This is a genomic window from Szabonella alba, assembly GCF_016765775.1.
Classification (GTDB): Bacteria; Pseudomonadota; Alphaproteobacteria; order Rhodobacterales; family Rhodobacteraceae; genus Szabonella; species Szabonella alba.
In genome coordinates, this window is the sequence record NZ_JAESVN010000001.1 from 171,833 (window position 1) to 229,164 (window position 57,332).

Genomic DNA, 57,332 nt, shown 5'->3' on the forward strand with positions numbered 1-57,332 from the left:
CGAACGCATGCGGGCCGCGCAGAAGGCGACCGGCGAAAAAGACGCGATGCTGGTCGCTGAAGGAGAGCTTGCCCGCACGCCCATCGTGGCCGTGGCGCAGGATTTCAGCTTCATGGGCGGATCCATGGGCATGTATGTCGGTAATGCGATCCTTGCCGCCGCCGAACGCGCGGTGAAGATGAAGCGCCCGCTGGTGCTGTTTTCCGCCGCCGGGGGCGCGCGGATGCAGGAAGGCATCCTGAGCCTGATGCAGATGCCGCGCACTACGGTCGCGGTGCAGATGCTGCGCGAGGCGGGGCTGCCCTATATCGTTGTGCTGACCCATCCGACGACGGGTGGTGTCACGGCTTCCTATGCGATGCTGGGTGATGTGCATATCGCCGAACCCAATGCCCTGATCTGCTTTGCCGGGCCGCGCGTGATTGAACAGACGATCCGCGAGAAACTGCCCGAGGGGTTTCAGCGCGCGGAATATCTGCTGGATCATGGCATGCTGGACCGCGTGACCCATCGCCGCGACATGCGCGACGAACTGGCAACCGTGCTGCGGATGCTGATGAAACTGCCGCCTGCGGTGCGGGGCGATCTGCCGGCACCCGAGGCCGGTGCTGCCTCACCCGCCGATGCGGCGGCCAAGGACAGTGCGGCCGCAAAACCCGCCGAGACCAAACCGGCGGCGACGGCGAAGGGTGGCGATACCAAGCCCGCCGATGCAAAATCTGCCCCTGCCAAGGCGCCGGACGCCAAGGGCTCCGGAACGAAAGCAACCTGATCATGGCCGCAACCGGGGGGGGCGCTGCGGGGTCCGATCTGCTGTTGCAGCGGATGATGACGCTGCATCCCAAGATCATCGACCTGACACTGGACCGGGTGGACCGGCTGCTCGCAGCGCTTGACCATCCCGAACACCGCCTGCCGCCGGTGATCCATGTCGCGGGCACCAATGGCAAGGGGTCGACCCTTGCGATGATCCGGGCCGGGCTGGAAGGGGCGGGGCTGCGCGCGCATGTCTATACCTCGCCGCATCTGGCACGGTTTCATGAACGGATCCGTCTTGCCGGTGATCTGATCGCCGAGGATCATCTGACGGCGCTGCTGGATGAGGTGATCGCCGCCAATGGCCCGGCCTCGATTACCTTTTTCGAGGCGACGACCTGTGCGGCCTTTCTGGCCTTTTCCCGGGTTCCGGCGGATTACCTGCTGCTGGAGGTGGGTCTGGGCGGGCGGGTTGATGCGACCAATGTGATCGACCGTCCGGCGCTGACCGTCATCACGCCGGTCTCGATCGACCATCAGCAATATCTGGGGGAAACGCTGGCCGCGATTGCGGGCGAAAAGGCGGGGATCCTGAAACGCGGTGTGCCTTGCGTGGTCGGACCACAGGCGCCCGAGGCGCTGGAGGTGATCGAGGCGCGGGCGGCCCGACTGGGGGCGCCGCTGCTGGTTCATGGCCAGCACTGGCACTGTTTTGCCGAGGCCGGGCGCATGGTCTTTCAGGATGAGAACGGTCTGCTGGACCTGCCCTTGCCGAACCTGCCCGGGCCACATCAGATCGACAATGCCGGGGCGGCACTGGCGGCATTGCGTGCGCTGGACAGGGGCGTGGCCGAGGCTGCCGTCACCCGCGCCGAATGGCCCGCCCGGATGCAGCGCCTGCGCCATGGCCCGCTGGTCGAGGCCGCAGGGCCGGGGATCGAGCTTTGGCTGGATGGCGGCCACAACCCGGCGGGGGGGGGCGCGGTCGCCGCAACCCTGTCGGCAATGCCGCCGCGCGCGACGCATCTGATCTGCGGGATGCTGAACACCAAGGATGTGACGGGCTATATGCGCCCGCTTGCCCCGCATGTGGCCAGCCTGACGGCGGTGTCCATTCCCGGTGAGGCCGCGACCCTGCCCGCCGACGAGACCCGCGATGCGGCCCGCAGGGCAGGGATCGAGGCCGAAAGCGCCGAAACGGTGATCGGGGCGCTGACAGCGATCCGCACACGCGACCCTGCCGCCCGCGTGCTGATTTGCGGCTCGCTGTATCTTGCCGGGCAGGTGCTGCGGGAAAACGGCTGAAGGGGCGGGGATGGGCGATCCATCCGTTTGGCGCGACCTGCTGCAGGAGTTATGTAAGCAGGCTGCTGAAGCGGCACTGTCGACGCTTGGAGCTAGGGCAATCATTCTGCTTTGAATTGTAGATCTGGGTGATCCGGGCGGACGAGGAAAAGCATTGCTTTTCCCTGCCCGCAGAGCAACCTTTGTCCAAGGACCGCCAGCAAAGTGTGACACGCAAAGACAGCGCCTGCCCGGGGGCGGGCGGGCGGGCGCTGTCGGGCGGCCTTTGGGCCATCGGATGGCAAGCAGGAACCGCGCCGCACGGCCGGGGCGATGGCCCCGGCCCGAGAATAGCCCGGGAAATGTTCCCTGTTCTTCACCCCGCTAAAGATACCCCGCTGACCGGAAACTGAGTTCACGCTCCTTCCCGATAATCAGGTGATCGTGCAGCACCATCCCCAGCACCTCGGCGGCGGCGCGGATTTGCGCGGTCATGTCGATATCGGCGCCCGAGGGGGTGGGGTCGCCCGACGGGTGGTTATGCACAAGGATCAGCGCTGAGGCATTCAGTTCCAGCGCGCGCTTGACCACCTCACGCGGATAGACCGGCACATGATCAACGGTGCCGGTGGCCTGTTCCTCATCTGCGATCAGCACATTCTTGCGGTCCAGAAACAGGATGCGGAACTGCTCGGTCTCCCGATGGGCCATGGCGGTGTGGCAGTAATCCAGCAGCGCCGCCCATGAGGACAGGACCGGCCGGTGCATCACCCGCGCCCGCATCATGCGCTGCGCCGCTGCCTCGACGATCTTCAATTCCTGCACCACCGCATCGCCCACCCCCTGCACCGCCGTCAGCCTTGCGGGGGGCGCGGTCACGACCCTGTTGAAATCACCGAACGTGTCCAGCAGCAGCCGCGCCAGCGGTTTGACATCCTGCTGGGGAATGGCGCGGAACAGCACCAGTTCCAGCAATTCGTAATCGGGCATCGCCCCCGCCCCACCCTGCATAAAACGCGCGCGCAACCGCTTGCGGTGATCCTTGATATAGGAGGGCAGGCGCGCAGGCAGGGCCGCAACCGGCGCCTCATCGGCATCGCCGAAAAGCGGCAGGGCAGAATCGTGGAAGGCGGATCGCTGGGCCATGTCCGAAGCCTTGCCTTGCAAGATGAAGGAACCGTTAACGCCGCCCCGGCCGCAGCACGAAACCTGTCGATGGGCGGAGAAGGGGCCGGAAACTGCCCCAGCCGTCATCCCCCGCAGCGGATGGTTGACTTTTTCACGCGCTGCGCCACGCTGGGGCAGTGCAAGGAGGATCGACCATGACCCACGACCGGCACGATCTGACATCCGAAGGCGATGGCGCCGACTGGGATGCTGCGGAATGGGAACGTCCCGACTGGACACCGGACTGGTCGCAGCCTGACCGTGACGCGCAAATCACGGATGCCGCCCTGACGCAGGGGGAACTGTGGTTCCGTCTGGTCTTTCTGCTGTTCTGCCTTGGACTGCTGGCCTTCACGCTGTGGTATCGCGGCCTTCCGCGCGGTGTGGCGCAGCTTGAACTGATCGCCGTGGCGGGCCTGTTCTTTGGCGGGGCCGCCGGGGGGACGGCGCTGCGGCTGCTGCGGGGGCGCTGATGGGGGGCTGGCAATGGCTTTGGCTGGGGCTGCAATCGGTGGTCTTTGCCCTCTGGGCCTTCTGGATGTTCCGCTGCCTGTTCCGCCTGCGCGCCCGTGTCGTGGCGCAGACCGGATCGGCGTTGCCGGGGCCGGTCGCGTCCTTGCGCGGGTTCCGCGATTTCATGACCCTGCCGGAATTCACCCGTGACCGCCGGGTGCTGGGCCTGCTGACGCTTGTCATGTTTGCAACAATTGCGGGCTGGGCCGCTCTGGTCAGGGGCGGCGGTCCGGTCTAACAAAGGGCCATGCGGCAGACTGTTTCAGAGCTTTACGAGTCCCGAATCGCGGCCGGTGCGCTGCGCGCCGATCCCGCGCAGCAGGCGGTGCTGCCCCGGCTTGAGGCGCTGCGAACATGGGTGGAATCCCAGGGTGAGCGCAAGCGCGGTCTGCTGTCGGGGCTGTTCCGCAAGGAAGATCCGCCGCCCAGGGGGCTTTACCTTTGGGGCGGCGTCGGGCGCGGCAAGTCCATGGTGATGGATCTGTTCGTTGCCGCCACTGACAGCCCTGCCACGCGGCGCGTACATTTCCATGCCTTCATGCAGGAAATCCATCGCGCCATGCATGAGGCGCGCAAGACCGGGGTTGATGATGCGCTGGCCCCCGTGGCGGCGGCGATCATCCGCGACCTGCGGCTCTTGGCCTTTGATGAGATGCAGATCACCGATATCACCGATGCGATGATCGTGGGGCGGCTGTTCGAGAAACTGTTGGCAGGCGGGGTCGTGGTCGTTGCCACCTCGAACCGTGTGCCCGAGGATCTGTACAAGGACGGTCTGAACCGTAACCTCTTCCTGCCCTTCATAGCACTTTTGCGGGAGCGGATGAAGGTGGTGGAACTGCAAAGCCCGCATGACTACCGCCAGCACCGTCTGGCCGGGGCGCAGGTCTATTTCCATCCCGCATCGACAGCGCGGGACGAAATGGACGCGATCTGGCGCGATCTGTCGGGCGGGGGCGAGGCCGCGCCGCTGGTCCTGCCGGTCAATGGCCGCAAGGTGGAACTGCCCTGTTTTGCCAATGGTGTGGGGCGGGCCAGTTTCTGGGATCTTTGCGCCAAACCGCTGGGTCCCGCCGATTTTCTGGCCATCGCGGGCGCGGTGCGGGTGCTGATGCTTGAAGATATCCCGCAGCTTTCCTCAACGAATTACAACGAGGCCAAGCGTTTCGTGACCCTGATCGACGCGCTGTATGAGGCGCGGGTGCGCCTGATCGCCTCGGCGGCGGAAGCGCCGGAACGGCTGTATATCGAAGGGACGGGATCCTTTGAATTCGAACGCACGGCTTCACGCCTGCGCGAAATGCAGGCTGCGGACTGGGCCCGAAACGCTGCTGACGCGGGGTCTGCGGCCCGCTGATCCAGGGCGCGGAACCACGGGTTCCCTGCGCTGATGCAGAACTGCTGCGCGTCCCTGCCCATTTTCGCACCAAGCCCGATCCCCTATGTCCGGTGGCAGCAAAGGACAGGTGACACATGGGACTTCTGGTCGACGGCAAATGGCAGGACAAATGGTATGACACCAAGTCCAATGACGGAAGATTCGCGCGGGATGAGGCGAAGTTCCGCAATTGGGTGACGGCGGACGGCACGGCCGGTCCCTCGGGTGAGGGCGGTTTCAAGGCCGAAAGCGGGCGCTATCATCTTTACGTCTCATACGCCTGTCCCTGGGCGCATCGCGCGCTGATCTTCCGCGCGATCAAGGGGCTGGAGCCGCATATCGGCGTTTCGGTCGTGCATCCGGAAATGCTGTCGGATGGCTGGACTTTTGCATCCGATTACGAGGGCGCGACGGGGGACCGGCTGTTCGGTCTGCCCTTCCTGCGCGACCTTTACACCCGAGACCGGCCTGACATGACAGGCCGCGTGACCGTGCCGGTGCTGTGGGACAAGCAAAGCGGGCGGATCGTGTCGAACGAATCCTCGGAAATCATCCGCATGTTCAATTCGGCTTTTGACGGCATCACCGGCAATGCTGATGATTACTGGCCGCAGGATCTGCGCGCGGCGATCGAACCGGTGAATGACCGCATCTATGACACGGTGAATAACGGCGTCTACAAGGCGGGTTTCGCGACGACGCAGAAAGCCTATGACGCGGCGGTGCATCCGCTGTTCGACAGTCTGGACTGGCTGGAGGACCGGCTGTCCGCAAACCGCTATCTGATGGGCGACCGGCTGACCGAGGCGGATTGGCGGCTGTTCACCACGCTGATCCGGTTTGATCCGGTCTATCACCTGCATTTCAAGTGCAACCGGCGGCGGCTGGTCGATTATCCCGCCTTGTGGGCCTATACACGCGAGCTGTATCAATGGCCGGGGGTGCGCGAGACGGTGAATTTTGACCACATCGTGCGGCATTACCATTTCAGCCATGACATGATAAATCCCAACCGGATCATCCCGGTCAATCCGGTTCTGGATCATGACGAACCGCATGGGCGGGAGGCAGTGCAGAAGGCGGCCTGACCGCCCTGTGCCGCAAGGAAGGGCAAGGCAATGGTGTTGCAGGCAATACTGGTGGCGCATGGCGCGCCCGCCGATCCCGATCCGCAAGAGGCGGCGATGGCCGCGCTTGCGAACCGGGTGGCGGCATCTTTGCCCGGCTGGCAGATCCGGGGCGCCACGCTTGCGGCCCCCGACGCGCTGGAGGGGGCCGTTGCGGCGCTGCCCGATGCCCTGATCTATCCGTTCTTCATGGCTGAGGGCTGGTTCACGAAAACCAACCTGCCCAAGCGCCTGAACGCCTGCGGCGGTGGCGGCATGCGGCAGTTGCGGCCTTTCGGGGCCGATCCCGCCCTGCCGGATCTGATGATCACCGTGGCGGGCCGGGCAGCGCAGGAGGCCGGGATCGCCCCGGACCGGGCGGCGCTGCTGCTGGCGGCGCATGGATCACAGGTGTCGCGCAGTTCGGCCGAAATGACCGAAGCGCTGGCCGGTCTGATGCGCGAAAGGGCCGGATTCGCCCGGGTCGTCATGGGCTTTGTCGAAGAGGCACCTTTCCTGCAGGATGCGGCCCGGGGCCTTGGCCCTGCGATCTGCCTGCCGCTTTTCGCGCTTTCAGCGGGCCATGTGACCGGAGATGTGCCCGAGGCGCTGGCCGAGGCGGAGTTCGCGCCCGAGGGGGTTCTGTTGCCGCCCATCGGAGCCGCTGCGGGCGTGCCTGCGCTGATTGCGGCAGCGCTGGCGCGATCCGTCAGTTCCTGACACCCGGTCCCTGATCTTCAATCCTTGACGCTGGCGGTGACGTAATTCACCGACAGGTCGCGGTCGGACAGCGACCATGACCAACGGGCCGGGTTGAAGACCATGCCCTTGCGATCCACCGGGCGCAGTCCCGCCGCCGTGATCATCGCCGTCAGTTCATCCGGCGTGATGAACTTGCGCCAGTCATGCGTGCCTTTGGGCAGCCAGCGCATCACCCATTCCGCCCCGATGATGCCCATCATGAAGGATTTCGGATTGCGGTTCAGCGTCGAACAGATCATCAGCCCGCCGGGGTTCAGCAATTCTGCGCAGGCCTTCAGATAGGCCTGCGGATCGGGGACATGTTCGATCACTTCCATGTTCAGCACGATATCGAAACGCTCGCCGTCGCGGGCCAGATTCTCGGCGGCGGCATGGCGGTAGTCGATGGCAAGGCCCGATTGTTCGGCATGAAGCCGGGCCACCGGAATGTTGCGCGCCGCCGCATCGGCGCCCACCACATCGGCGCCAAGCCGCGCCATCGGTTCGGACAAAAGCCCGCCACCGCAGCCGATATCCAGCAGCCGCAACCCTTTGAAGGGCAAGGGCGCGGTCAGGTCGCGGTCGAATTCCAGCGCGATCTGTGTGGTGATGTAATCCAGCCTGCAGGGATTGAGCATGTGAAGCGGCTTGAACTTCCCCGCCGGATCCCACCATTCGGCGGCCATCGCCTCGAATTTCGCGACCTCGGCGGGGTCGATGGTGTTCAGGGACATTCTTCTCTCCTTGCGCTGATGCCCATGGAAGGGCAGGCTTGGGGCACTATATAGGGCGATCATGGACCAGAGATCAGGCCAAAAGCGCGCAGCCGAATATCTTTACCCGCCGATTGACCCGTTCGATCAGCGGGTTCTGGATGTGGGGCAGGGCCATCATATCTATGTCGAGCAATGCGGCAATCCGGCAGGGCTGCCGGTAATGGTCGTGCATGGCGGGCCGGGGGGCGGGTGCAGCCCTTCGATGCGGCGCTATTTCGATCCCGAACGCTATCGCATCATCCTGTTCGATCAGCGCGGCTGTGGCCGGTCCCGCCCGCATGCCAGTGTCGAGCACAACACCACATGGCATCTTGTCGCCGATATGGAATCGATCCGCGAGGCTTTGGGCATCGAAAAGATGCTCCTGTTCGGCGGAAGCTGGGGCGCCACGCTGGCGCTGATCCATGCGATCACCCATCCCGAACGGGTGGCGCATCTGGTGCTGCGCGGCGTCTTCACCATGACGCAATCCGAACTGGACTGGTTTTATGGCGGGGGGGCGGGGGCGTTTTTCCCCGATCTCTGGGCGCGGTTCGTGGCCCCCATCCCCGAGGGGGAACGCGATGACCTGATCGCGGCCTATCACCGGCGGCTCTTTTCAGGGAACATGGCCGAAGAAATGCGGCTGGCCCGGCTCTGGACCAATTGGGAGAACGCGCTGGCCACGATTCAATATGACGGGTTCGGCGGTGAAGGGCCTTCGGATTATGCCCGCGCCTTTGCCCGCCTGGAGAACCATTACTTCACCCATAAGGGCTTTCTGGACCACGATGGCTGGATCCTTGCGAATCGCCCCCGCATCGAGGGGATCGGCGCCGATATCGTGCAGGGCCGCTATGACATGGTCTGCCCGCCGCGTTCGGCCCATGCGCTGGCCGAGGGCTGGAAGGCGGCACGGCTGCATCTGGTGCCTATGGCGGGGCATGCGCTGTCCGAACCGGGGATCTCGGCCGAACTGGTGCGGGTGATGGACCGGCTGCGCCATCAGGGCGGGCTGACCTGATCGGGCACGCAGAGTGCTGACAGGCGGGGGCTGTCTGCCCCCCTCCCGGTCTGCTGAAAGGCGGGGGGCTGTCTGCCCCCGCACTCCCCCCGCCCGCACCCCCCGAAGGTATTTTCGTCAAGATGAAAGGGGCGCGCGTGGCGTCTTGCGCGGCGGCGCGATCCGGCCTATATGACGTTTAACAGCGGCTTCGGGGTCCACACCCGGAACCACCGAAGCTTGCGGCGGGCCTGTGGCCCGTTTTTTCGTTTTCAGGGGGCACTCCATGTCCGACCTTATTGCAAAGACCGCCATCGACCGTCGGCTTGCCGCCATCGTCACTCCCGCCATCGAGGGGCTGGGGTTCGAACTGGTGCGCCTGCGTCTGATGACCGGCCGGACCCCGACACTGCAGATCATGGCCGACCGGCCCGAAGGCGGCATCGTGGTCGAGGATTGTGCGAAGATCTCGACCGCCGTGTCGGCGGTTCTGGATGTCGAGGATCCGATCACCGAGAATTACACGCTGGAAGTCTCGTCACCAGGGATCGACCGGCCGCTGACGCGGCTGAAGGATTTCGGAATGTGGGAAGGTTATGAGGCGCGGATCGAGACCTCGGAACTGATCGACGGGCGGCGGCGCTTCAAGGGTATCCTTGCCGGAACCGAGGGCGATGAGGTGCTGATCGAGATCGAGGAGGGCGGGGAGACCGTCACGATCGGGCTGCAATTCGACTGGCTGTCGGATGCGAAACTGATCCTGACCGATGACCTGATCGCCGAGATGCTGCGCAGCCGGAAGGAATCGGGTGCCTTCAACGAGGCCGATTTCGACGAGATCGAGGAAACCGACGGGGAGGAGCCGGACGAAGACACCGGCGAAACCCCCGTGACCAGACACTGAAGAAGCCCGGGAGGCTGACATGGCGATTACTTCTGCGAACCAGCTTGAACTTCTGCAAACCGCCGAGGCGGTGGCGCGGGAAAAGATGATCGACCCAGATCTGGTCATTCAGGCGATGGAAGAAAGCCTCGCCCGCGCGGCCAAGTCGCGCTATGGCTCGGAACTGGATATCCGGGTTGCCATCGACCGGCGCACCGGGCGCGCCACCTTCTCACGCATCCGCACGGTCGTGACCGATGAGGAGATGGAGAATCACCACGCGCAGATGACGGTGAAACAGGCCAAGGCGCATCTGGCCGATCCGCAGATCGGTGACGAAATCATCGATGAGGTTCCGCCCGTCGATCTGGGCCGGATCGCGGCGCAAAGCGCCAAGCAGGTGATCCTGCAGAAGGTGCGCGAAGCCGAGCGTGACCGGCAATATGAAGAATTCAAGGACCGCAAGGGCACGATCATCAATGGTCAGGTCAAGCGCGAGGAATACGGCAATCTCATCGTCGATATCGGGCGCGGGGAGGCGATCCTGCGCCGCAATGAGAAGATTGGCCGCGAAAGCTATCGTCCGAATGACCGGATCCGCTGCTACATCAAGGATGTGCGGCGTGAGGTCCGGGGGCCGCAGGTCTTCCTGTCGCGCACCGATCCGCAGTTCATGGCCGAACTGTTCAAGATGGAAGTGCCGGAAATCTATGACGGCATCATCGAGATCAAGGCCGTTGCCCGCGATCCGGGCAGCCGCGCCAAGATCGCCGTGATTTCCTATGACAACTCGATCGACCCGGTGGGTGCCTGCGTCGGGATGCGCGGCAGCCGCGTGCAGGCCGTGGTGAACGAATTGCAGGGCGAGAAGATCGACATCATTCCGTGGAATCAGGATCAGGCGACCTTCCTTGTGAACGCGCTGCAGCCGGCCGAGGTGTCCAAGGTCGTGATCGACGAGGAAGCGGGCAAGATCGAGGTCGTCGTACCGGATGAACAACTGTCGCTGGCCATCGGCCGCCGGGGTCAGAATGTGCGTCTGGCCAGCCAGCTGACCGGGCTGGATATCGACATCATGACCGAGACCGACGAATCCGCGCGCCGTCAGGCCGAATTCGCCGAACGCACGGCTTTGTTCATGGAGGCCCTTGATATTGACGAGATGATGGCCCAACTCCTTGTCTCGGAAGGCTTCACCAATCTTGAGGAAGTCGCCTATGTCGAGGTGGACGAATTGCTGTCCATCGACGGTTTCGATGAAGGCACCGCCGCCGAGCTTCAGGCCCGTGCACGCGATCAGCTGGAAGCGGCCAATACCAAGGCGATGGAAAATGCCCGCGCCCTTGGTGTCGAGGACAGCCTTGTGAATTTCGAGGGGCTGACGCCGCAGATGCTGGAAGCGCTGGCCAATGACGGCATCAAGACGCTGGAGGATTTCGCGACCTGTGCCGACTGGGAACTGGCCGGCGGCTGGACCACCGAGAACGGGCAGCGAAAGAAGGATGAGGGCGTGCTGGAGAAATTTGACGTTTCTCTGGAAGAAGCGCAGCATATGGTCATGACCGCCCGTGTCCTTCTGGGCTGGGTGGATCCGACCGAGCTTGAGGCCGCGGAGGCCGAGGCCGAAGCGGATGACGCAGAGGAGGAGGCCTGAAAGGGCCTGAGCCGATGACGCGCGGAGGCCGGGACAAGAACCGGGATGAACCGGAGCGGCGCTGCATCGCGACCGGGGATGTGCAGCCCAAGGCGGGGCTGATCCGGTTCTGCCTTGGGCCCGACGGGCAGATCGTCCCCGATATTCTGGGGCGGCTGCCGGGGCGCGGCCTTTATGTCGCCGCAGATCGCGCGGCGCTTGAGAAGGCGGCGACAAAGGGATTGTTTTCCCGCGCGGCAAGGCAGCCGGTCACCGTGCCGGAGGGGCTTGCCGATCTGGTCGAGGGGCTGTTGACGCGGCGCGTCGTCGATCTGGTCAGTCTGGCCCGCAAGGCGGGCGCGGCAGTGACCGGATATGAGAAGGTAAAGGAATGGCTGGTCTCGGGCCGCGCGAAAGTGCTGCTGCAGGCCAGTGACGGATCGGAACGCGGCAAGGCCAAACTGCGCCCGCCGCCCGGAGATGAAGGGTTCATCGGCTGTCTGACCGCCCAGGAATTGGGTTTGTCCTTCGGTCGGGAACATGCAATACACGGCGCGCTTGCTGCTGGTGGACTCACGACACGTGTTGTAGAGGAAGCGGCGAGGCTTGCGGGGATCCGTGGGCAAGTCGGCGGTGCGACCGCCGGAAGGGAATGACGAGACGCATGAGCGATACAGACGGTAAGAAACCCCTCGGCCTTGGTGGCGGAGCCCGCGGCCCCGGTCAGGTGAAGCAAAGCTTCAGCCATGGCCGCACCAAAAGCGTGGCGGTCGAGGTCAAGCGCAAGCGCGTTGTCGTGCCGAAACCCGGCGCGGCCTCTTCGCCTGCCGGATCGGGGGGCTCATCGCCGCATCTGGGCGATCCTTCGAAACGCCCTGCCGGGATCAGTGATGCTGAAATGGAGCGCCGCCTGACCGCGCTGCGCGCCGCCAAGGCGCGTGAGGCCGATGATGCCGAGCGCCGCGCCGTGGATGAGCGCCAGCGTGAGGAAGAGCGCCAGCGCCGCCGCGACGAGATCGAGGCGAAAGAGCGCGAGGAGCGCGAACGCGAGGAAGCCCTGAAGGCGAAAGCCGAAGAAGAGGCGCGCCAGCGCCGCGAGGCCGAAGAGGCCAGCCGCCGCGCCGAAGCCGCCAAGAATGCGCCTGCCGCTGCTGCGGCCCCCGCCGCTGCGGTGGTCGAAGATCGCGGCCCGGCCTCGCTCAAGCCCGCATCGGGCCCGCGCAAGACCGACCGGGAACGCGACAACCGCGGCACGGATGACCGCGACAATCGCGGCAAGGCCAAGGGCGATGACAATCGCCGCACCGGCAAGCTGACGCTCAATGACGCGCTTTCGGGCGAAGGCGGACGTACACGCAGCCTTGCCGCCATGAAGCGCAAGCAGGAAAAGGCCCGTCAAAAGGCCATGGGCTTTGGTCAGAAGGCTGAAAAGCAGGTCCGCGACGTGCGCATTCCGGAAACCATCGTTGTAAGCGAACTGGCAAACCGCATGGCCGAACGCGCGGCGGATGTGGTCAAGGTGCTCATGAAAATGGACATGATGGTCACGATGAATCAGGCCATCGACGCCGATACCGCCGAACTGGTGATCGAGGAATTCGGTCACAAGGCGATCCGCGTGTCGGATGCCGATGTCGAACAGGTCATCGACACGGTCGGTGACAAGGCCGAGGATCTGATGAACCGCCCGCCGGTTGTCACGATCATGGGCCATGTCGATCACGGCAAGACCTCGCTTCTGGATGCGCTGCGCAAGGCCAATGTCGCCTCGGGTGAGGCGGGTGGGATCACCCAGCATATCGGCGCCTATCAGGTGACGACCGAAAGCGGGGCACAGATCACCTTCCTCGATACGCCCGGCCACGCGGCCTTTACCTCGATGCGCGCCCGGGGCGCGCAGGTGACCGATATCGTCGTGCTGGTGGTTGCAGCCGATGATGCGGTCATGCCGCAGACGATCGAGGCAATCAATCACGCCAAGGCTGCCGGTGTTCCGATGATCGTGGCGATCAACAAATGCGACAAGCCCGATGCGAACCCGACCAAGGTGCGCACGGATCTGCTGCAGCATGAGATCGTCGTCGAGAAGATGTCGGGCGAAGTGCAGGATGTCGAGGTTTCGGCCAAGACCGGCAAGGGGCTGGATGAGCTGCTTGAAGCGATCACGCTGCAGGCTGAGATCCTTGAACTGAAAGCCAACCCGAATCGCAGTGCTCAGGCGGCTGTGATCGAGGCAAAGCTGGATGTGGGTCGTGGCCCGGTGGCCACGGTTCTGGTGCAGAATGGCACGCTTCGGCGCGGCGATATCTTCGTCGTGGGCGAACAGTGGGGCAAGGTCCGCGCGCTGATCAACGATCAGGGCGAACGGGTCGAGGAGGCGCTGCCTTCGGTCCCGGTCGAGGTTCTGGGCCTGTCCGGTACGCCCGCTGCGGGCGATGTGCTGAACGTCGTTCCGACCGAGGCGCAGGCCCGCGAGATCGCCGATTACCGTGAAAAGGCAGCCCGCGACAAACGCGCCGCTGCCGGGGCGGCGACCACGCTGGAACAGATGATGGCCAAGGCCAAGGCCGACAAGGACGTGACCGAACTTCCGATCATCGTGAAGGCCGATGTGCAGGGCTCTGCCGAAGCCATCGTTCAGGCGATGGAGAAGATCGGCAATGACGAGGTCCGCGTCCGCGTGTTGCATTACGGCGTTGGCGCCATCACCGACAGCGATGTGGGTCTGGCCGAAGCCTCGGGCGTGCCGATCATCGGCTTCAACGTCCGGGCCAATGCCTCAGCGCGCAGCTCGGCCAATCAGAAGGGTGTGGAACTGCGCTATTACAGCGTGATCTACGATCTGGTCGACGATATCCGCGATGCGGCTTCGGGCCTTCTGAAGGCCGAAGTGCGTGAGCATTTCATCGGCTATGCGAAGATCCTCGAAGTGTTCCGCATCACCGGAGTCGGCAATATTGCGGGCTGTCTGGTCACCGAAGGGGTGGCCCGCCGCTCGGCCGGGGTGCGTCTGCTGCGCGACAATGTGGTGATCCACGAGGGCACGCTGAAGACCCTGAAGCGCTACAAGGACGAGGTGAAGGAAGTCATCTCGGGTCAGGAATGCGGTATGGCCTTCGAACGCTATGAAGATCTGCGTCCAAGCGACGTTATCGAGATTTTCGAGCGTGAGGAAGTCGAGCGCAGGCTGACCTGACCTGGGCGGCTGACTCCTTCCATGAAACGAATCGAAAAACGCCGGGCAATCGCCCGGCGTTTTTCGTTTGCGGTGCAGGAAAAGGTGCCGCGAAGGGCTGCGGCATGCCGGGGGCGCTTCGCGGGGCGTTTCGGGCTCGGGTTCGGGAAATTAGGGCAGCGCTCCGCCCAATGGGTCAACGCCACCAAAGCGAAAGCCCTCGGCGCGCAACCGATCAGCGCAGGGGTGAGCGGCCGGATGCGTGCAAGGGCATCGGGAACTGTGCCCTGCACGGCCCTCGCACGGCTCCCATTGACCTGCCTTTGCTGTCAGTTCCTGCGAACCGGCAGCACCGGATAGCCGACAAAATTCCGTTCATCCACGCGGACGATGATCTTGCCATCCGCAAGCTCACCCACCTGAATTCCCTGCACGGAAACACAACTTCCCACCGAAACTGTCCGAAGCATCTGCCAATCCCCCCAATCAGCGACAGCTTTCATGATAGCGGTGAATTGACCGCTGACCAGATACAATTTCAGGTATAGCGAAAAAATCTCCGACACGGGGCACGCGCATCGCGCAACCCGTCGCGCAGGGGCCGGATCAGGACCGGATCAGAGCCAGTCGCGCAGGATCGGGATCAGCGGCAGATCGGCAGGCGGCATCGGATAGTCGCGCAGTTTGTCAGCCCGCACCCATGCCAGGTTCTGCCCTTCACGCCCCTGCGGGATGCCTTGCCATTTGCGGCAGGCAAACAGCGGCATCAGCAGATGGAAATCAGGATAGCTGTGGCTGGCGAATGTCAGCGGCGCAAGGCAACTGGCCCATGTGTCGATGCCCAGTTCTTCCTGCAATTCGCGGATCAGGCAGGCCTCGGGCGTTTCACCCGGATCGACCTTGCCGCCGGGAAATTCCCACAGGCCCGCCAGCGACTTGCCCTCGGGCCGCTGTGCCAGAAGCACGCGCCCGTCAGGGTCGATCAGGGCAACGGCAGAGACAAGGATGATCTTCATCGGCGGGGTCCGGTCTGGTTTGAGGCGGGCACGATCTGGAGTGGGGGGAGGGCCGGCCCTTGCGGACCGGCCCTCCCCCCCGAGGATACTATCCGACAAGAAAAAGGGCGGAGGTCAGGAGCGGTAATCGGCGTTGATGTCGATATAGCGATGCGTCAGGTCGCAGGTCCAGACCGTGCGCGCCGCGCGGCCAAGGCCCAGATCGACCGAGATCACCAGTTCGGGCTGTTTCATATAGGCCGCGCCATCCTCTTCGCGGTATTTCGGATTGCGCCAACCCTTTTCCGCAACAAGGAAATCACCAAAGCGGATGGTCAGACGGTCACGATCCGCCTCGGCCCCCGATTTGCCGATGGCGGCCACGATACGACCCCAGTTTGGATCCTCACCCGCGATGGCGGTCTTGACCAGCGGCGAATTGGCAATCGCCATGGCGGCGCGCTGCGCATCCTGGCCGTTCTTCGCACCGGTCAGACGGATTTCGACGAATTTCGTCGCCCCCTCGCCATCGCGGATCACCTGATGGGCCAGATCCATCATGACCGCGCGGAGCCCCGCCTCGAAGGCCTTGGCCACCTTGCCCTTGGGGGCGGCGGCGGCGGACTGGCCGGTTGCGGCAAGGATCAGCGCATCCGAGGTCGAGGTGTCGCTGTCCACGGTGATCGAATTGAAGGTCTCATCAACATTGCGCGACAGCATCCGTTGCAGCATCGCAGGCGTGATCTTTGCATCGGTGAAGATATAGACCAGCATCGTGGCCATATCGGGCGCGATCATGCCCGACCCCTTGGCGATCCCGGCAATATGGATCGGTCCGCCTTCGCCCTCGATCACGGCGCTGGCGCCTTTGGGGAAAGTGTCGGTCGTCATCATTGCCTCGGCGGCCATCCCGATGGCGCCCTCGTCCAGTGCGGCGGCAAGGTCGGGCAGGGCGGCAAGGATCCGGTCATGCGGCAGCGGTTCCCCGATCACCCCGGTTGACGAAGAAAACACCCGGCCGGGCGCAAGCCCCAAGGCCTCGGCCACGCCCGCCGTGACGGCGGCAACGCTTTCCTCACCCAGGCGGCCGGTAAAGGCATTCGCATTGCCGGAATTCACGACAATGGCCGCGCCGCCGGTGACGTCCTGCTTTCCGGTCAGCTTGGCCTGACAATCCAGCACACAGGCCGCGCGGGTAGAGGATCGGGTAAAGACACCCGCCACAGAACTGCCGGGTGCCACATGGATCAGCATCACATCCTTGCGGTTCTTGTAGCGCACCCCGGCCTCAACCGCGGCGAATTCCACGCCCTTGATGACCGGCAGGGCGGGAAAACCACCCGCAGGCGCCAGAGGCGAGACGGGCTTGGCCTTTTTCGCCACGGCTGCGGTGACCGAGGCCGCGACCGATCCGGCCGCCCCCTGCACCGCTTCGGCCGCGCGGCTGGCGGCACCGGGAAGGCGGTCATCAAGCTGTGCGACGGTCTTGCGCAGCTTCTTCTTCAGCGTTTTCGCCTTGGTCTTCCAGTCGGTTTTTGCCATTCTCGCGCCCCTGTGGTGTCGGCCAGTGCCATGCAGGCCCCGGCCGTTTCAGCCTGTCACTGATCCAGAAGCCCGGTGTCACGCAGGATGGCCGGATCAAACTCATCGCCCGGCCGCGTGATCGTTGCCCCGGCGGTCAGATCGGCAATATGCGCCTCGACGGCGGACTGTTCAATCTCCGAGGCAAGCTCTTCGCGCACTTCGTCCAGCGTGGGGGCGGCGGCTTCGCGGGTTTCCTTCAACTCGATCAGATGCCAGCCGAACTGCGTCTGGACCGGGTCCGAAACGCTGCCCGCCTCCATCGCCATCACGGCCTCCTGGAAGGGGGCGACCATCATGCCCTCGCTGAACCAGCCAAGGCTGCCGCCATTGGCCGCCGCGCCGTCGGTCGAATGTTCCTTTGCCAGTTCGGCAAAATCGGCGCCGCCCTCGATCTGCGATTTCAGGTCGGTGGCCTCTTCTTCGGTCGCGACAAGGATATGGGCGGCATTGTATTCGGTGCGCGGCTCGGCATTGGCGAAACGCGCGTCATAGGCGGCCTGCAGGGCCTCTTCGCTGACCGCATCGCCGACCACCCCGGCCAGCGCCACGCCCGACATATAGCCGCGCCGGTCATTTTCCATCACCAGCCGGTCGCGCAGCGACAGCTCGCCCTCGACCGATTGTGCAAGCGCGGCCTGCTGCACCAGCTGATCCAGAATGCCGCGGAACAGAACCTCATCGGGCAACTGCTGATACTGGGCCGGCAGACTCTGGCCAAGGGCGATCATATTGCCCAGCGTGATATCGGTGCCATTCACGGTTGCCACGACCGCCGAGGCGCCGCCTTCGGGCACGGTGGGGGCCGGATCGGCCGCCAGGGCGGTTTCGGCGGGGGCTTCGGCTTGCGCTTCGGTTTGGGCACCGGTGGTTGCCTCGGGGGCGGTAGTGTCCTGCGCCATCACGGGCAGGGCGATGGCCATGCCACCGATGGCGGCGATCAGCGCCTGTCTTGCGGTTTTGTTCAACATCTTCTCAAACTCCTTCACAGGCCGCGTCCTTGCGCGACGTTGACTTGCCGGGCGCCGCCCCTTACATCGCGAAGGTCGCGCGATCCGGGTCTGGCATCCGCCTCGCCGCCCTTGATAGGCAAGGGCAGGGAGGCGGGCAAGGCCGGGGGTCGCACGATCATGTCAGGAAACCCTGGCATGGCGGGAATGCGCCACGGAGAAAACATGCTCGGTCTCGGAACGCTTACGCGGAAGGTCTTTGGCACGCCCAATGATCGCAAGGTGAAATCGACGCGGCCCATCGTCGCGAAGATCAACGCGCTGGAGGCGGAGTTCAGGGCGCTGACCGATCAGCAGATCAAGGACCGGACGCAGGCGCTGTCAGAACGCGCCCAGCTGGGCGAAAGCCTTGATGCGCTGCTGCCCGAGGCCTTTGCCAATTGCCGCGAGGCCGCGCGCCGGGCCCTTGGCCTGCGTGCCTTCGATGTGCAGCTGATGGGCGGGATCTTCCTGCATCAGGGCAATATCGCCGAGATGAAGACCGGTGAGGGCAAGACGCTTATGGCGACGCTCCCGGCCTATCTGAATGCGCTGGCGGGCAAGGGCGTGCATATCGTCACGGTCAACGACTATCTGGCCAAGCGCGATGCCGACTGGATGAGCAAGGTTTACGGCGCGCTGGGGCTGACCACCGGGGTTGTCTATCCCTATCAGCCCGATGATGAAAAGCGCGCGGCTTACCGGGCCGACATCACCTACGCGACGAATAACGAACTGGGCTTCGACTATCTGCGCGACAACATGAAATCCTCGAAAGAGGAAATGGCGCAGCGCGGTCATTTCTTTGCCATCGTGGATGAGGTGGACAGCATCCTGATCGACGAGGCGCGCACGCCCTTGATTATTTCCGGCCCCAGTGAGGACCGCAGCGATCTTTACACCGCCATCGACAAGCTGATCCCCGGGCTGACCGAGGAGCATTTCAAACTGGACGAAAAAACCCGCTCGGTCACCTATACCGATGAGGGCAACGAATTCATCGAGGGGCTGGTGATCGAGGCCGGGCTGCTGCCCGAGGGCCAGAACCTCTATGATCCGGAATCCACGACCGTCGTGCACCATGTCACGCAGGCCCTGCGGGCGCATAAGCTGTTCCACAAGGACCAGCACTATATCGTGCGCGATGGCGAGGTGATGCTGATCGACGAGTTCACAGGACGCATGATGCGCGGACGCCGCCTGTCGGACGGGCTGCATCAGGCCATCGAGGCGAAAGAGGGCGTTGCGATCCAGCCCGAGAACATGACGCTGGCCTCGGTCACCTTCCAGAACTATTTCCGGCTTTACGCGAAACTGGCGGGCATGACCGGCACCGCGTCAACCGAGGCCGATGAATTCCGTGAGATCTACGGGCTGGGCGTGGTTGAGGTGCCGACGAACAAGCCTGTCGCGCGGAAAGATGAACACGATCAGGTTTACCGCACGGCCCGCGAGAAATTCGAAGGCATCGTGCAATCCATCAAGGAGGCCCATGAAACCGGGCAACCGATGCTGGTCGGCACGACCTCGATCGAGAAATCCGAGTATCTGTCGGATCTGCTGAAACAGGCCGGTATCCCGCATAACGTGCTGAATGCGCGCCAGCATGAACAAGAGGCGCAGATCGTCGCCGATGCGGGCAAGTTCGGCGCGGTGACGATTGCGACCAACATGGCCGGACGCGGCACCGATATTCAGCTTGGCGGCAATGTCGAGATGAAGGTCCTTGAGGCGCTGGCCGTTGATCCCGAGGCCAATCCCGATGACCTGCGCGCCCGGATCGAGGCCGAACATGCCGAGGAAAAGGCAAAGGTCATCGCGGCGGGCGGCCTGTTCGTTCTGGCCACCGAACGCCATGAAAGCCGCCGCATCGACAATCAGTTGCGCGGCCGTTCGGGCCGTCAGGGCGATCCGGGGCGGTCTTCCTTTTTCCTGTCGCTGGAAGATGACCTGATGCGCATCTTCGGCTCGGAACGGCTGGATTCGGTCCTGTCGAAACTGGGCATGAAAGAAGGGGAGGCGATTGTTCACCCCTGGGTCAACAAGTCGCTGGAAAAGGCGCAGGCCAAGGTCGAAGGACGCAATTTCGACATTCGCAAGCAATTGCTGAAATTCGACGATGTCATGAACGACCAGCGCAAGGCGATCTTTGGCCAGCGTCTGGAAATCATGGAAAGCGAGGATCTGTCCGAGATCGTGCAGGACATGCGCCATCAGGTTGCCGAAGATCTGGTGGATCAGTACCTGCCGCCCAAGACCTATGCCGATCAATGGGATGGGGCCGGGCTGGCCGAGGCGCTGCGCGAAAGCCTTGCGCTTGATCTGCCGGTGGCGGAATGGGTGGATGAGGAAGGCGTCGATCAGGACGTGATCCGCGAACGCATCGAGGAAGCCTCGGACCGGCTGATGGCCGAGAAGCTTGCGGCGTTCGGCCCCGAGACCATGCGCAATATCGAAAAGCAGGTGCTGCTGCAGACCATCGACACGAAATGGCGCGAACATCTGCTGCGTCTTGAACATCTGCGCTCGGTCGTGGGCTTCCGCGGCTATGCGCAGCGCGATCCGCTGGCGGAATACAAGACCGAAGGCTTCCAGCTGTTCGAATCGATGCTGAACTCACTGCGTCAGGACGTGTCCAAGCGCCTGTCGCAGATCCGGCCGCTGTCGGAAGAGGAACAGCGCACGATGATGCAGCAATATCTGGACCAGCAACGCGCGCTGGCGGGTCAGGCCACGCCGGTGGCCGGGGATGCCCCGGTCGACGCGCCGAACCCCGAGGCCGTTGCGGGCTTTGACGAAAACGATCCCGCGACATGGGGCAATCCGGGGCGCAACGATCCCTGCCCCTGCGGATCGGGCCAGAAATTCAAGCATTGTCATGGTCGTCTGACCTGATCTGCCCGTATATGATTTGATCGCATCACGGCGCGCAGCGGATTTTTCCCAGCGCGCCGTCTTGCATTCGATGCCGCCGGGGCGGTGATCCCGGCCCTGTAATGGGGATTTCCATTACCGGCAAAGCGGTCGCAATCAGGCCGCAGCGACCCCGCCCCAAGTGCCGGCGCAGCGTCGCGCTGCTGCCGCATTTGCTGGAAACATTCCCAATTCCCGCCACGGAGCCGCCCGCTTTGCCCGATAGGCAAACCCGGAGATATGGGAATCCGGGAGTGCGGAATGAACAGGACGCGCAAACTTGCGATGGTGGTCGGCTCGGTGGCCGTCGCCATGGGGTTGGGACATGTGCTGCAAGGCGGCCTGCCGGGCAGTTCCGACAGTCGGGCCGATCTGGAAACGGTCCCCCGCGATATCCAGCCGCTGGCCGCAGGGCTGGGACAGGCCCCCGACACGGCCCTGCGTGCCCCTGCCGAGGCAGCTCCGCCCCTGACGCCCGAGGCGATGCAGCGCTCTGCGACCGACGCACCGGACCGGGCAGCGCCGGAAAGCCCCGTTGCTGCAGACCCCGTTGCTGCAGACCCCGTGGCGGCGGATGCCGTTGCGGAAGGAGCCACGACACAGGCCCCCGCAACGGAAACAACGATGATGGACCCATCCGCGACGGCATCAGAGCCATCCGAACCGGCCGAGGCCGATGCCCCCGGGCCTGAGGCTCCGCGTCCCGATGCGGCGCCGGTGGTGGTGACGGACGGCGCTGCCCCGGATGCCGCCCCCGCGCCCGAAACGCCGGTCGAAGCCGCACAGGCCGCCCTGTCGGGTGACAGCGTCAATTGCCCCACCGATCTGCAGCTTCTGCCTGACGAGGGCGCGACCCTGTTGCTGGACCTGCTGGCGCCCTGCCGCAGCGCCGAACGGGTCGTGATCCTGCATGGCGGGCTGGCCTTTACCGGCAAGACCTCGCTTTCCGGGGCGCTTTCGGTGACTTTCCCGGCGATGGAGCAAAGCGGCGCGGTCACACTGCGCTTTCCTGATGGCACCGAATTGCATGCCGCCGCCGATCTGCCCGATCTGCCGATCTATCAGCGCTTTGCCGTGCAATGGATGGCACAAGACAATTTCGGCATCCACGCCTTTGAAAACCGCACAGGAGAGGCCGCGCCGGTCTATGTTTCGGCCGCCGATCCGCAGCGCCGTCTTCCCGGCGTGCCGGGGCGCGGCGGGGTGCTGGCGCTGCTGGGCGATGATTCGGTCGATCTGCCGATGCTGGCCGAAGTCTACACATGGCCGACCGACCCGGCGGTAACGGTCGATCTGCAGATCGAGTCCGAGGTGACGGCGGCATCCTGCGGGCGCGAAGTGCTGGGGGAACTGCTGCTCAGTCAGGCGGGGACGGTCAAGGTGACCGATCTTTCCATGGCGATGCCCGATTGTGACGGGGTGGGCGACGTTCTGGTGTTGAACAATCCCGTTGCAGACATGAAACTTGCCCTTGTCGAATGAATGGCGTCGAATGAATGGCGTCGAATGAACGGCCTCCGGGGGATGGATGAGGGCTTTATTGCGGGGTGTCGCGCTTTGCGCGGCACTTTTGCCATGTCAGGCGGTCTTGGCGCAGGATATCACCCTGACCGCACGCAATGGCGGGCTGTCCCTGACCGGGCAGTTCCGGGGCTATGATGGCGCCTTCTACCGGATTGAAACCGAATTCGGCCCGCTGACCGTCGATGCCGAAGGGGTGATCTGCGACGGCCCCGCCTGCCCGGATCTGATCGCGCCCATGGCCGAGATCCGCATCGTCGGTGCGGCCGAGGCGGCTGCCGCGCTGCTGCCCGATCTTTTCGCCGGTTTTGCCGCAAGCCGCGGCCTGCGCCTGTCGGTTGCCACGCAAGGCGCGGAGTTCGCTGCCGAGATTCTGGATCCCGAGGGCGGGCAGGTGCTGGCCCGTATCGGTTTTTCCGCGTTGGACCGCGTGGCGGCGCAGGCGGCAGTAATGGCCCGGGCCGCCGATCTGGTGCTGGATTTCGGCGATATGCCGGGTCTGCGCGCACGCGCCTTGGCGCTTGAGGCGCTGGTGCCGCTGATTGCTGCAGAAAACCTGCTGCCGACGATCCGCAGCGCCGATCTGGCCGCAGCCCTGCAGGGGGAGATTCAGAACTGGCAGGCCCTTGGCGGGGCCGATATGCCGATTGTCGTGCATGGTCTGCACCCCGGTCACCCGCTGCAGGCCGCGATCGAGGCCCGTCTGGGCGGGCCGCTGGCGACGGGGCCGCGCCATGCCGATCTTGCCACGCTGGAACGCGCGGTGGCCCGCGACCCCTGGGCGCTGGCACTGACCGGGATCTCCGGCGCAACCCCGGCGGGGGGCGGCGCGGCGCGGCCCGCCGGGGCGGGGCCGGCGCGCAGCCCGGTCCTGACTGATGGTTGCGACTTCCCGCGCCCGGCAACCCCGCTTGCCGTCAAGGCCGAGGATTATCCGTTGACCGTGCCGCTGTTCCTTCTGTCTCCGCCGCGCCGTTTGCCACTGCTGACGCGGGAATTTCTGGAATATCTGGCGACGGACAGCGCGCAGCAGGTGGTGGCCGGGGCGGGTCTGGTCGACCGCAGGCCGGGCCGCGCGGCGCTGACCGAAGACGGCCAGCGGCTTCTGGGGGCGATCCGCAATGCCGGTCCGGAAGTGCCGCTGCAGGAACTGCAACGCCTTGCCGCCGCGATGACCGGGGGGGAACGCCTGTCGCTGACCTTCCGCTTTCAGGATGGATCGGCGGAACTTGACGCCCATTCGCGGCAGAATCTTGAGGATCTGGCGCGCTGGATCGGGGCGGGCGGTTTTGCCGGGGAACGGCTGACGCTTGCGGGTTTCACCGATGGTACCGGCGCGCATGAGGTCAATCTGGCCCTGTCGCGCAGCCGGGCCGATGCGGTGCGCGCCGCACTGCGCGCCATCGCCCCCGAACTGACTGATCCGCAGATCCCGGTCGTCGATGCCTTTGGCGAGGCCCTGCCCATGGCCTGTGACACGACGCCCGCCGGGCGGCAGGTCAACCGTCGGGTTGAGCTTTGGGCCCATCCCCTGCCACAGCAGACCGGGAACGAGAAGGCGGACGGTACCTCACCCTGATTGCGTTCCGTGCTATTCGCTGGCGCTTTCCGACGGGCCTGCCAGAGAATCATCCGGGGCGCGCGCGGGGGCGGCAATGGTCTGCCGTTCCGGCCCGGCACGCATCGCGGTCATGGACAGGCCCGGATTCCGGTTCTAGGCTCTGTCACAGATTGCGCAGGTTGCAGAAGGATCCCGCCATGCCGCTTCCCCTTGCGCCCATCGCGCTTTACGCGATCAAAGGCGGCGCGATTGCCGCAACGATCTGGGCCGCGCGGCGCGGCCTGCGCGCCATTGCCCATCCGGGCCGCACCGATCAGCGCGCCGAAGAGGCGCTGGACGGGCTGGACGACGGGCTTGCCCATCACCGCCCCCGCGACCGGGCCGAGGACGGCCAGCGCAATCTTGCAGGCCGCCTTCGCCGCACCCTTCGCTGGGGTCCTGAACCGGGGCAGGGGCTTGAGCTGGACGCGGCCTTTCTGGCACGGCTGCGTCTGCGCCGCATCTGAACCGCCGCCTTCTTTCGGTTCGCCGCCTTTCCGGGCAGGGCCGCAGACCCCATCCTTGCCGCGGCAGACCCCGTGGCCCGCTTTTCGGAATTTCCCTGCCATAAAGGACTGACCATGCGCCTCTACCATTCCGCCACTTCGCCCTATGTCCGCAAGATCGAGGTTCTGCTGGCCGAGGCCGGCAAGACCGACGCGGTCGAACGCATCGCCGCAGGCGGCACGCCGGTCGATCCGGGCACCCAGCCGCTGGCCCTTAACCCCTTGGGCAAGATCCCGGTTCTGGAACGCCCCGAGGGCGCCTCACTCTATGACAGCCGCGTCATCACCCGCTATCTGGACGATCATTTCAAGGCCGGGCTTTATCCGGCGGCCCCCCGGCTTTGGGATGTGCTGGCGCTGGAGGCAACGGCCGACGGCATTCTGGATGCGGCGATTCTGATGGTCTACGAATCCCGCGTGCGCCCCGAGGACAAGCGCTTCGATCCTTGGGTCGAGGGGCAATGGGCCAAGATCGACCGCGCGCTGGATGCGATTGAGGCCCGCTGGATGAGCCATCTGCACGGGTCGCTGGACATGGGCCAGATCGCTGTGGGCTGCGCGCTTGGCTATCTCGATTTTCGTCATGCCGCGCGCACCTGGCGTGAGGGCCGTCCGGCCCTTGCGGCCTGGGAACAGAAATTTGCGGCGCGTGACAGCATGGCCCGCAGCGCGCCCCCGGCCTGAGCGGCCCCAAGCGCCGCCTTTCAGGGCGCCCGCCCCGTCCCCCCCCCGCCCCGTCCTTGCAGGACAGGCCAGAGGCCCCGCCCCAGCCATGGCGCGGGGCCTTGTGCTGCGCCGGGGCCAAGGGGGCGATCCGGCGAATCGGGACATGCGCGCAACGATCTGCAAGAAAGCCGCAATCTGCGCGCCTTTGTCCGCTGGACGCCACGGCACAAGGCGGCTAAACACCCGTCCATAAGGCGGCAGTTTCCTGCGGCCTCGTCAGGTTTTGGGCCGCCATCGTGCGGTTTCGGAAGGGAGAAGACCAGTGTCCCACGCAGACGAACACGCAGGCACCCGGAGGGATTTCCTCTATTACGCAACCGGCGGCGCAGGTGTCGTCGCGGCCGGTGCGGCGGTCTGGCCGCTTGTCAACCAGATGAACCCCTCGGCGGATGTGCAGGCGCTGGCCTCGATCTTCGTCGATGTCAGCACGGTTGAACCGGGCACGCAGATGACGGTGAAATATCTGGGCAAGCCGGTTTTCATCCGCCGCCGCACGCAGGAAGAAATCGACGCAGGCCGCGCCGATGACGATGCCGCGAATATTCTGGACCCGATGTCGCAGAACCCGAATAAGCCCGGATCCAGCGCCGATGACGCCAACCGCACGCTGGACGAGGCGGGCGAATGGCTGGTCATGGTCGGCGTCTGCACCCATCTGGGCTGCGTTCCGATCGGCGACGGCGCCGGAGAATTCGGCGGCTGGTTCTGCCCCTGTCACGGGTCGCATTACGACACGGCAGGCCGCATCCGCAGAGGGCCCGCGCCAGAGAACCTCTGGATTCCGGTTGCGGAATTCGCTGATGAATCAACGATCAAGCTCGGGTAAGGACAAAACATGGCCGGTATTCCGCACGACCATTACGAACCCAAAACGGGCGCCGAGAAATGGCTCCACAAGCGCCTGCCGATTGTCGGGCTGCTTTATGACACCCTGATGATTCCCACGCCCAAGAACCTGAACTGGATGTGGATCTGGGGCATCGTGCTGACCTTCTGTCTGGCGATGCAGATCATCACCGGCATCGTGCTGGTGATGCATTACACGCCGCATGTCGACATGGCCTTCGCATCGGTCGAACATATCATGCGCAACGTGAATGGCGGCCATATGCTGCGCTACCTGCATCAGAACGGCGCTTCGCTGTTCTTCATTGCGGTCTATCTGCACATCTTCCGGGGTCTCTATTACGGCTCCTACAAGGCGCCGCGTGAGGTGACCTGGATCATCGGCATGATCATCTATCTTCTGATGATGGCGACGGCCTTCATGGGCTATGTGCTGCCCTGGGGTCAGATGTCGTTCTGGGGTGCCACGGTCATCACCGGCCTGTTCGGCGCGATCCCCGGCATCGGTCCGGTCATTCAGGAATGGCTGCTGGGCGGGCCTGCGGTGGACAATGCCACGCTGAACCGCTTCTTCAGCCTGCATTACCTGCTGCCCTTCGTGATTGCGGCGCTGGTCGCGGTGCATATCTGGGCCTTCCACCACACCGGCAACAACAACCCGACCGGGGTTGAGGTGCGCCGCACCTCGAAGGCCGAGTCGGAAAAGGACACGCTGCCCTTCTGGCCCTATTTCGTCATCAAGGACCTGTTCGCGCTGGCCGTGATCCTGCTGGTGTTCTTCGCCATCGTCGGCTTCATGCCGAACTATCTGGGCCACCCGGACAACTATATCGAGGCGAACGCGCTGGCGACGCCCGCGCATATCGTGCCGGAATGGTATTTCCTGCCGTTCTACGCGATCCTGCGCGCCTTCACCGCCGATGTCTGGGTGGTGCAGCTGGTGCAGTTCCTCAGCTTCGGGATCATCGACGCCAAGTTCTTCGGCGTGCTGGCGATGTTCGGTGCAATCGCGGTGATGGCGCTGGCGCCCTGGCTGGACACCTCGTCGGTGCGCTCGGGCCGGTATCGTCCGATGTTCAAATGGTGGTTCGCGCTGCTTTGCGTCGACTTCATGGTGCTGATGTGGGTCGGCGCGATGCCTGCCGAATCCCCCTATGACTGGATTTCGCTGATCGCTTCGGCCTATTGGTTCGCCTATTTCCTCGTGATCCTGCCGCTTCTGGGCGTGATCGAGAAACCGCTGCCGCAACCGGCAACGATCGAGGATGACTTCAAGGCGCATTACCCCGACACGAACCCGGCAGAGTGACAGAAAAGGACGAATGAGGATGTTTCGCAAAATTGCACTCAGCGCCATTTCTGCCCTCGCCCTGACGGGCGGGGCTGCGATGGCGGCCGGTCCTGCCGGTGAGATCACCGACAAGGCCTTCAGCTTCGAAGGGCCCTTCGGCAGCTTCGACCGCAACCAGCTTCAGCGCGGGTTGCAGGTCTATACCGAGGTCTGTTCGGCCTGCCACGGCCTCAGATATGTGCCGATCCGTACCCTGTCGGATCCGGGCGGGCCGGAAATTCCGGCCGATCAGGTCCGCGCCTATGCGGCGATGCTGAACCCGGTTATCGACGCGGAAACCGGTGAGGATCGCGACCGTCTTGCGACCGACCATTTCCCGGTGTCGGGCATGGCAACCGCCCCGGACCTGAGCCTGATGGCCAAGGCGCGCGCCGGGTTCCATGGACCCTACGGGCTGGGGATCAACCAGCTGTTCAAGGGGATCGGCGGGCCGGAATATATCTACTCGCTGCTGACCGGCTATACCGGTGAGGAGAAAGAAGAAGCAGGGTCCATCTTCTACGCGAACACCGCCTTCCCGGGCGGCTGGATCGCGATGGGCCCGCCGCTTTCCGATGGGCAGGTCACCTATGCCGATGGCACCGAAGCGACGGTCAGCCAGATGTCCGAGGATATGTCGGCCTTCCTGATGTGGACGGCGGAACCCAAGATGATGGCGCGCAAGCAGGTCGGCCTGACAGCGGTGATCTTTCTGGCGGTGTTTTCGGCCCTGCTCTATCTGACCAACAAGCGGATCTGGGCGCGTGCGAAAGGCTACAAGGTCGAGGCCTGATTGATCTGTGACTTTCTGAACCATGACAAAACCCCGCCCGTTTCACCGGGCGGGGTTTTTCAGTCTTCGGGCTCTGGCTCGGTCCAGATCAGGCGGTAGCGCTCCAGTTCTTCCGGCAGCAGGACATAGATCGCCTCGGGCGGGGTGGCGAGCGCATGGCGCATCACTGCCGGGTCAATGCCCAGGTCAAGGAAAAGCTCCATCACCCGGGCCTGACCGCGCTGGATATCCTCGGCAGCGATGAAGGCCGGCAGGATGGTGCTGGCTCCGAAATAGTGCTGATGCAGGCCGACCTGCGCCTCGGGGTCGACGCTGCGGTTCACCCCGCCCGCAAGGATATAAGGGCAGGCCGAAAGGCAGATATCCCCCGCTTCCATCACACTGTCCAGATCCGCCTCACGGATCTGTCGTGCGATGCTCAGCGCCTCTTCCACAGCACCCCCGGGGGAATTGAGCCTGACCGTCGCAAGCCCGCCTTCCGCCATCAGCCATTCCTCGAACCGCCGCGAATCGCCCTCGGCAATGCCACCGGTCAGCAGCAGCACATCGCCCTCACGCAGGAAGGTCAGGCGCTCGGGCATGTCGCCAGTGCTGCGGAAGGGGCGGTCGGGATTGCCCTCACGCGACGGCGCCAGCGGCATGTTGCCCGGACGGTAGCGCCGGGTCTGGTCGCCCGGGCGCACCGGCACGTCAAAGGCCGGTTCATTGGCAGGCGACAGCAGGCGGGGCAGGGTGGGCAGCAGATCACTGCCCGCCATCACCGTGGCCAGACCGATCTGCGCCAGCAGCAGACCCGCCAGCACGCCGCGCGTGGACAGGCTGCGCCTCATCGGCTGGCGGGGCCGTAAGCCGGGCCGATGGGCTTCACCTCGGCAAGGGAGGGGGGCTGCGGTACCCCTTCGGGCACGTCAGGGGCGGGTGGATCGGACGGGGCTGCTGCGGGCGGTTCCCGCTCCAGCGCGCCCTCGACCTCCCGCACGGCTTGCATTGCGGCGCGCAGTTCGGCCAGCGTCATCGTGTCCTCGATCCCGATGCGGGACTTGCCCGACCGGATCGCCGCCTGCGTGATCGCCATCATGAAGACCAGAACCGCCGGAAGCAGGTCGATGGCAATGGCCCCCGCCCAGCTTGGCACGAAGTTCGCGGCATAAAGGATCACGGCATCGGCCGTGGAAATCGGCGTATAGGTCGTGTCGGCGGGGGGCGTCATCGCCATCACCCCCTCGGCCGCCAGCCGCAATGTATCGGCCCGCTGGGCCAGCAGGCCAAGGACGGAGGTGATCGTGCTTTGCTGGTTGCCCCGCGCCTCACCGGTGCGGCCGTCCAGTTCGGGCAGGATGACCGATTCCGCCAGATCTTGCGCGGCGCGGGAAACAAGCGGCGCCACCGACAACTGGCGCAACTGCGTGATGATGCCCGCCAGCCGCACCGCCTCCTCGGAAAAGGCCACGCTGCGCGTCTCGACCGGGCCGGGTTCGACGGTCAGGGTGCGCATCCGCGACAGGATCGAATTGCCCTCGGCAAAGGCCGCGTTGACCAGCGGCTGCTGCGTGGCAATCTGCGCCTCAAGGCCGGCCAGTTCATCCGATTTCTGGCGCAGGACGCGGAACACCGCCCCACGCCCGGCAAGGCCCGACAGATCACCGGTCGCCTCTTGCTCGCTCAGATCCTGAAAGCTTTGCCGCACCCGGGCGACATCCAGTTCCAGCCCCTGCGCGGAAACCGCGATTGTATGCGCGCGCTCCAGCGAGGTCTGATAATCCTGCACGGTACGCGCCAAATGCTGTTCCACCGCTGCGGTGCCCGCCAATGCCGCCGCGTTCAGCCAGCTGGACATCGCGATAATGGCCAGCGATCCAAGCGCCATCGACAAAAGCAGCCCGATCCGCGCACCCATCGTGCGCACGGCGGGCAGAAGCCGCATCATATAGGTCCAGAATACAAAGATCCCGACCGACACGGCGATGGAATAGGACAGGGCCGCAAAGAACGAAAGCGCCCCGGTCTGATCCAGCAGCGACGAGACCCCCAGATAGGTATAGATCCCCGAGGCCGTGGCCAGAACGCCAAGCGCGGGCCCGGTGATATTGTCCAGCCATGTGACATGGCCTTCCAGTTCCTTGGCATAGCGCAGCCCTTGCGTCTCTGCCGTGGTCAGCCGTTCGCTTGTGCGGTCCATCGTCCGTTCCGTCCCCGTTTCAGAACGCCCAGCTTGCGCAACCCGGCGCGCTTGGCAATGGTCTGGCGCGCTGCCTGTCCGGAATGTGACCGGCAGGGAGAGGGCGAATGCCCTTGCGGTTGTGACTATGGGCGCTATGGTTTGCCTTACCTCGGGGTGCCCGGCAGCGGGCTGAGATGCGGAGCGATCCGTGAACCCGTTGAACCTGAACCGGATCATACCGGCGGAGGGAAGGTGAATGGTTCGTGCCATCCCGACTCCGCCCGTCGCAGATGGAGAGATGACATGAAACATCCGTTCCTTGCGCTGGGTCTTGCGGCTGCTACCGCGATGGTGGCACCCGAAACCCGCGCCGATGACAAGCCCGTGCTGACTGTGCTGGCCTATGACAGCTTCACCTCGGAATGGGGGCCGGGACCGGCCATCGAGACCGCGTTCGAGGCGGTCTGCGGCTGCGATCTGCGCATCATCGGCGCAGGTGATGGTGCCGCATTGCTGGCCCGTGTGCAGCTTGAAGGCCCGCGGTCCGAGGCCTCGGTCGTGCTGGGGCTGGATACCAACCTGACGGCGGCGGCGGCACAAAGCGGGCTGTTCGCGCCGCATGGCATCACGGATCTGCCGCATGATCTGCCGGTGGAGTTCGACGACCCGCTGTTCCGGCCCTTTGACTGGGGCTGGTTCGCCTTTGTCCATGACCGCAACCGCCTGCCCGAGGCACCGGGAAGTTTCGAGGAACTGGCCGCCTCGGATCTGAAAGTGGTTATTCAGGACCCGCGATCCTCGACCCCCGGGCTGGGATTGCTGATGTGGGTCAAGGCCGCTTACGGCGACCGCGCACCCGAAATCTGGCAGGCGCTGGCCGACAATATCCTGTCTGTGACGCCGGGCTGGTCGGAAAGCTATGCGATGTTCCTTGAGGGGGAGGCGGATATGGTTCTGTCCTACACCACCTCGCCAGCCTATCACCTGATTGCGGAAGGCGATGACAGCAAATCCGCCGCTGCCTTTGCCGAAGGGCATTACCTTCAGATCGAACTGGCGGGCAAGCTGGCCGCAGCGCCCGAGCCGGAACTGGCCGACCGCTTCCTGCGCTTCATGGCCAGCGATGAGTTCCAGAAGATCCTGCCGACGACCAACTGGATGTATCCCGCCCATATGCCGGATGAGGGGCTGCCCGACGGGTTTGACTGGATGATTCGCCCCGAGACCTCGCTGCTGCTGCCCGCCGATGACGCGGCGGCGCTGCGGGCGGATGCGCTGGCCGAATGGCAGGCCGCGCTGTCACGCTGATCGCGGCGGCGCTGGCGGCGGCAATCCTGCTGCTGCTGGCGGCCCCGCTGCTTGCCCTGGGCCTGCGGCTCGGGGCGTTCTCGCTTGGCCCGGCTGATCTGGCCGCGATCCGCTTTACCGTCACGCAGGCGGCGCTGTCGGCGCTGGTTTCGGTGCTGCTGGCGGTGCCGGTGGCCCGCGCGCTGGCGCGGCGGCGGTTCCGGGGGCGTGAGACGCTGGTGACATTGCTGGGCGCACCCTTTCTGCTGCCCACGATCGTGGCGGTTCTGGGCCTGATCGCGGTCTTTGGCCGGGCGGGCTGGTTCAGCCAGATCCTTGCGCTGGCGGGCCTGCCGCCCGTGCCGCTTTACGGGCTGCAAGGGGTTGTTCTGGCGCATGTGTTCTTCAACCTGCCGCTGGCGGTGCGGCTGCTGCTGCAGGGCTGGCAGGCGATCCCGGCGGAACGGTTCCGCCTTGCTGCATCCTTGGGGTTCGGCGCGCGCGATCTGTTCCGCCATATCGAATGGCCGATGTTGCGCGCGGTGCTGCCGGGGGCGGCGCTGGTGATTTTCACCATCTGCCTGTCCAGTTTCGCGGTGGCGCTGACGATGGGGGGCGGGCCTTCGGCCACGACGGTTGAGCTGGCGATCTATCAGGCGCTGCGGTTTGAGTTTGACCTGCCCGCCGCCGCGCGGCTGGCGCTGGTGCAGTTCCTGCTTTGCGCGGCGGCCTTTGCCCTTGCAGGCCGGATTGCGCGGCCCGAAGGTTTCGGCGCCGGTCTGGGCCGGACCGGGGCGCCGCCTGCGCCCGGCGGGATTGTCCGTGTGCTGGACGCGGTCGTGATCCTGCTGGCGGCGGGATTTCTGCTTTTGCCGCTGGCGGCGGTGCTGCTGCGGGGCCTGCCGGGGCTGGCCAGCCTGCCGCCACAGGTCTGGCAGGCGGCGCTGCGATCCATCGTGGTCGCGCTGTGCAGCACCGCACTGACCATGGCTGTCGCGCTGCCACTCGCGCTGGCTGCCGCGCGACCGGGCCGGGTCTGGCCCGGGCTGGCCGCCACGCTGCCGCTCGCCTCCTCCTCACTGGTGCTGGGGACGGGGCTGTTCCTGATCGCGCTGCCGCTGGTCCGGCCCGCCGATCTGGCGCTGCCGGTGACGATGCTGGTCAATGCACTGCTGGCGTTGCCTTTCGCCTTTCGCATCCTTGCCGCCGATGCAAGGCGGCTGGACGAGGATCACGCCCGCCTTGCGCGGTCGCTGGACATGCCGGGGCTGGCGCGGCTGCGCTATCTGATCCTGCCGCGTCTGGCCCGTCCTGCGGGCTTTGCCGCCGGGATTGCCGCCGCCTTTTCGATGGGGGATCTGGGCGTTATCGCCCTGTTCGCGACAGAACGGGAACTGACGCTGCCCCTGATGGTTCAGCAGTTGATGGGGTCTTTCCGCACGCAGACGGCGGCCTCGGCGGCGTTGTTGCTGGTGGTGCTCAGCTTCGGGCTGTTCTGGATCTTTGACAGATGGGGGCGGCACCATGCTGCGGCTTGAAGGGCTGGACCTGCGGCAGGGCACCTTCGGGCTGCGCGCGGAATGGGATCTGCAGGCGGGCGCGCGACTGGCGGTGATCGGTCCTTCGGGCGGGGGGAAATCGACGCTGCTGTCGGCACTGGCGGGGTTTCTGGCCCCTGAAGCGGGCCGCATTCTGTGGCACGGGCAGGACATCACCGCGTTGGCGCCGGGCAAGCGGCCGGTGACGATGCTGTTTCAGGATCAGAACCTGTTTCCGCATCTGACCATCGCACAGAATGTCGGGCTGGGCCTCAACCCGTCGCTGCGTCTGACCGCCGCCGATCACGCGCGGACCGAGGGCGCGCTGGAACGGACCGGCCTTGCCGGACTGGGCGGGCGGCGCCCCGCACAGCTTTCGGGCGGGCAGCAGGGCCGCGCGGCGCTGGCAAGGGCGATCCTGCGCGACCGGCCCTTGCTGCTGCTGGATGAACCTTTCGCCGCCCTTGGCCCGGCGCTGAAATCCGAGATGCTGACCCTGCTGGAGGAGATCACCGTCAGGGCGGGCACCACCGTGTTGATGGTGACCCATGACCCAAGGGATGCGCGCCGTTTCGCCCCGCTGACCAGTCTTGTCGCTGACGGGTTGGCGCATCCGCCACAGCCGACGGCCACCCTGCTGGACGATCCCCGGCCCGCGCTGGCCGCCTATCTGGGCAAGGGCTGAACGCGACCTTCCCCGGCTCTTAGGCGATCCGCGCCACCGCCTGCCAGCATGCGGGGGCGTGCAGCGACAGGTCCTTGCCCCGCCGGTCCCGGCCCCGCCCGGTCACTCCGGACCGATCCCTGCGGCGCAGATTCGCCGGAAAGCGGATGTTCCGGACCGCCTGATCTTGACCCGGACAGGGTGGCGCATGATGTTGAAGGGAACAGTTGTCGAACAAAAGGCCCGTCCCATGCCCCGCTCCGCCTGTGTTCCCGTCTCTTCCGCTGCGCCCTTGCTGGCGCCCTTTCTGGCTTTGGCTCTTATCGGCCTCCCGGCGACCGCGCGCGCCGATCTGACCGCCGATCAGGTCTGGCAGAACTGGCAGGATCTGGCTGCGGTCTCGGGTCAGACGCTTCGACCCGGTCAGACCAGCCGCGAAGGCGGGGATCTGATCCTGTCCGATGTGGCCATCTCTGTGATCAGTCCCGAGGCCAGCGCCTCGGGCGTGATCCCCCGGATCGAGATGCGCGAGACCGGGAATGGCAGCGTGACCGTCACCCTGTCGGACCGCTACGCGATGCAGCTTGACCTGACACCCGAGGCGGGCAAGCGCGTGTCCACAACGCTGGAGATCGACCAGACCGGCGCCACACTGATCGCAAGCGGGGAGCCGGCGGAAATTTCGTATGAATTCCTTGCCGACGATCTGGAAATTGCCGGGCGGGATCTGGTGATCGACGGTGAGCCGAACCCGACAGAATGGACCATGGTCCTTGCGGGGTTCCGTCAGGGGTATGATGTGACACCCGGCGATCCGATGAAGGTTGCCTCAAGCTCGGCCACGCAGAGCATGGAACTGTCGGTCCGATCGCCCGAAATTCCCGGCGAGGGCGGACCCTATGCGCTCGATCTGCATCTGGACGGTCTTGATGGCACGGCGAATGCGACCCTGCCGGTGCTGCCCGATCCACAAAATGCGACGCCAGGTGCCTTCACGGCGGCGGGTGGCGCGGTGTCCTTTGAAATGACCCATCAGGGGGCAAGCCTTGTCATGGGCGGGACCGACCGTGACGGGCAAAGATCCGAATACAGGGTTGAAACCGATTCTGGCCATATCCGCAACGCGCTGGATGCCCGCCGCATGACCTATGATCTGGGGATCGGGCAAAGCACGATCCGCATGGACGACGCCCGGTTTGCCGCTGTGGGCGGAGGGGAGCCGCTGCCCCCGATCACCCTGACGCTGGAGAATGCGGGGCTGCAATTCGACCTGCCCGCCGCCAGCACGGACAGCGCCGAGGATTTCGCCCTTGCCTTGCGGGTGGAGGGCCTTGCCCCCCCGGATGAGCTGTGGGCGATGGTCGATCCCGAAGAGACCCTGCCGCGCGACCCGGCGACAGTGGTGCTGGATTTGGGCGGACGGATGCGGACCCTTGCCGATCCGCTGGACCCGGAGGCCATGGCCGCAGTCGAAGGCCCGCCGGCGGAATTTGAACAACTGGATATCCGCGAATTGCGGCTGGGCCTTGCCGGGGCCGAACTGACCGCCAATGGCGGCATGACCTTTGACAACAGCCAGCCGCCGATGCTGGGCGGGCTGGCGCCCGTGCCGCAGGGCAACCTGTCGCTGTCGCTGACCGGGGCCACTGCCCTGATGGGCAAGCTGATGGAACTGGGACTGCTGGACCCCTCGGCCGCAATCGGCTTTGGCATGGCCACCGCCATGTATGCCCGCCCCGGTGAGGGGGAGGACAGTTTCGTGACCGAAATCGAATCACGCCCCGATGGGGTGTTTGCCAATGGCGTGCCGCTGCCCTTCGGCCCCTGAAGGGCGCGGCGGCGGCTTTGAATACCGCCTCCCCGGCTTGCAGAGCCGGGCGTGACCGATTACCTGCTGACCGAACCGGCGGGAGAATGGACATGACCGATACGCTTGAGCGACTGACCGAAAGCCTGCTGCGCGCGGCGCGGCAGGCCGGGGCGGATGCGGCGGATGCCATGGCGGTCGAGGGGCAGTCGGTTTCCATTGATATCCGTGCGGGCAAGCTGGAACAGGCCGAGCGCGCCGAGGGGCTGGAACTGGGTCTGCGGGTGCTGGTCGGCCAGCGGCAGGCCTGTGTCTCGGTCTCGGACAGGTCCGACCGGACCATCACCGAAATGGCCGAACGGGCCGTCGCCATGGCGCGTGAGGCGCCCGAAGACCCCTATGCCGGGCTGGCCGCATCCGATCAGTTGATCCGCAACTGGGATATCGCAGCGCTGGAACTGGCCGATCCGGCGGCCGATCCCGATGCCGCACAGCTTGAGGCCGATGCGCGGGAGGCCGAGTCGGGCGCGATGACCCGGGCCGGGATCACGCAGGTCGAGGCCTCGGCCAGCCATGCGCGCCGCCAGGTCCATCTGGCCGCCAGCAACGGTTTTGCGGGGGGCTATGCCCGCACATCGCGGTCGGTTTCCGCCGTGGCCTTCACCGGCAACGGCACCGGAATGGAGCGCGACTGGGCCGCCGAAGGGCGCATCCATTCCGCCGATCTGCCCGAGGCGTCGGGCGTGGGCGCGCTGGCGGCGGAACGGGCGCTGGCGCGGGCCGGGGCGCGCAGGCCCCGCACCGGCAGCTTTCCGGTGCTTTATGATGAACGCATCGCCTCATCCTTGATCGGGCATCTGCTGTCGGCGGTGAACGGGGCGACGGTGGCGCGCGGGTCCGGCTGGCTGCGCGATGCGCTGGGCCAGCAGGTGCTGCCTGCCGGATTTACGGTGATCGAGGATCCGCTGCGCCCCCGGGTTTCCGGCTCGCGTCCCTTTGATGCGGAAGGGTTGGCGACGGCCAGACGGCTGATCGTGGCGGATGGCGTCCTGCAGGGCTGGACGCTGGATCTTGCCACGGCGCGCAAGCTGGGCATGAGTTCGACCGCTTCGGCGGCGCGGGGAACGTCGTCGCCACCTTCGCCCGCCACCTCGAATATCGACCTGACACCGGGCGGGCAAAGCCGCGCGGATCTGATCGCGGCGATGGGAACGGGCCTGCTGGTGACGGGGCTGATCGGATCGACCATCAACCCGAACACCGGGGATTATTCGCGCGGGGCCTCGGGCTTCTGGGTGGAAGGTGGTGAAATCGCCTATCCGGTCAATGAATGCACCATCGCGGGCAATCTGCGCCAGATGCTGCTGCGGATCACGGCGGCCGATGATGCGCGGGCGCATTTGTCAACGCGGGTTCCGTCGCTGCTGGTCGAGGGGATGACGCTTGCCGGGGCGTGAGGCGGCAGCGGATGTTTCCGCCTTCGCGCCGGCGCGCGGGCCTGATGCGGGGGCCGATCTTGGCTTGCTGACCATGGCGGCGCGTGCCGCCGGTGCGGTGGCGCTGCGCTATTGGAAAGGCGATTACGCGATCCGCGACAAGGGTCTGGGGGAAGGGCCGGTGACCGAGGCCGATCTGGCCGTGGATCGCTGTCTGTCGGACATCCTGCGCGCCGCGCGTCCCGATTACGGCTGGCTGTCCGAGGAAAGCGCCGAACATGACGCGCGGGGGGCCACGTGGCGCATTTTCGTGGTCGACCCGATCGACGGCACCCGCGCCTTCATCGCCGGTGAGGAAAGTTTTGCCATCAGCCTTGCGGTGGTTGAGGACGGGCGGGTGGTGACCGGTGTGGTCTATCTGCCCGCGCGTGACCGGCTTTATGCCGCAGTGGCGGGTGGGATCGCGACCCGCGACGGGCAACCCGTTCTGGCCAGCGCGCAGGCCGGGGTTCCGGGAGCGCGGATTCTGACCTCACGCGCCAATCTGCGGCCCGAGGAGTGGCCCGGTGGTGTGCCCGACCTGCGCACAGGCTTTCGCCCCTCGCTGGCCTATCGGCTGTGTCTGGTGGCCGAAGGGCGCTATGACGGGATGCTGATGCTGCGCCCGACATGGGACTGGGACATCGCCGCCGGGGCACTGATTGCCGAACGGGCCGGGGCGGTGGTGACAGATGGGGCGGGGCAGGGGCTGGTCTTCAACGGATCCGATCCGCGCAATGCCGGTGTCATCGCGGCGGCCCCGGGCCTGCATGCCGATCTGATGCGCCACCGGCTTGGTCCTTCCGCATCCGGTGAGACGCGGAAGGATGGAGCAGGCTGACAGCGCCTGCCGTCAGCCCTTCATTCCGTCCCAGAACTGGCGCACCTTCGAAAAGAAGCTCGACCCTTCGGGATTGTTGTCTTCGCTCAGCTTTTCGAACTCGCGCAGCAATTCTTTTTGCCGCGAGGTCAGGTTGACCGGGGTTTCCACGGCTAGCTCGATCAGCATATCGCCCGAACCGCCGCCACGCAGGGCGGGCATGCCCTTGCCGCGCAGGCGCATCTGCTTGCCGGTCTGGCTGCCCGGCGGCACTTTCACGCGGCTTTTGCCGCCGTCGATTGTGGGCACCTCGACCTCACCGCCCATGGCGGCGGTCGGCATCGATACCGGGACGCGGCAGAACAGATGCACGCTTTCGCGCTGGAAAATCGCGTGCTCCTTCACCTCGATGAAAATATAGAGATCACCCGAAGGACCGCCGCGCAGACCGGCCTCGCCCTCACCAGCCAGCCGGATCCGCGTGCCGGTTTCGACACCGGCCGGAATATTGACCGACAGGGCGCGGTCCTGTTCCACCCGGCCCGCCCCGTGGCAGACCTTGCAGGGATTCTTGATCGTCTGGCCCATGCCGTTGCAGGTGGGACAGGTGCGTTCGATGGTAAAGAAACCCTGCTGCGCGCGCACCTTGCCCATGCCCGAACAGGTCGGGCAGGTCACAGGTTCGGCGCCGCCCTCGGCCCCGGTGCCCCGACAGGTATCGCAGGCGACCGAGGTCGGTACATTGATCGTCTTCTGAACGCCGGCAAAGCTTTCTTCCAGCGTCACCCGAAGGTTATAGCGCAGATCCGATCCGCGCTGCGCGCGGGATCGCTGTTGCCCGCCGCCGCGCCCGCCCATGAAATCGCCGAACAGATCCTCGAACACATCCGAGAAGGCCGAGGCGAAATCGCCCTGACCGCCTCCCGGACCGGGACGCCCGCGCCCGGCCCCGCCCATACCGCCCTCAAAGGCCGCATGGCCGAACCGGTCATAGGCCGCCTTGCGCTCGGCATCCTTCAACACGTCATAGGCCTCGTTCACTTCCTTGAACTGGGCCTCGGCATTGGGATTGCCGGAATTGCGGTCTGGATGCAGTTCCTTGGCCTTGCTGCGATAGGCCTTTTTCAGCTCTTCGGCAGAGGCCTCGCGCGCAACCCCCAGAACCTCGTAAAAATCGCGTTTTGCCATTGAAATTCCCCTCCGGCAAACGAAGCGGGGCGGCCCGATAGCAGGCCGCCCCCTCCGGTTCCTGCGGCGTTACTTCCGCTTGCCGTCGCCCAGATCTTCGAAATCGGCATCGACGATATCATCGTCGACCGAGCGGGGGCCTTCCTCACCGGCGGCTTCGGCCTCGGCCTGCGTCGCCTTGTAGATCGCCTCACCCAGCTTCATCGCCGCTTCGGTCAGGTTCTGCATGCCGGATTTGATCTTGCCGACCTCTTCACCCTTCAGCGCCTCTTCAAGCGGCTGCATCGCCAGTTCGATGGCCTCGACGGTGGAGGGGTCCACCTTGTCGCCATGCTCTTCCAGCGATTTCTTGGTGGAATGCAGCAGGCTTTCGGCCTGATTGCGGGTTTCCACCAGTTCGCGGCGCTCCTTGTCGGCCTCGGCATTGGCCTCGGCATCCTTCACCATCTTTTCGATCTCGTCATCGGACAGACCGCCCGAGGCCTGAATGGTGATCTTCTGCTCCTTGCCGGTGCCCTTGTCCTTGGCGCCGACCGACACGATGCCGTTGGCGTCGATGTCGAAGGTCACCTCGATCTGGGGCATGCCGCGCGGTGCCGGGGGGATGTTCTCAAGGTTGAACTGGCCCAGCATCTTGTTGTCGGCGGCCATTTCGCGCTCGCCCTGGAACACCCGGATCGTCACGGCGTTCTGGTTGTCCTCGGCGGTCGAGAAAACCTGGCTTTTCTTGGTCGGGATCGTCGTGTTGCGGTCGATCAGCCGGGTGAACACACCACCCAGCGTTTCGATGCCCAGCGACAGCGGGGTCACGTCCAGCAGCACGACGTCCTTAACGTCACCTTGCAGCACACCGGCCTGAATGGCGGCACCAAGCGCGACCACCTCATCCGGGTTCACGCCCTTATGGGGTTCCTTGCCGAAGAACTTGGTGACTTCCTCGATCACTTTCGGCATCCGCGTCATGCCGCCGACCAGCACCACCTCGTCGATATCCGACGTGGACAGGCCCGCATCCTTGAGCGCGGCCTGGCAAGGCTTGATCGACGCCTTGATCAGATCACCGACCAGTTGCTCCAGCTTGGAGCGGGTCAGTTTCATGACCATGTGCAGCGGCGTGCCGGAATTGCGGTCCATCGAGATGAACGGCTGGTTGATCTCGGTCTGCTGGCTGGACGAAAGCTCGATCTTGGCCTTTTCGGCGGCTTCCTTCAGGCGTTGCAGCGCCATCTTGTCCTGGGTCAGGTCGACATTGTGTTCCTTCTTGAACTCGTCGGCCAGATAATTGACGATCCGCATGTCGAAGTCTTCGCCACCAAGGAACGTATCCCCGTTGGTGGATTTGACCTCGAACAACCCGTCGTCGATTTCCAGAATGGTGATGTCGAACGTGCCGCCGCCAAGGTCATAGACCGCGATGGTGCGGCTTTCCTTCTTGTCCAGCCCATAGGCCAGTGCTGCCGCCGTCGGCTCGTTGATGATGCGCAGCACTTCCAGACCGGCGATCTTGCCCGCATCCTTGGTGGCCTGACGCTGGGCGTCGTTGAAATAGGCGGGCACCGTGATGACGGCCTGAGTCACGCTTTCGCCCAGATAGGCCTCGGCGGTTTCCTTCATCTTCTGAAGGATGAAGGCGGAAATCTGGCTGGGGGAGTATTTTTCGCCACGCACCTCGACCCAGGCATCGCCATTGCCACCATCGACCAGCGAATAGGGGAGGTTCTTCTTGTCTTTCGCCACATGGCTGTCGTCCAGACGGCGCCCGATCAGGCGCTTGACGGCAAAGACCGTGTTGGCAGGGTTGGTGACAGCCTGACGCTTGGCGGGCTGGCCGACCAGCCGCTCTCCTTCCGTGAAGCCGACGATGGAGGGCGTCGTGCGTGCGCCTTCCGAATTTTCGATCACCCGGGGTTGCGAACCATCCATGATGGCAACGCAGCTATTGGTCGTCCCGAGGTCGATCCCGATGACTTTGGCCATGATAATACCTCTTCTTACGGCGATGTTATGGTGCCCAGGCCCGTTACGGCCCCTGAGCACCGATCCCAGATGCAACCCGTGGGGCACGGCCGCCCTTCCGGCTACCGGGCGTATATAAGGAGGGGTCGGGGGGGCTGCAAGCGGGGGGACGTGCAGTTTCCGGACCGAAAGCAGGTTCTATTCTGCGTATGGGGCCCCATATGGCAAACAGTGGCCCTGGACGGGAACGCCGGACCATGGGCCGCGTTGACAGGTGCGTTACAGAATTTGCAGGAGGTTAGATGCTTTATCTCGATATTCCCACCGATGGACAGCTTCGTAGGCTGGCCGAGGAGCGCGGTGACGCCCATGTGTCGCTTTACATCCCGACCACCCCGGAAACCCAGTCCATAGGACAGGCACGGATCGAGTTGGGCAATCTGCTGAAACAGGCGATCGACCAGCTTGAGGCCGCAGGCACCCCGAAACGGACCATGTGGCCGATCGAGGAACAGGTGGCCGATCTGATGGAGGATGACACCTTCTGGCGGCATCAGGCCCACAGTCTTGCAATCTTCGTCTCACCCGACCGGCTCCGCAGTTTCCGCCTGCCCAACAGGCTGCAGTCTCTGGTGCAGGTTTCCGACCGGTTTCATCTCAAGCCGCTGTTCCGCGCGGTTTCGGTCGAACAGCACGCCTTCGTGTTGGCGCTGGCCGAGAATGACGTGCGGCTGATCGAGGTTTTCGCCGATGCCCCCGCGCAGCAGGTGCGGGTTGCGGATATGCCAAGGGATGCAGCCTCGGCCTCGGGCAGTGCGACAGTCAACAGCCGGTCCTACAGCCGCCGTCTGGGCGGTTCGGAAGGTCAGAATGTGCTGCTGCGCGCCTATTGCCGCCGGGTGGATGAGGCGCTGCGCCCGGTTCTAATGGGCCGGTCTGAGCCACTGATCCTGGCCGCGACCGATCCTCTGGCGTCGATGTTCCGCAACCTGTGCAGCCATGAACCGCTGGCGGGTGAGACGATCCGCACCAGCCCGGGCCAGATGACACCCGACGAACTTGCAACCGAGGCGCGCCCGATACTGGACGGGCTGCATGTCCAGCGGCTGAAGGATCTTCACGATGTTTATTCCGCCCGTGAGGCCGAGGGCCGGGCCACGACGCAGCTTGATCTTGCCGCCCGAGCCGCGACCCATGGCGCGGTTGAGACGCTGCTGGTCGATATCGACGGTGTGGTGCCGGGCACGGTGGATGAGATCACCGGCGCGGTGACGCTGGACAAGGAAGATAGCGCCAGCACCTACGGCGTCGTCGATGAAATCGCAGGCCGTGTTCTGGCAATGGGCGGCGATATCGTTGCCGTGCGCAAGGAGGATATCCCGGGCGGTGCGCCGCTGGCGGCAATCCTGCGTTACGCGGTCTGAAAAAACCCGCGCGCCCGCTGCCCTTTGCCGGGGCCGGGCGCGCGGATCTGCAAAATCCGCAATCAACCCCCGATCAACCCCGGCGCTGCGGCAATTCGGCGATGAGCGCACGGGCCGCCGCTGCCGGATCGGCGGCCTGCCAGACCGGTCGGCCGACCACGATGTGATCGGCCCCGTCTGCAATCGCCTGCGCGGGTGTCGCAATGCGTTTCTGGTCGCCGCTGGACGATCCGGCGGGCCGCACCCCCGGGGTCACGATCAGCCGCCCCGCCGCCTGCGGCAGCGCGCGGATCATCGCGGCTTCCTGTGGGCTGGCGATTACGCCATCGGCCCCGGCCTCCAGCGCGCGCGCCGCGCGTTCAACCGTGATCTCGGCAATATCGCCGGGGCGGATCAGGTTGGCATCCAGATCGGCGCGGTCCAGCGAGGTCAGCACCGTCACCGCAAGGATTTTCAGATCCGTGCCGCGCTTGCCTTCGCAGGCCGCGCGCACCACCTGCGGATCGCCATGCACGGTCAGGAAATCAAGGTCATATTTCGCGATGCCGCGCACCGCCGCCTCGACCGTCGCGCCGATATCGAAGAACTTCATGTCAAGGAAAATGCGCTTGCCGCGTTCCTGTTTCAGCTCATTGGCAAGGGCCAGCCCGCCCCCGGTCAGCATTCCCAGCCCGATCTTGTAGAAGGAAACCGCATCGCCGATCCGGTCGGCCAGTTCCAGCCCCTGCACGATATTGGGCACATCCAGTGCCACGATCAGCCGGTCATCCGCCATGGTCCTGCCCCTTTGCTGTCCATTGAAACCGGCGCGTCATGGGCGCAACGGCGTCCCCTGTCAAGCACTGGCCGGGATCAGGGCGCATTGACAGGCCCCCCGGGCCTTGCTTGGATCGCGCCAAGCCGCAAAAAGGACAGCCAATGCAGATCAATCTTGAGTTCGAGCGCCCGGATGAGGACGGCAAGGGCTCGGGCCCGGTCACCGTGGGCTGGTTCCTCACCAAGGACAAGGGCGCGATTCTGTATGATCCGCCCGAACGGCTGATCTTTCGCCAGACCAACAAGAGCCATGCGAAATCGGCCAGCCGCTGCCCGGCGGTGATCCAGATGGAAAGCCGCTATTTCGTCGTGAAATGCCCCTTCGATCTGCAGATCGGCTTCGGGCGTGACGACAAGGGGCGCGGGCATCTGATCAACCGCAACGGCACCGCATCACCGGTGCGGGCCAACAAGCTAAACGAGGTGCTGACACTGGTGAATGAAGCCGAATGGCGATTTGCCGACCGCCCGACGATCCAGCTTTCGCTGCCCTATTGTTTCATTGCCGATGAAACCGTCTATCTGACGCAACTGGGCACGTTTGCCCATTACCGCCCCGACCCGCTGCCCGGCACGATTTTCGGCGGGCGGTTTCCGCTGAACATCTGGCCGCGCCCGCTGATGTGGGCCTTTGAATGGCATGATATCACCAAGGATATTGTGCTGCGGCGGGGGGAGCCGCTGTTCTATGTTCAGTTCGAGGCTTTCGATCCCGCCCGCCCGGTGCAGGTGGTCGAGGCTGAACGGACGGCGGAACTGGATGCCTATCTGGAAAAGATCTCGGGCGTGGTGAATTACGTCAACCAGACCTTTGGTCTGTTCAAGGCGGCCGAGGCCGCGCGGCCCGAGCGCCTGCTGACGCCAAAGCGGCGCGGCTGACCCTCAGGCGGCGTGGCTTACGGCATGGCTTGCCGGCGGCAGGGGCTGGTGAAGTTTCCGCGGTGCCTCCAACAAAGCGCGCGCCGAGGCGACAAGCCTTTCGCGCAAGGGCGCCGTGCCGCGCGCGGTCACGGTTGTCAGCCGGCGCAGGATATAGGGGACGGGCCGCGCCTCATCCTTGACCAGAAAGGCCACGATCGCCTCGACCTGCCCGAAGTCGCGGGCATAGCGGGCATGTTCGACATGGGCGGACAGAATACGCATGGCGCTCTCCTTCAACGCAGGATCTGGCGCTCGGCGGCACGGACAAGCCCGCGCACCAGCGCCCTGTGCGGAAGATCCGGCCCTGCAGGAAGCCGGACACCGACACGCAGCGGGACCGGCAGACCGGGGGAGAAAAATTCCACCGCCGCGTCAAAGCTGCGGCATGCGGCATCATAGGCGATATCTGCGATACGAATGGCGGTATTTGCCATGGGCAATCTCCTTGTCCCTGTTCCGTCGCTCTGAAGTCCTAACGCGCAGATGGGGGTGCCGGTTTCCTTGCAAAAGCCATGCGCGAATCACGCTTGGGTGATGGATGCGTGTGGAGAATGGCGCGGGCCAACGGTCTCGGGACCGGAAAACCGCCCGGGGGGGCAGGGGGCGTGCAACCGGGCGTGGAAATCTGGGCCCCTGCAGGGTGGGATGCTTGCACAGGGCGCCCGCACTTCCCATTTCCGAACCGAGGCCGCAGGGACCATGCCATAACGGGTGATCCCGCAAGCGGTGCCATTGAAAGGAGAAGGACCGATGAACCTTGAAAAGTTCACGGAGCGGTCGCGCGGCTTCCTTCAGGCCGCTCAGACCATCGCGATGCGCGAAAGCCATCAGCGCGTTGTGCCGGATCATCTGCTGAAGGCGCTGATGGATGACGATCAGGGCCTTGCCGCCAATCTGATCCGTCGCGCGGGCGGCGCGCCCGAGCGGGTAACCGAAGCCGTCAATGAGGCCATTGCGAAACTTCCGAAAGTCACCGGTGGCGACGGCCAGACCTATATCGACCCCAGCCTTGTGCGGGTGCTGGATGAGGCCGAACAGGTTTCGAAAAAGGCGGGCGACAGTTTCGTGCCGGTTGAACGGCTGCTGACCGCGCTGGCGCTGGTGAACACGCGCGCCAAGGATGCGCTGGTAGCCGGGGCCGTGACGGCGCAAAGCCTCAATTCCGCGATCAATGACATCCGCAAGGGCCGCACCGCCGACAGCGCCTCGTCCGAGGACACGATGGAGGCGCTGAAGAAATATGCCCGCGACCTGACCGAAGCCGCGCGCGAGGGCAAGATCGACCCGATCATCGGGCGCGACGAGGAAATCCGCCGCTCGATGCAGGTGCTGTCGCGCCGCACCAAGAACAACCCGGTGCTGATCGGGGAGCCGGGCGTGGGGAAAACCGCCATCGCCGAAGGGCTGGCGCTGCGCATCGTCGATGGCGATGTGCCCGAATCCCTGCGCAACAAGCGGCTGATGGCGCTGGACATGGGCGCATTGATTGCAGGCGCGAAATATCGCGGTGAATTCGAGGAACGTCTGAAGGCGATCCTAAAAGAGATCGAGGCCGCCTCGGGGGAGATCATCCTGTTCATCGACGAAATGCATACGCTGGTCGGCGCGGGCAAATCCGAGGGCGCGATGGATGCGGCCAACCTGATCAAACCCGCGCTGGCGCGGGGGGAACTGCATTGCGTCGGCGCGACCACGCTGGATGAATACCGCAAATATGTCGAAAAGGACGCGGCCCTTGCCCGGCGGTTCCAGCCGGTGATGGTCAGCGAGCCGACGGTGGAGGATACAATCTCCATCCTGCGCGGCATCAAGGAGAAATATGAGCTGCACCACGGCGTGCGGATCAGCGATTCGGCGCTGGTGGCGGCGGCCACGCTCAGCCATCGCTACATTACTGACCGGTTCCTGCCCGACAAGGCCATCGACCTGATGGATGAGGCGGCAAGCCGGTTGCGGATGGAGGTGGACAGCAAGCCCGAAGAGCTTGACGCGCTGGACCGCCAGATCCTGCAATTGCAGATCGAGGCCGAGGCGCTGAAGAAAGAGGATGACGCCGCAAGCCGCGACCGGCTGGAAAAGCTGGAAAAGGAACTGGGCGACCTGCGTGAACAGTCGGATGCGATGACCGCGAAATGGCAGGCCGAACGCGACAGTCTGGAAGCGGCGCGGGACCTGAAGGAACAGCTTGACCGTGGCCGGGCCGAACTGGAACAGGCCAAGCGCGAGGGCAATTACCAGCGCGCGGGCGAATTGCAATATGGCCGTATTCCCGAACTGGAAAAGAAACTGGCCGAGGCCGAGGCCCGTGAGGGCGATGCGCTTGTGTCCGAGGCCGTGCGCCCCGAACAGATTGCCGAGGTTGTCGAACGCTGGACGGGGATTCCCACCTCGAAAATGCTGGAAGGCGAGCGCGAGAAGCTGTTGCGCATGGAGGAAGAGCTTGGCCGCCGCGTGATCGGACAGAAACCGGCGCTGACCGCCGTCGCCAATGCTGTGCGCCGCGCGCGGGCCGGTCTGAATGACGAGAACCGCCCGCTGGGGTCGTTCCTGTTTCTGGGGCCGACGGGCGTGGGCAAGACCGAACTGACCAAGGCCGTAGCCGAATATCTGTTCGATGACGATGCCGCGATGGTGCGCATCGACATGTCGGAATTCATGGAGAAACATTCGGTGTCGCGGCTGATCGGCGCGCCGCCCGGCTATGTCGGCTATGACGAGGGGGGCGTGCTGACCGAGGCGGTGCGCCGTCGCCCCTATCAGGTCGTGCTGTTCGACGAGGTGGAAAAGGCGCATCCGGACGTCTTCAACGTGCTGTTGCAGGTGCTGGATGACGGGGTGCTGACCGACGGGCAGGGCCGCCGGGTCGATTTCAAGCAGACGCTGATCGTCCTGACCTCGAACCTTGGCGCGCGGGCCCTGTCGGAACTGCCTGAAGGGGTTGATCCCGGCCCGGCCCGGCGGGAGGTCGAAGAGGCAGTGCGCGCGCATTTCCGTCCCGAATTCCTCAACCGGCTGGATGAGCAGATCATCTTCGACCGGCTGGACCGGGCGGATATGGCGGGCATCGTGGAAATCCAGCTCAAACGGCTGGAAAAACGGCTGGCGGGGCGCAAGATCGTGCTGGATCTGGACGCGGCGGCCAAGGCATGGCTGGCCGATGAAGGCTATGATCCGGTCTTTGGCGCGCGGCCCCTGAAACGGGTGATCCAGCGCCATCTGCAGGATCCGCTGGCCGGGATGCTGCTGTCGGGGGATGTTCTTGACGGCAGCACGGTTCCGGTCACGGCCGGACCGGACGGGTTGCATATCGGCAACCGGATCAGCGCCTCGCGCCGGGTGCCGCCCGCCGAGGCAGTGGTGCATTGATCGCTATTGCGGAAATGACGGAACGCGGGGGGCTGCGCGCGCCCCGCACCCCCTGCGAGGTATTTCCGCCAGGATGAAAGGGATAGCCTGCGCTATTCCGCCGCCAGCGGCAGCGCGTCGCGTCCGGTTTCGGTGATCCCGGCCACGACGCGGGCGATCAGATCGGCGAACCGGTCGAAATCGGGACGGGGGGTCAGGCTGCTTTCTTGCATGTAAAGCGCGCGGTCGATCTCGATCTGCACGACATGCTGACGGCGTGAGGGACGGCCATAGGTCTGGGCGATATAGGCCCCGGCAAAAGGCGTGTTGCGGGCGACCCGCAGGCCTTCAGCGCTGAAGGCGGCGGCGATGCGGTCGACGATGGCGCGGTCGGCGGCCGCGCCGAACCGGTCACCCAGCACCACCTCGGGCGGGGGGGTGCCGGGGCGGCCCTGCGCCTCGATCGCCTCATGCGGCATCGAGTGGCAATCAATCAAGATCGCTTGCCCGAACAGGCGGTGGCTTTCGTCAAGAAGTCCGCGCAAGGCCCGGTGATAGGGCTGCCAGTGCCGGCTCAACCGGTCATCGGCCTCATCTTTGCTGATCTTGCCGTGATAGATCGGGCGGCCCGCCGAGACGACGCGGGGGATCACCCCCAGTCCCGAGGCGATGCGCGGATTATGGGGCTGACGCGGCACTTCCTCGATCAGGGCGGGGTCGAGTTCTTCGGGCGCGCGGTTGAGGTCGATCCAGGCGCGCGGCATCCGGGCGGCCAGCAGGGGCGCGCCCAACAGCGGGGCACAGGCGAAAAGCCGGTCGACAAAGGCATCCTCGGACGAACGCAGCGCCAGCGCATCAAGGCGAGAGCGTTGCCGGAATTCGACGCTGTAATCATTGCCGCTATGCGGAGACGAAAAAACCACCGGCGTGCTGCGCCGGGCGGGAAGCGACAGGCGATAGGATGGGTCGGACATCGGACCTCCGGCAATGGGAAAGTATAGACCGGAATTTTCCGGTGCCGAAACCCCTTGAACAGGACGGCGACTCCTTTTATAGCGTCGCGGACCTGAATGGTGGGCCTGCCGGAATGTCCCTTGCGGACGGACAGGGCGGGCCGCGATGACGGAGCGTGGGCGGTTAGCTCAGCGGTAGAGCACTACGTTGACATCGTAGTGGCCACTGGTTCGATCCCAGTACCGCCCACCATTTCACCGCCCCCGGCCTGACCGGGGGTTTTTGAGTTTCATGGCGCACGCCTTCCGTGCATCCGCGCCGCGAAGAAGGAGAGAAACGATGAAGGTTGCGAACTCGCTCCGCTCGCTCAAGACGCGGCATCGCGATTGCCAGGTCGTGCGCCGCAAGGGCCGCGTCTATGTTATCAACAAGACGCAAAAGCGCTTCAAGGCCCGTCAGGGCTGAACCGCCGGGCCGCAAGGCTTTGCGAGGGACAGAAAAACCGCCACGGGTTCTGCCGGTGGCGGTTTTTTAATGCCTGTTTCCCGGCGGGCCCGGAGCAAGGTCCGGGACGGTTGCGGGCTGCGGCAGATTGCGGCGGGACTGCGGGGAATGATTGCACCGCCGCCCCCGATGCCCTATTCGCGGGGGGACGGGTATACCGCTTCCGGTGCTGCCCCAAGAACAGATCAGACACGACGGGGAAATCGAGCCTATGACCTTTCAGAACCTGCGGGAGACCGCGAGTGACCCGGTTTGCGCAGAGACGCCTTCCGAGCCAGCGAGCCGCGAGGCACGGGACTGGGTGCGGGTTCTGGCGCGGTACCGCGATCCGAACCCCGCCCGCAGCGCGTTCGAGGTGGCGGTGACGGTGCTGCCTTTCGCGCTGATCTGGGCGGTGGCCTTTGCGATCCTGCCCTATTTCTGGCCGGCATCACTGGTGCTGGCGGTGCTGAATGGCGGCTTTCTGGTGCGGCTGTTCTGCATTCAGCATGATTGCGGCCATGCTTCGTTCTTTGCCAATCGCCGCCTGTCGGACTGGGTCGGGCGCTGTCTGGGCGTGCTGACGCTGACGCCTTACCATGTCTGGCGCAGGCAGCATGCGATCCACCATTCGTCATCGGGCAATCTGGATCATCGCGGCATCGGGGATGTCACCACGCTGACGGTGGCGGAATACCGGGCGCGATCCGCCTTCGGGCGCTTCATGTACCGGATCTATCGCAGCCCTCTGGTGCTGTTCGTGATCGGCCCGGCCTATATCTTCCTGATCCAGAACCGCGTGCCCTATGGGCTGATGCGGTCGGGGGCGTCTTACTGGATTTCGGCCATGGGCACCAATCTGGTCCTGCTGGCGGGGATTGTGGCGGTGGTCTGGCTGGGCGGCTGGTCGGCCTTCCTGCTGGTCGTGCTGCCGACATGGGTCACGGCCGCCTCGGTCGGGGTCTGGCTGTTCTATGTCCAGCACCAGTTTGAGGATACCCATTGGCGGCGTGAATCTGACTGGCAATTGCATGATGCAGCCCTGGACGGCAGTTCGCATTACGACCTGCCCACGCCGCTGCGCTGGATGTCGGCCAATATCGGCATCCATCATGTGCACCATCTTTACAGCCGTATCCCGTTCTACCGGCTGCCCGATGTGCTGCGCGATTTTCCCGAACTGGTGGACAATCATCGCATGACGCTGATGGACAGCTTTGCGACGGCGCGGCTGCATCTGTGGGATGAGGAGACGCACAAGCTGCTGTCCTTCCGCCGCGCGCATCGGATGTATCCGGTCGGCTGACCCCATGGGCCGGGCCCGGGCGGCCCTGCGGACAAGTCCGCAGGCATGCGAAAGCGATTGACGCAGGGGCAGGGCCTGTAGCACGATCCTGCGCGTCAATTCATTTCTTCGGGTGCGTTCATGTCCAGTTTTCCGACAGAGGGCGCGGCCCTCAAGAAAATTGTCGAGAAGTCCAAAAGCCGCGAAATCGCCTTTGGCTACAATCCCGGCACGGATGAGGACGACCACTATTTCGCGGCCCATCTGAAAAAGACGCCCGAGGTTCTGGGTAAACTGGCCCGCAATGAAGGTCTGGGGGCGAAGATCGCTTTCGGCACCTTCACAACCAAGGGCAATCTGGTCAGCCTGCGCTGCAGCAAGGTCGTGCCGATGCTGGCCAAGCTGTTCAAGCGGCTTTTGCGGCAGAACAAGATCGGCCTGAATGTCCAGATCCTTGATCAGGACGGCAACCTGCTGGATGCCGATATCGAGGATCTGCCTGCCGAGGATCTGCCCGCCGAGGACCAGACCGAAGACTGGAGCGCCGGGGAAGACGCCGCAGAGGGTGACGAGGACGAGGACGAGGAGGAGGCGCGCGCCGGGGACAGCGCGGCCGATGACGGCGCCATCGCCGCCGCCGAGGCCGCCGTGCCCGATGCCGATATCGCCCCTGACAGCGCCGAGGACCTGCGCCGGATGCAGGCGCTGGTGGCGCGGGTCAAGGCCGTGCAGCCCCGTCTTGCCGCAGCGCCCCCCGCCATGGCCGGAACGCTGGCCGGGGCGATGAAGGGTGCGCTGACCGCGCTGCGTGCCGGGGATTATGGTCGCAGCGAACAGACGGTTTCGCAGATCGAGGCGATTCTGGCCAAACTGCCTGCCGCCTCTGGCGCTGAGGGCGCGACCGTGGCCGATGCCCCGGCGGCGCAGCCCGCCTCCGATCCGCGCCTGCCCAAACTGCGTGAGGCCGCGCAGGGACTGTTGGCACAGATCGCGGCGCTGCCCGGTGCGCTGGCCGAGCCGATGGAGGCGCAGCTTGAAACCGTGCTGGTCCGGATCGAAGCCGCCGAGGCCGAAGCGGCCCTGGGAATGCTGCGGCAGGTGCAGGAGGTGCTGCGCCCGGCCCTTGAGGCAAAGGCCAAATGGGACAAGGCCTTTGCGCTGGTCGATCCGCAGGTGACCGCTGCCCTGTCGGCGGCGGCGGGCGGCGGGCAGGATCTGCGCGTGAAATGGAATTTCGCGACCGGGCTTGCCGCCGAAGGGCAGTATGACCGGGCACTCGTCTCGCTGGGGGCCGTGGCGACGCTGCTGCGGCAGGGGCCCGCCGCGACTGCGGATGCACCGCCCGCCGGTGTCGTGGCGTTCCAGCGGTCCCGTGTGCTCTGGCTGGGCGCGCGGTCGAAGATGATGGATGAGGCGCGCAAACTGGGTGACCGGATTGCCGCCTCCGGGGCGGATGACGAGGATGCCGCCGAGATCGCCGCCGCCGGGCGCGAGATCGTGGCGCAGGTCGAACGCATTGATGAACGGTTGCAGACCGTGCTGGATGATCTGACCAATTCCCCCGAGGGCCGGGCGCGCGAGACGCTGAAGCGGCAGGCGGCGGCAGTGGTTTCCGAATATGAGGCGATGCTGGGTGCCGCGCCTTTCACCATGATTGACCAGAATCCCTTTGAACCGGTTTCGGTGGCCGCCCGCGCCCGCGTGGCCTTGACGGCAATTTCCCGCAGTCTTGCCTGACGGGGGGCCAGATTCCGGGATCACGAACAGGATAAAGACGATGGCACTCGACGACGATCAGCGCAAATGGCTCGACGCCGCCCTCAAGTCCAAGGGGCGTTTCACCCGGGCCAAATCCATCAAGTCGGATTGGGAGGATTACCGCCGCCGCCGCGCCAAGGCAGAAACCTATCTTGCCGCGCTGGATGCGAATGCGCCGCAGCGTGTGCAGGTGGAACAGGGTCTGACCGCTGCCGATGCGCTGGCCAAGGATGGAAAATTCTCGAATGCCTACAAGGCGCTGAGCGCTGTGAAGGCGCAGGCCAAGACCGCTAGCCCCGCCCGGATCGAGGCGATTGCGCTGGCCTCGATCACTGCCAAGATCGACAGGCTTGATAGCGACGTGACCCAGTGCCGCGCCATCTGTGTGCGCGTTCTGGGCGATCAGCGGCGCTTTCTGGACCGGGTCCGGGCGATGCCCAAGGCGGCGGACCAGCCCGATCTGGAAACCTATACCCGGTTCATCAACAATCAGATCAAGACGGTGGAGCCGCAACTTCGCGCCGAGAATGAATTGCTGAATGCCAATTGCCTGACCTTCGCAGGGCAGCTTGGCACGAAGAAGGTGCCAGCGCGACTGGATGAAATCGCCGAAGAGATCCGCGTTGCGGAAACCGCCGGACTGTCCAAGGCGGTTGCCGCGTTGAAGACACGGTTCGGGACGATCAGCGCCCGCGCGACCGAGAATGACAATCTGGCAATTGATAACAATGTCTTTACGAGCAAGCGCCTGAGGAATTTCAAGGAGAATCAGGGCGCGATCGAGCTGTTGCGGGCAGGGGGCTCAAAGTTTCAGGAGCGTGAAAATGCGGTGCAGCCGGATGCAAAAACCGATGATGCCCGCGCGGATCTGAAGGATCAGGGCCTTTCCGCGCTGATCAATGAACTTGAGGATGACATCCGGCTGGACAAGGCCGTGGCGCGGATGCGCGCCGACGGGCTGACCGATGCCGGGCTGGTCGCCAATACCGGGTCTGGTCCTGTAAGCCGGGCGCCCGAGCCTGTCGGTTTCGACGGGGATCGCATTTTCGGGGCGGCCGTTTCGGACAGCGATGATTTTCCAGATGAAGTGCCCGAAGACATGGCGGCCGATCTGGCTGATTTCGCGGCTATGCGGATCAAGGCCGTTCTGAAAACGCTTGATCCGAAAGGCGATGAGATTTTTGATCTTCTGCTCAAGACGCCCGAGGAACTGGCGCAGATGTGTTCGCTGTCGGTCTGCGGCGTCGATGCGCCCGGCGGGCAAAGTGACTCGCAGGCCGCCTGTTTTAAACGGGTGGCCGAGGCGATGCGGGCCGAAATCCTTGCCTCAAGCCCCAACCGGATGGCCGATGACAAGTCGAAGATCAGCGTCGGCGGTGTGGATTACGATCTGGCCGAAACGCTGGGCGAGGGCGGATTCGGCGCTGTGCGCCGCTATCGTGACCCAGCGACCGGCAAGACGGTCGTGGTGAAATCGCTGACGGGGAATGTCTCGGACAAAAAGCGCGCGGCGATGGTCGAGGAGATGCGCACCCATCGGCAATTGCTGAACGAGGATCCGGATGCGCCCGGGGCGAAGAACCTTGTCGGCATGGAAGGCGCGGCGGTGTCCTCGGACGGATCCTTGCACCTGATGCTGGAAGATGCCGAAGGCGGCGATGTGACCCTTGCGGGCAATGCGCTGGTCGAACTGGAACGGCAGGGCATCCTGCCGCCCGAGGCGCGGCAGGCCATCGCGCAGGACATGCTGCGGCAGGCCGTCATGGCGATGAAGGCGATGGAGGCGCGCGGTCTTGTCCATAATGACCTGAAGCCCGCCAATATGATGATGACCGCCGAGGGCACGCTGAAGGTGATCGACTTCGGCGAAAGCCGCTTCATCGGCGATGACGGCACCGCGCCCGATCAGGAGACCGGCGGTTTCCAGACCACCGGGGGCTATGCCGCCCCCGAGGTGGAGGGCCGGACCGATGCACCCGTGACCTCGCGCGCCGATGCCTTTGCCTTGCATGGAATCCTGCGCGCCCTTGGGGGCCCCGACATGGATCAGGGCAAGGCCACAAGGGAAAACGCCCAGCCCGTCACGGCACTGGGGCGGCTGGCCAAGGGGCTGTCCGATCCCGACCCCGACAAGCGCCCGTCGCTGGATGCGGTTCTGGCCAGCACCTATCTGAACAGTGCAGAACAGGACCATCACCCCGAGGACGTGAAAGAGCTTGTCTCCTCGGCCTCGGAAATGAATGCGGCCGTGGCAAAGGTGCGGGTGACGCTTCAGGCAGATGAGTTCAAGTCCAATGAACCGTCCAAGATGGACGGAAGCTGGAAAGCCTTCATGCCCGCGATCACCTCGGGCAAGGGCGATGTTCCGCTCAGCCTGCTGCAGACGATGGTGACGGCGCTGGATGATCAGATCAACACCGCGCAGTCCCGGCTTGCCTCGGCCAAACCCGAGGATGCGCAGTTCAACCGCGATCAGATGCAGAAGGCCCAGACGAAAAAAGACTTCTGGATGAAGAAGATCAGCGAGGGGTTCGACGGGGCGCGTCTTGGCGGCAAGGCCGAATATGACAACGCGCTGAATGATCCGTCGAAAACCGTGGCCGTCGCCGAGGATGGCGGCGGAACGCTGACGCTGAAGGCGGCGGTGGCGCTGCGCGACCGTCGCAAGGCCGAGATCACCAAGCTGCAATCGGATTTCTACGGCCTGATGGACCGCGACCCGCAAAAGGCCGCCGACGTGATGGTCGCGGTGAATACAAGGCTGAAGGCCTATGGCGATCAGGTCGCGGGGATCGACAAGGCGGTAAAGGCGGCGCTTGGCGATTCTGCGAAATTCTATCTTGCAGAACAGCAGCTTGCCGAAGTATCGGCCCGGTTCGGCCCGCGCAAGAAGTCTGAACAGGATCTTGCGCAGAAATCCAGCCCGCCCCCGATTCCGCCCCGCAAGCCGCCGCCGCCCCGGCCCGGCACGCAAGCGATCCCGCCCGCCCCCCGGCAACCCGGAGAGGTTGATCCCTCGGGCTATGAGGCTGATATCGAGGATGGCCCGGGCGCCTGACAGGCGCACGACAGGCGCTTTGGAGTGGCTGGCAATAGCGTGCGCGAGCGGATGGCGGGCGCAGATGTCACGCTCGGGCAGGGGCGTGACAGGCTGTCACAGCGCCGTCGCCTTTGCAGGTTATCCACAGGCCTATCCCGCCCCGAACCGCCCTTCCCGGCGCAGCCTGTGGACCCCGACCGATGCCGCCCCGCCCGTCTCTTCAGCGCGCCGATACCCTGCCCAGTCCGCGCAAGCCGGAACCCGCGATGCGGCGGTTGCCGGATCTGTGGCTGACCGGGGCAAAGGTGCTGCGCGACGGGGCGCTGGAACCGGCCGAACAAGGGATCGCGACCGGGCGTCTGGGACAGCCGCAACCGGGGGCGGCCGAGGTGGATCTGGCCGGTTGTCTGATCCTGCCGGGCATCGTCGATCTGCACGGACCCACCCCTTTCCCGCTGCGTGCAGCGCGGGATCTGGACAGCGTGCTGGCTGCGCTGGACCGGCGCGCGGCGCGCGGCGGCGTGACCACCGGCCATCTGGTGCAGCATTGGGGCTGGACGACAGGCTGGAACGGTCATGACGGGGCCTGCAACCTGATGCAGGCGGTGGCGCGCCGCCGTGCCGGGGCGCTGACCGATCTGCGCGTGAAACCCTGTGTCGAGATTCGACTGGCCGCTATGGCCGCGCCGTTGCTGTCGGCGATGGACCTGTTCAACCTGCGCTATGCCGTACTGACCGACAGTCTGGAGCCGCTGATGGCGCTGCATCGCCGCCAGCCGCAGGAATTTGAACAGCGCGCGAAGGGGTTGGGGCTGACCGCTGCCGAATTGCTGGCGCGGATGGCGGCGGCCTTTGCCGGGGCCGGGGCGGTGCCCGCGTCGCTGCGCGCGCTGGCGGGGGGATTTGACATGGCGGGGGTGCGGTTCGGATCATCGGGGGATCCGGATGCCGAAACGCGAGAGTTGCATGCCATGATGGGCGCTCGGATCGCGGAATTTCCGGGCTCACGCCGTGCGGCGATGGCGGCGCCACCGGTCGGCGATGGCGTGGTGCTGTCGGCGCGGCGGATCGCGGCGGGCGACCCCGAGGAGGCGCGACTGATGCAGGATCTGCTGCGCGCGGGCGGGCGGGTGGCGCTGGCCTCGCAAGGCGATCCGGCCGCATTGGTCGCCGCCGCCTTCCGCCTTGCAGATCAGGGGCTTTGCAGTCTGGCGACAGGCTGGGGCGCGCTGTCCACGATCCCGGCGGCGCTGCTGGGGCTGCATGACAGGGGCCGCATCGCGTCGGGCCTGCGTGCCGATCTGGTCATCGTTGATGCCGCGACGCGGCGCATCGCGGCGGTGATCTGCGACGGGCGGCTGGTCCATGCCCGGCCCGAATGGCGCAGCCGCTTCCGCCCGCGCCCTGCGACGCGCTTTGCCGCGCAGTAAGCGGGGTCAGCGCAGAAAGGCGCGGCGCAGCGTATCGGTGAAGCGGATCATCACCTGCCCGCCCGAGGCCGCCGAGGTCACGGCTTGCCGCAACGCGGCTGTGAATTCCGCGACCGGATCCTCCGCCCCCTCCAGATCCACCACCTGCCAGCCGCAGGCCCGTGCGATGGCGGACAGATCGGGCGTCAGGATATCGACGCCCAAGGGGGGGACATTCTGCGCGACCATTGCCGATTTGATCTCGGCGTAACCGTCATTGTCATGCAAAAGCATGATCACCGGGGCCCTGGCCTCAACCGCGCTGGTCAGTTCCGACAGGCAGAATTGCAGCCCGCCATCGCCCGTAAGGCAGATAACCGGCGCATCATCGGCCAGTGCGGCCCCGATGGCGGCGGGCAGGCCGTAGCCCAGCGTGCCGAAACCGGTGGCCGAGTTGAAATAGCCCCCCGGACGCGCCGCCGCAAAGGCGGTATTGCCGGAATAGACCAACTGCGTCGAATCCCCCGCAATCAGCGCCTCGGGCAGCGTGTCGCGCACAAGGTTCAGCAGCGCCAGATCGGCGCGCATCAGACCGGACAGCGCACCGATCCCGGCCTGCGCGTCTGCCGCCCGGGCGGCACCCGTTCCGGCGGGGCGGGGCGGGATCGCGGCCTGCAGCGCCGCAACGCCCAGCCGGGCATCGCCGGTCAGCACCAGTGCGGGCCGGGCGCCGCGTAGCGCCTGCACCGGGTCGATCTCCAGCCGAATAAGCCGTCCGGGCAGGGTCAGGCCGTCATCCTCATACAT

General features: G+C 65.1%; 48 protein-coding genes, 1 tRNA gene and 1 riboswitch (2 of these 50 running past the window's edge). Of the genes, 35 read left to right on the forward strand and 14 right to left on the reverse strand.

Annotated features, from left to right (window positions below):
- Both accD and JL811_RS00805 read left to right on the forward strand, forming a co-directional pair.
- On the forward strand, positions 1–772 hold the 3' portion of the coding sequence (accD, locus tag JL811_RS00800; protein WP_202686320.1) for an acetyl-CoA carboxylase, carboxyltransferase subunit beta. Its footprint begins 281 nt before the window's first position; 772 of the gene's 1,053 nt are visible here — the last part of the coding sequence; its start codon lies beyond the left edge, outside the window; it ends in the stop codon at positions 770–772.
- Positions 773–774: 2 nt separating this feature from the next.
- A complete protein-coding gene (locus JL811_RS00805) occupies positions 775–2,061 on the forward strand; it encodes a bifunctional folylpolyglutamate synthase/dihydrofolate synthase (protein ID WP_237684713.1) in 1,287 nt (428 codons plus the stop codon).
- 363 nt (positions 2,062–2,424) lie between these two features.
- On the opposite strand, the gene radC is transcribed toward JL811_RS00805, so the two are convergent.
- Positions 2,425–3,186, reverse strand: a complete 762-nt coding sequence (gene radC, locus JL811_RS00810) for a RadC family protein (protein WP_202686321.1) — start codon at positions 3,184–3,186, stop codon at positions 2,425–2,427.
- A 176-nt stretch (positions 3,187–3,362) separates the two neighbouring features.
- Here radC and JL811_RS00815 point away from each other — a divergent pair, with 176 nt between their 5' ends.
- From JL811_RS00815 to JL811_RS00835, 5 genes are all read left to right on the forward strand, one after another.
- A complete protein-coding gene (locus JL811_RS00815) occupies positions 3,363–3,680 on the forward strand; it encodes a hypothetical protein (RefSeq protein WP_202686322.1) in 318 nt (105 codons plus the stop codon).
- Positions 3,680–3,958 (forward strand): hypothetical protein, encoded by a 279-nt coding sequence (locus tag JL811_RS00820; RefSeq protein WP_202686323.1) that lies wholly within the window; start codon positions 3,680–3,682, stop codon positions 3,956–3,958. Before JL811_RS00815 ends, JL811_RS00820 begins: the two co-directional genes overlap by 1 nt.
- A gap of 9 nt (positions 3,959–3,967) precedes the next feature.
- Complete coding sequence (gene zapE, locus JL811_RS00825; protein WP_202686324.1) at positions 3,968–5,077, forward strand: cell division protein ZapE; 1,110 nt, start codon at positions 3,968–3,970, stop codon at positions 5,075–5,077.
- A gap of 116 nt (positions 5,078–5,193) precedes the next feature.
- Entirely contained in the window at positions 5,194–6,186 is a 993-nt protein-coding gene (locus JL811_RS00830) for a glutathione S-transferase family protein (protein WP_202686325.1), read from the forward strand.
- A gap of 30 nt (positions 6,187–6,216) precedes the next feature.
- Positions 6,217–6,924 carry a CbiX/SirB N-terminal domain-containing protein gene (locus JL811_RS00835; protein WP_237684714.1) on the forward strand — a complete coding sequence of 236 codons (708 nt, stop codon included), beginning with the start codon at positions 6,217–6,219 and terminating at the stop codon, positions 6,922–6,924.
- A 17-nt stretch (positions 6,925–6,941) separates the two neighbouring features.
- Here JL811_RS00835 and ubiG read toward each other — a convergent pair whose 3' ends face one another.
- The gene (ubiG, locus tag JL811_RS00840) at positions 6,942–7,679 is read right to left on the reverse strand and encodes a bifunctional 2-polyprenyl-6-hydroxyphenol methylase/3-demethylubiquinol 3-O-methyltransferase UbiG (RefSeq protein ID WP_202686326.1); all 738 of its coding nucleotides are present in this window, start codon (positions 7,677–7,679) and stop codon (positions 6,942–6,944) included.
- Between the two features lie 61 nt (positions 7,680–7,740).
- On the opposite strand from ubiG, the gene pip reads away from it, so the two are divergent.
- From pip to infB, 5 genes are all read left to right on the forward strand, one after another.
- Positions 7,741–8,724, forward strand: coding sequence for a prolyl aminopeptidase (pip, locus tag JL811_RS00845; protein ID WP_202686327.1), 984 nt, complete (start codon positions 7,741–7,743; stop codon positions 8,722–8,724).
- Between the two features lie 265 nt (positions 8,725–8,989).
- A complete protein-coding gene (gene rimP / locus JL811_RS00850; protein ID WP_202686328.1) occupies positions 8,990–9,607 on the forward strand; it encodes a ribosome maturation factor RimP in 618 nt (205 codons plus the stop codon).
- Between the two features lie 19 nt (positions 9,608–9,626).
- Positions 9,627–11,240, forward strand: coding sequence for a transcription termination factor NusA (gene nusA / locus JL811_RS00855; RefSeq protein ID WP_202686329.1), 1,614 nt, complete (start codon positions 9,627–9,629; stop codon positions 11,238–11,240).
- 14 nt (positions 11,241–11,254) lie between these two features.
- Positions 11,255–11,875 (forward strand): RNA-binding protein, encoded by a 621-nt coding sequence (locus JL811_RS00860; protein WP_202686330.1) that lies wholly within the window; start codon positions 11,255–11,257, stop codon positions 11,873–11,875.
- Between the two features lie 8 nt (positions 11,876–11,883).
- Entirely contained in the window at positions 11,884–14,415 is a 2,532-nt protein-coding gene (gene infB / locus JL811_RS00865; RefSeq protein WP_202686331.1) for a translation initiation factor IF-2, read from the forward strand.
- A 596-nt stretch (positions 14,416–15,011) separates the two neighbouring features.
- Here infB and mutT read toward each other — a convergent pair.
- The 3 genes from mutT to JL811_RS00880 form a co-directional block, all read right to left on the reverse strand.
- On the reverse strand, positions 15,012–15,410 hold the full coding sequence (gene mutT / locus JL811_RS00870; RefSeq protein ID WP_202686332.1) for an 8-oxo-dGTP diphosphatase MutT: 399 nt from the start codon (positions 15,408–15,410) through the stop codon (positions 15,012–15,014).
- 114 nt (positions 15,411–15,524) lie between these two features.
- Positions 15,525–16,931, reverse strand: coding sequence for a bifunctional glutamate N-acetyltransferase/amino-acid acetyltransferase ArgJ (gene argJ, locus JL811_RS00875; RefSeq protein ID WP_202686333.1), 1,407 nt, complete (start codon positions 16,929–16,931; stop codon positions 15,525–15,527).
- 56 nt (positions 16,932–16,987) lie between these two features.
- Complete coding sequence (locus tag JL811_RS00880) at positions 16,988–17,872, reverse strand: peptidylprolyl isomerase (RefSeq protein WP_420496759.1); 885 nt, start codon at positions 17,870–17,872, stop codon at positions 16,988–16,990.
- Positions 17,873–18,145: 273 nt separating this feature from the next.
- On the opposite strand from JL811_RS00880, the gene secA reads away from it, so the two are divergent.
- The 8 genes from secA to JL811_RS00920 all read left to right on the forward strand — a co-directional run bounded on the left by secA (position 18,146) and on the right by JL811_RS00920 (position 28,194).
- Positions 18,146–20,854, forward strand: coding sequence for a preprotein translocase subunit SecA (gene secA / locus JL811_RS00885; protein WP_202686335.1), 2,709 nt, complete (start codon positions 18,146–18,148; stop codon positions 20,852–20,854).
- Between the two features lie 279 nt (positions 20,855–21,133).
- Positions 21,134–22,354, forward strand: a complete 1,221-nt coding sequence (locus tag JL811_RS00890) for a hypothetical protein (protein WP_202686336.1) — start codon at positions 21,134–21,136, stop codon at positions 22,352–22,354.
- 46 nt (positions 22,355–22,400) lie between these two features.
- Positions 22,401–23,972, forward strand: coding sequence for an OmpA family protein (locus JL811_RS00895; protein ID WP_202686337.1), 1,572 nt, complete (start codon positions 22,401–22,403; stop codon positions 23,970–23,972).
- A gap of 179 nt (positions 23,973–24,151) precedes the next feature.
- Positions 24,152–24,460: a CXC family chemokine gene (locus JL811_RS00900; protein WP_202686338.1), complete on the forward strand. Its 309-nt coding sequence runs from the start codon at positions 24,152–24,154 to the stop codon at positions 24,458–24,460.
- 114 nt (positions 24,461–24,574) lie between these two features.
- The gene (locus tag JL811_RS00905; RefSeq protein WP_202686339.1) at positions 24,575–25,183 is read left to right on the forward strand and encodes a glutathione S-transferase; all 609 of its coding nucleotides are present in this window, start codon (positions 24,575–24,577) and stop codon (positions 25,181–25,183) included.
- A gap of 304 nt (positions 25,184–25,487) precedes the next feature.
- Positions 25,488–26,051 carry a ubiquinol-cytochrome c reductase iron-sulfur subunit gene (petA, locus tag JL811_RS00910; RefSeq protein ID WP_202686340.1) on the forward strand — a complete coding sequence of 188 codons (564 nt, stop codon included), beginning with the start codon at positions 25,488–25,490 and terminating at the stop codon, positions 26,049–26,051.
- Between the two features lie 9 nt (positions 26,052–26,060).
- Positions 26,061–27,380, forward strand: a complete 1,320-nt coding sequence (gene petB / locus JL811_RS00915) for a cytochrome b (protein WP_202686341.1) — start codon at positions 26,061–26,063, stop codon at positions 27,378–27,380.
- A 19-nt stretch (positions 27,381–27,399) separates the two neighbouring features.
- The gene (locus JL811_RS00920; RefSeq protein WP_202686342.1) at positions 27,400–28,194 is read left to right on the forward strand and encodes a cytochrome c1; all 795 of its coding nucleotides are present in this window, start codon (positions 27,400–27,402) and stop codon (positions 28,192–28,194) included.
- Positions 28,195–28,253: 59 nt separating this feature from the next.
- Here the strand turns inward: JL811_RS00920 and JL811_RS00925 are convergent, their stop codons facing one another.
- Both JL811_RS00925 and JL811_RS00930 read right to left on the reverse strand, forming a co-directional pair.
- On the reverse strand, positions 28,254–29,024 hold the full coding sequence (locus tag JL811_RS00925) for a COG3904 family protein (RefSeq protein ID WP_202686343.1): 771 nt from the start codon (positions 29,022–29,024) through the stop codon (positions 28,254–28,256).
- Positions 29,021–30,373: a hypothetical protein gene (locus JL811_RS00930; protein ID WP_202686344.1), complete on the reverse strand. Its 1,353-nt coding sequence runs from the start codon at positions 30,371–30,373 to the stop codon at positions 29,021–29,023. Before JL811_RS00930 ends, JL811_RS00925 begins: the two co-directional genes overlap by 4 nt.
- A 142-nt stretch (positions 30,374–30,515) precedes the next feature.
- Positions 30,516–30,622, forward strand: a riboswitch (TPP riboswitch).
- A 36-nt stretch (positions 30,623–30,658) separates the two neighbouring features.
- On the opposite strand from JL811_RS00930, the gene thiB reads away from it, so the two are divergent.
- From thiB to JL811_RS00960, 6 genes are all read left to right on the forward strand, one after another.
- On the forward strand, positions 30,659–31,663 hold the full coding sequence (gene thiB, locus JL811_RS00935; protein ID WP_202686345.1) for a thiamine ABC transporter substrate binding subunit: 1,005 nt from the start codon (positions 30,659–30,661) through the stop codon (positions 31,661–31,663).
- Complete coding sequence (locus JL811_RS00940) at positions 31,639–33,180, forward strand: ABC transporter permease subunit (protein WP_202686346.1); 1,542 nt, start codon at positions 31,639–31,641, stop codon at positions 33,178–33,180. Before thiB ends, JL811_RS00940 begins: the two co-directional genes overlap by 25 nt.
- The gene (locus JL811_RS00945) at positions 33,167–33,865 is read left to right on the forward strand and encodes a thiamine ABC transporter ATP-binding protein (RefSeq protein WP_202686347.1); all 699 of its coding nucleotides are present in this window, start codon (positions 33,167–33,169) and stop codon (positions 33,863–33,865) included. Before JL811_RS00940 ends, JL811_RS00945 begins: the two co-directional genes overlap by 14 nt.
- Positions 33,866–34,094: 229 nt before the next feature.
- Entirely contained in the window at positions 34,095–35,672 is a 1,578-nt protein-coding gene (locus JL811_RS00950) for a DUF2125 domain-containing protein (protein WP_202686348.1), read from the forward strand.
- 92 nt (positions 35,673–35,764) lie between these two features.
- Positions 35,765–37,108, forward strand: a complete 1,344-nt coding sequence (locus JL811_RS00955) for a TldD/PmbA family protein (RefSeq protein ID WP_202686349.1) — start codon at positions 35,765–35,767, stop codon at positions 37,106–37,108.
- A 73-nt stretch (positions 37,109–37,181) separates the two neighbouring features.
- Positions 37,182–37,967, forward strand: coding sequence for a 3'(2'),5'-bisphosphate nucleotidase CysQ (locus JL811_RS00960; RefSeq protein ID WP_202687146.1), 786 nt, complete (start codon positions 37,182–37,184; stop codon positions 37,965–37,967).
- A gap of 12 nt (positions 37,968–37,979) precedes the next feature.
- On the opposite strand, the gene dnaJ is transcribed toward JL811_RS00960, so the two are convergent.
- Both dnaJ and dnaK read right to left on the reverse strand, forming a co-directional pair.
- Entirely contained in the window at positions 37,980–39,134 is a 1,155-nt protein-coding gene (gene dnaJ / locus JL811_RS00965) for a molecular chaperone DnaJ (protein WP_202686350.1), read from the reverse strand.
- Positions 39,135–39,203: 69 nt separating this feature from the next.
- Positions 39,204–41,111 (reverse strand): molecular chaperone DnaK, encoded by a 1,908-nt coding sequence (gene dnaK / locus JL811_RS00970; RefSeq protein ID WP_202686351.1) that lies wholly within the window; start codon positions 41,109–41,111, stop codon positions 39,204–39,206.
- A gap of 281 nt (positions 41,112–41,392) precedes the next feature.
- Here dnaK and JL811_RS00975 point away from each other — a divergent pair, with 281 nt between their 5' ends.
- A complete protein-coding gene (locus JL811_RS00975) occupies positions 41,393–42,514 on the forward strand; it encodes a baeRF11 domain-containing protein (RefSeq protein ID WP_202686352.1) in 1,122 nt (373 codons plus the stop codon).
- A 73-nt stretch (positions 42,515–42,587) separates the two neighbouring features.
- Here JL811_RS00975 and pyrF read toward each other — a convergent pair whose 3' ends face one another.
- Positions 42,588–43,289, reverse strand: a complete 702-nt coding sequence (pyrF, locus tag JL811_RS00980; protein WP_202686353.1) for an orotidine-5'-phosphate decarboxylase — start codon at positions 43,287–43,289, stop codon at positions 42,588–42,590.
- A 143-nt stretch (positions 43,290–43,432) separates the two neighbouring features.
- Here pyrF and JL811_RS00985 point away from each other — a divergent pair, with 143 nt between their 5' ends.
- Complete coding sequence (locus JL811_RS00985) at positions 43,433–44,209, forward strand: hypothetical protein (RefSeq protein ID WP_202686354.1); 777 nt, start codon at positions 43,433–43,435, stop codon at positions 44,207–44,209.
- A gap of 3 nt (positions 44,210–44,212) precedes the next feature.
- On the opposite strand, the gene JL811_RS00990 is transcribed toward JL811_RS00985, so the two are convergent.
- Both JL811_RS00990 and JL811_RS00995 read right to left on the reverse strand, forming a co-directional pair.
- The gene (locus JL811_RS00990) at positions 44,213–44,473 is read right to left on the reverse strand and encodes a hypothetical protein (protein ID WP_237684716.1); all 261 of its coding nucleotides are present in this window, start codon (positions 44,471–44,473) and stop codon (positions 44,213–44,215) included.
- Positions 44,474–44,484: 11 nt separating this feature from the next.
- Positions 44,485–44,685: a hypothetical protein gene (locus JL811_RS00995; protein WP_202686355.1), complete on the reverse strand. Its 201-nt coding sequence runs from the start codon at positions 44,683–44,685 to the stop codon at positions 44,485–44,487.
- A gap of 316 nt (positions 44,686–45,001) precedes the next feature.
- Here JL811_RS00995 and clpB point away from each other — a divergent pair, with 316 nt between their 5' ends.
- The gene (clpB, locus tag JL811_RS01000; RefSeq protein ID WP_202686356.1) at positions 45,002–47,617 is read left to right on the forward strand and encodes an ATP-dependent chaperone ClpB; all 2,616 of its coding nucleotides are present in this window, start codon (positions 45,002–45,004) and stop codon (positions 47,615–47,617) included.
- A gap of 92 nt (positions 47,618–47,709) precedes the next feature.
- On the opposite strand, the gene JL811_RS01005 is transcribed toward clpB, so the two are convergent.
- Positions 47,710–48,570 (reverse strand): N-formylglutamate amidohydrolase, encoded by an 861-nt coding sequence (locus tag JL811_RS01005; RefSeq protein WP_202686357.1) that lies wholly within the window; start codon positions 48,568–48,570, stop codon positions 47,710–47,712.
- Between the two features lie 157 nt (positions 48,571–48,727).
- On the opposite strand from JL811_RS01005, the gene JL811_RS01010 reads away from it, so the two are divergent.
- The 6 genes from JL811_RS01010 to JL811_RS01035 all read left to right on the forward strand — a co-directional run bounded on the left by JL811_RS01010 (position 48,728) and on the right by JL811_RS01035 (position 56,546).
- Positions 48,728–48,802, forward strand: a tRNA-Val gene (locus tag JL811_RS01010).
- An 87-nt stretch (positions 48,803–48,889) separates the two neighbouring features.
- A complete protein-coding gene (gene ykgO, locus JL811_RS01015) occupies positions 48,890–49,015 on the forward strand; it encodes a type B 50S ribosomal protein L36 (RefSeq protein ID WP_202686358.1) in 126 nt (41 codons plus the stop codon).
- A 250-nt stretch (positions 49,016–49,265) separates the two neighbouring features.
- Positions 49,266–50,339 carry a fatty acid desaturase gene (locus JL811_RS01020; RefSeq protein ID WP_202686359.1) on the forward strand — a complete coding sequence of 358 codons (1,074 nt, stop codon included), beginning with the start codon at positions 49,266–49,268 and terminating at the stop codon, positions 50,337–50,339.
- 120 nt (positions 50,340–50,459) lie between these two features.
- Entirely contained in the window at positions 50,460–52,055 is a 1,596-nt protein-coding gene (locus JL811_RS01025; RefSeq protein WP_202686360.1) for a hypothetical protein, read from the forward strand.
- 40 nt (positions 52,056–52,095) lie between these two features.
- Positions 52,096–55,134 (forward strand): protein kinase family protein, encoded by a 3,039-nt coding sequence (locus tag JL811_RS01030; protein ID WP_202686361.1) that lies wholly within the window; start codon positions 52,096–52,098, stop codon positions 55,132–55,134.
- A gap of 248 nt (positions 55,135–55,382) precedes the next feature.
- On the forward strand, positions 55,383–56,546 hold the full coding sequence (locus JL811_RS01035) for an amidohydrolase family protein (protein WP_202686362.1): 1,164 nt from the start codon (positions 55,383–55,385) through the stop codon (positions 56,544–56,546).
- Positions 56,547–56,552: 6 nt separating this feature from the next.
- Here JL811_RS01035 and JL811_RS01040 read toward each other — a convergent pair whose 3' ends face one another.
- Positions 56,553–57,332, reverse strand: the 3' portion of a protein-coding gene (locus tag JL811_RS01040) for a 5-guanidino-2-oxopentanoate decarboxylase (protein ID WP_202686363.1). The gene runs 852 nt beyond the window's last position; the window shows 780 of its 1,632 coding nt (coding positions 853–1,632); the start codon falls outside the window, past its right edge; it ends in the stop codon at positions 56,553–56,555.

Excerpts from the sequence above, each read along its gene's own strand:
- JL811_RS00880 (WP_420496759.1), bottom strand. The coding sequence starts at position 17,872 with ATGGCGCAGGACACTACCGCCCCCGAGGCAACCACCGGTGCCCAAACC.
- JL811_RS00945 (WP_202686347.1), top strand. The coding sequence starts at position 33,167 with ATGCTGCGGCTTGAAGGGCTGGACCTGCGGCAGGGCACCTTCGGGCTG.
- ubiG (WP_202686326.1), bottom strand. The coding sequence starts at position 7,679 with ATGTCCCTGAACACCATCGACCCCGCCGAGGTCGCGAAATTCGAGGCG.
- JL811_RS00975 (WP_202686352.1), top strand. The coding sequence starts at position 41,393 with ATGCTTTATCTCGATATTCCCACCGATGGACAGCTTCGTAGGCTGGCC.
- ykgO (WP_202686358.1), top strand. The coding sequence starts at position 48,890 with ATGAAGGTTGCGAACTCGCTCCGCTCGCTCAAGACGCGGCATCGCGAT.
- petB (WP_202686341.1), top strand. The coding sequence starts at position 26,061 with ATGGCCGGTATTCCGCACGACCATTACGAACCCAAAACGGGCGCCGAG.
- JL811_RS00815 (WP_202686322.1), top strand. The coding sequence starts at position 3,363 with ATGACCCACGACCGGCACGATCTGACATCCGAAGGCGATGGCGCCGAC.
- mutT (WP_202686332.1), bottom strand. The coding sequence starts at position 15,410 with ATGAAGATCATCCTTGTCTCTGCCGTTGCCCTGATCGACCCTGACGGG.
- JL811_RS01030 (WP_202686361.1), top strand. The coding sequence starts at position 52,096 with ATGGCACTCGACGACGATCAGCGCAAATGGCTCGACGCCGCCCTCAAG.
- pyrF (WP_202686353.1), bottom strand. The coding sequence starts at position 43,289 with ATGGCGGATGACCGGCTGATCGTGGCACTGGATGTGCCCAATATCGTG.
- dnaK (WP_202686351.1), bottom strand. The coding sequence starts at position 41,111 with ATGGCCAAAGTCATCGGGATCGACCTCGGGACGACCAATAGCTGCGTT.
- clpB (WP_202686356.1), top strand. The coding sequence starts at position 45,002 with ATGAACCTTGAAAAGTTCACGGAGCGGTCGCGCGGCTTCCTTCAGGCC.
- secA (WP_202686335.1), top strand. The coding sequence starts at position 18,146 with ATGCTCGGTCTCGGAACGCTTACGCGGAAGGTCTTTGGCACGCCCAAT.
- JL811_RS00985 (WP_202686354.1), top strand. The coding sequence starts at position 43,433 with ATGCAGATCAATCTTGAGTTCGAGCGCCCGGATGAGGACGGCAAGGGC.
- JL811_RS01005 (WP_202686357.1), bottom strand. The coding sequence starts at position 48,570 with ATGTCCGACCCATCCTATCGCCTGTCGCTTCCCGCCCGGCGCAGCACG.
- radC (WP_202686321.1), bottom strand. The coding sequence starts at position 3,186 with ATGGCCCAGCGATCCGCCTTCCACGATTCTGCCCTGCCGCTTTTCGGC.
- JL811_RS00805 (WP_237684713.1), top strand. The coding sequence starts at position 775 with ATGGCCGCAACCGGGGGGGGCGCTGCGGGGTCCGATCTGCTGTTGCAG.
- JL811_RS00835 (WP_237684714.1), top strand. The coding sequence starts at position 6,217 with ATGGTGTTGCAGGCAATACTGGTGGCGCATGGCGCGCCCGCCGATCCC.
- thiB (WP_202686345.1), top strand. The coding sequence starts at position 30,659 with ATGAAACATCCGTTCCTTGCGCTGGGTCTTGCGGCTGCTACCGCGATG.
- JL811_RS01035 (WP_202686362.1), top strand. The coding sequence starts at position 55,383 with ATGCGGCGGTTGCCGGATCTGTGGCTGACCGGGGCAAAGGTGCTGCGC.
- JL811_RS00860 (WP_202686330.1), top strand. The coding sequence starts at position 11,255 with ATGACGCGCGGAGGCCGGGACAAGAACCGGGATGAACCGGAGCGGCGC.
- nusA (WP_202686329.1), top strand. The coding sequence starts at position 9,627 with ATGGCGATTACTTCTGCGAACCAGCTTGAACTTCTGCAAACCGCCGAG.
- JL811_RS00905 (WP_202686339.1), top strand. The coding sequence starts at position 24,575 with ATGCGCCTCTACCATTCCGCCACTTCGCCCTATGTCCGCAAGATCGAG.
- JL811_RS00995 (WP_202686355.1), bottom strand. The coding sequence starts at position 44,685 with ATGGCAAATACCGCCATTCGTATCGCAGATATCGCCTATGATGCCGCA.
- JL811_RS00960 (WP_202687146.1), top strand. The coding sequence starts at position 37,182 with ATGGCGGCGCGTGCCGCCGGTGCGGTGGCGCTGCGCTATTGGAAAGGC.
- JL811_RS01020 (WP_202686359.1), top strand. The coding sequence starts at position 49,266 with ATGACCTTTCAGAACCTGCGGGAGACCGCGAGTGACCCGGTTTGCGCA.
- JL811_RS00990 (WP_237684716.1), bottom strand. The coding sequence starts at position 44,473 with ATGCGTATTCTGTCCGCCCATGTCGAACATGCCCGCTATGCCCGCGAC.
- zapE (WP_202686324.1), top strand. The coding sequence starts at position 3,968 with ATGCGGCAGACTGTTTCAGAGCTTTACGAGTCCCGAATCGCGGCCGGT.
- JL811_RS00820 (WP_202686323.1), top strand. The coding sequence starts at position 3,680 with ATGGGGGGCTGGCAATGGCTTTGGCTGGGGCTGCAATCGGTGGTCTTT.
- JL811_RS00930 (WP_202686344.1), bottom strand. The coding sequence starts at position 30,373 with ATGGACCGCACAAGCGAACGGCTGACCACGGCAGAGACGCAAGGGCTG.
- JL811_RS00940 (WP_202686346.1), top strand. The coding sequence starts at position 31,639 with ATGGCAGGCCGCGCTGTCACGCTGATCGCGGCGGCGCTGGCGGCGGCA.
- JL811_RS00925 (WP_202686343.1), bottom strand. The coding sequence starts at position 29,024 with ATGAGGCGCAGCCTGTCCACGCGCGGCGTGCTGGCGGGTCTGCTGCTG.
- JL811_RS00920 (WP_202686342.1), top strand. The coding sequence starts at position 27,400 with ATGTTTCGCAAAATTGCACTCAGCGCCATTTCTGCCCTCGCCCTGACG.
- infB (WP_202686331.1), top strand. The coding sequence starts at position 11,884 with ATGAGCGATACAGACGGTAAGAAACCCCTCGGCCTTGGTGGCGGAGCC.
- JL811_RS01025 (WP_202686360.1), top strand. The coding sequence starts at position 50,460 with ATGTCCAGTTTTCCGACAGAGGGCGCGGCCCTCAAGAAAATTGTCGAG.
- JL811_RS00950 (WP_202686348.1), top strand. The coding sequence starts at position 34,095 with ATGCCCCGCTCCGCCTGTGTTCCCGTCTCTTCCGCTGCGCCCTTGCTG.
- JL811_RS00830 (WP_202686325.1), top strand. The coding sequence starts at position 5,194 with ATGGGACTTCTGGTCGACGGCAAATGGCAGGACAAATGGTATGACACC.
- JL811_RS00895 (WP_202686337.1), top strand. The coding sequence starts at position 22,401 with ATGAGGGCTTTATTGCGGGGTGTCGCGCTTTGCGCGGCACTTTTGCCA.
- pip (WP_202686327.1), top strand. The coding sequence starts at position 7,741 with ATGGACCAGAGATCAGGCCAAAAGCGCGCAGCCGAATATCTTTACCCG.
- dnaJ (WP_202686350.1), bottom strand. The coding sequence starts at position 39,134 with ATGGCAAAACGCGATTTTTACGAGGTTCTGGGGGTTGCGCGCGAGGCC.
- rimP (WP_202686328.1), top strand. The coding sequence starts at position 8,990 with ATGTCCGACCTTATTGCAAAGACCGCCATCGACCGTCGGCTTGCCGCC.
- JL811_RS00955 (WP_202686349.1), top strand. The coding sequence starts at position 35,765 with ATGACCGATACGCTTGAGCGACTGACCGAAAGCCTGCTGCGCGCGGCG.
- argJ (WP_202686333.1), bottom strand. The coding sequence starts at position 16,931 with ATGGCAAAAACCGACTGGAAGACCAAGGCGAAAACGCTGAAGAAGAAG.
- JL811_RS00890 (WP_202686336.1), top strand. The coding sequence starts at position 21,134 with ATGAACAGGACGCGCAAACTTGCGATGGTGGTCGGCTCGGTGGCCGTC.
- JL811_RS00900 (WP_202686338.1), top strand. The coding sequence starts at position 24,152 with ATGCCGCTTCCCCTTGCGCCCATCGCGCTTTACGCGATCAAAGGCGGC.